Origin of the sequence: Campylobacter concisus (assembly GCF_050447485.1) — a bacterium.
Lineage (GTDB): Bacteria > Campylobacterota > Campylobacteria > Campylobacterales > Campylobacteraceae > Campylobacter_A > Campylobacter_A concisus_BQ.
The window spans coordinates 1,782,510-1,840,180 of sequence record NZ_JALMFY010000001.1; the positions used below are offsets into that span (position 1 = coordinate 1,782,510).

A 57,671-nucleotide genomic window follows, 5' to 3' on the forward strand; every position below is an offset into this window, starting at 1 on the left:
TAAAAAATACGTAAAGGCGATCTTAAGCGACGTAAAGTCCAATGAGCTTAATGCATTTGTTGAAAATTTATCAGAGCTAGCTGCTGCTTTTGCTAGCGATAAATTTAAAAGTATTATAAGTTTGCCAACACTAAAGGCTTCACAAAAGGTTGAGTTTGTACTATCTTTGGTTAAAAATCAAGATGCTAAATTTGCAAATTTTATTAAGCTTCTTGGTGCGAACAAAAGACTAGAGCTTATACCTGCGATACTAGATGAGATAAAGATAGAGCAATCTTTGCTTGAAAATACATATCGCGGCGAAGTTGTTGGAAATTTTGATCTAAGCGCTGAGCAGCTAAAAGCTTTGGAAGAGAATTTCTCTAAGAAATTTAACTCTAAGATCAAGCTTGATGGCTCAAAGAGCGATTACAACGGTATAAAAGTTGAGTTAGACGATTTAGGTGTCGAGGTAAATTTCTCTATCGACAGACTAAAAAGTCAAATGAGTGAATATATATTAAAAGCAATTTAAAAAGGAGTGAAAGCGTGAGTGCAAAAATTAAAGCTGACGAAATTAGCACGATAATCAAAGAGCGTATTGAAAATTTTGATTTAAGTGTTGATGTAGAAGAGACCGGTAAAGTCATCTCAGTCGCTGATGGCGTTGCTAACGTTTATGGTTTGAAAAACGTTATGGCTGGTGAGATGGTTGAGTTTGAAAGCGGCGAAAAGGGTATGGCTCTTAACCTTGAAGAGAGCAGTGTTGGTATAGTTATCCTTGGAAAAACTAGCGGTATCACAGAAGGAAGCTCTGTAAAAAGACTTAAAAAACTTCTACGTGTGCCAGTTGGTGACGCATTGATCGGCCGTGTTGTAAATTCACTCGGTGAGCCAATCGACGCAAAAGGTCCAATCGAAGCTACTGAATCTCGTTTTGTCGAAGAAAAAGCAAAAGGTATCATGGCTAGAAAAAGCGTTCATGAGCCACTTCAAACAGGTATCAAAGCTATCGACGCACTTGTGCCAATCGGTAGAGGCCAAAGAGAGCTAATCATCGGCGACCGCCAAACTGGTAAAACAACAGTTGCTATCGATACTATCATCAACCAAAAAGGTCAAGATGTCATTTGTATCTATGTAGCTATCGGTCAAAAACAATCAACCGTTGCTCAAGTAGTTAAAAAACTTGAAGAATATGGCGCTATGGACTACACGATAGTTGTAAATGCTGGTGCTAGTGACGCAGCTGCGCTTCAATACCTTGCACCATACGCTGGCGTAACAATGGGTGAATACTTTAGAGATAACTCTCGCCACGCACTAATCATCTATGATGACTTGTCAAAACACGCGGTTGCTTACCGTGAGATGTCTTTGATCTTAAGAAGACCACCAGGTCGTGAAGCTTACCCGGGTGACGTTTTCTACCTTCACTCAAGACTTCTAGAAAGAGCAAGTAAGCTAAATGACGCGCTAGGTGCTGGATCTTTAACGGCTCTACCTATTATCGAGACTCAAGCGGGCGACGTTTCAGCTTATATTCCAACAAACGTTATTTCTATTACAGATGGTCAAATTTTCCTTGAAAGTGACCTATTTAACTCAGGTATCCGCCCAGCGATCAACGTTGGTCTTTCTGTTTCTCGTGTCGGTGGTGCAGCTCAGATCAAAGCTATCAAACAAGTATCTGGTACGCTAAGACTAGACCTTGCACAGTACCGCGAACTACAAGCTTTTGCTCAGTTTGCAAGTGACCTTGACGAGAGCTCAAGAAAACAACTAGAGCGTGGTCAAAAGATGGTTGAAGTGCTAAAACAACCTCCATATTCTCCGCTTCCAGTTGAGAATCAAGTAGTTATTATATTTGCTGGTGCAAAGGGCTATTTAGATGATGTTGCAACTGCAAATGTAACAAAATTTGAAGCTGAGTTATATCCATATATCGAGGCAAAATACCCTGAAATTTTTGAGCAGATCAGAACTAAAAAAGTTCTTGATAAAGAAGTAGAAGAAATTTTACATAAAGCGTTGAAAGATTTTAAAGCGACTTTTGCCGCTAACTAGGGCTAAGATATGTCAAATTTAAAAGATATAAAACGAAAGATCAAGAGTGTCCAGAACACTCAAAAGACGACGCGTGCGATGAAGCTTGTCTCTACAGCAAAGCTTCGCAAAGCTGAAGAGGCTGCACGCTACTCTAGAGTTTATGCACTTAAGATCAATGAGGTTTTATCAGAGATAGCTTATAAGATCAATCAATACGCTTCAGTTATGACTGAGAGTAAATTTTTTAACACAACAAAAAGTGTAGAAAAGGTTGATATTATATTTGTGACGGCTGATAAAGGACTTTGCGGTGGCTTTAATGTCCAGACTATAAAGACAGTTAGGCGCATGATCGATGAGCTAAAAGCCAAAAAGATTAAAGTTAGACTAAGAGCTGTTGGTAAAAAAGGTATAGAATTTTTCAATTTCCAAGGCGTTGAACTACTTGAGACTTATGTCGGAGCTAGCTCTTCTCCTACTTATGAAAAAGCTCAAAAGATCATAAAAGATGCCATTGATGACTTTACAAACGGCATAACAGATAAAGTAGTGCTAATACACAATGGCTATAAAAATATGATTTCTCAAGAGATTAGAGTAAATGATATTGTGCCTATTGAGCCGTCTAAGATAGTTGCGGTTGAGACAAATTCTTTGATGGAATTTGAACCAGAAGACAACTATACTAAGATTATGGATGAATTGCTCAATAAATATTTTGAGTATAGTATGTATTATGCTTTGGTTGATTCTTTGGCGGCTGAGCACAGCGCTAGAATGCAAGCTATGGATAATGCAACAAACAATGCTAAAGAGCGTGTAAAACAGTTAAATCTTGCTTACAACAAAGCAAGACAAGAGTCTATTACCACTGAGCTTATCGAGATTATCAGTGGTGTTGAATCAATGAAATAAAAGGAGTATGAATGAAGGGTGTTATTAGTCAAGTTATGGGCCCTGTGGTCGATGTTGACTTTAATGACTACTTGCCGAAGATCAATGAAGCTATCGAAGTTTTCTTTGAGGTTGAGGGCAAGAAACATAAACTAATATTAGAAGTTGCTGCTCACCTAGGTGATAATAGAGTTAGAACGATCGCTATGGATATGAGTGAGGGTCTGACTCGTGGCTTAGAGGCGAAAGCGCTTGGTGCACCTATAAGTGTGCCAGTTGGCGAAAAAGTTTTGGGTAGAATTTTTAACGTAGTTGGCGATTTGATCGACGAGGGCGAGGGTATAAATTTTGATAAGCACTGGTCTATCCACCGCGATCCTCCTCCATTTGAAGAGCAAAGCACAAAGAGTGAAATTTTTGAAACTGGTATCAAGGTAGTTGATCTTCTAGCTCCTTATGCAAAGGGTGGTAAAGTTGGTCTATTTGGTGGTGCTGGTGTTGGTAAAACGGTTATTATTATGGAGCTTATCCACAACGTTGCATTTAAACACAGCGGTTATTCTGTATTTGCAGGCGTTGGTGAGAGAACTCGTGAAGGAAACGACCTTTATCACGAAATGAAAGAAAGTAACGTTTTGGATAAAGTTGCCTTGTGCTACGGCCAAATGAACGAACCACCAGGAGCAAGAAACCGTATCGCACTAACTGGTCTTACAATGGCTGAGTACTTCCGTGATGAGATGGGACTTGACGTTTTGATGTTTATCGATAACATCTTCCGTTTCTCTCAATCAGGTGCAGAGATGTCAGCTCTACTTGGACGTATCCCATCAGCTGTTGGTTATCAGCCAACTCTTGCAAGTGAGATGGGTAAATTCCAAGAGAGGATCACATCAACCAAAAAAGGTTCGATCACATCTGTTCAAGCTGTTTATGTTCCAGCTGACGACCTTACAGACCCAGCTCCTGCGACTGTTTTTGCTCACCTTGATGCTACAACAGTTCTTAACAGATCGATCGCAGAAAAAGGTATATATCCGGCTGTTGATCCACTTGACTCAACATCAAGAATGCTCGATCCTCAAATTTTAGGAGCAGATCACTACAAAGTGGCTCGCGGCGTTCAAGCTGTGCTTCAAAAATATAAAGACCTTCAAGATATCATCGCTATCCTTGGTATGGACGAGCTTAGCGAAGAAGATAAGCTAACAGTTGATAGAGCAAGAAAGATAGAGAGATTTTTATCTCAACCATTCTTCGTTGCTGAAGTATTTACTGGCAGCCCTGGTAAATATGTAAGTCTTGACGAAAATATCGCTGGCTTTAAGGGAATTTTAGAAGGTAAATATGATCATCTACCAGAAGCAGCATTCTATATGGTCGGAAATATAGATGAGGCTTTAGCTAAAGCTGAAAAACTTAAGGCTTAAATTTAAAAAGGAAGCGTAATGGATAAAGTACATTTAGAAATCGTAACTCCTCAGGGTCAGATATTTAATGATGACGTGAGTAGTGTAGTGCTTCCAGGTAGCGAGGGTGAGTTTGGTGTTTTGCCAAACCACGCCTCATTAATATCTCTTTTAAAAGCAGGTATTATAGATATAGAAGATAAGCATAAAAAGCATGATGTAGTTGCTATCAACTGGGGCTACGCAAAGATCGATGAAGGCAAAGTAGTAATACTAGCTGACGGTGCGGTCTATGTCTCTGGCAATAGTGAAAGCGAGCTTGCAAATTCATTAGAAGCTGCTAGAAATTTGATAGAGAGTATGAGTAGTGATACAAATGCTTTTGCAGCAACTATATCAAAAATGGAAAATGTAGTGAGAGCAAGATAAGTGGGCGGAATAGATATATTTTTAAATTACATTCAAAGAAGTAGTTTTATTACAATTATAGTTTTAACTTGGTTGTCAATATATTTTATAGTTAGTTTTACAATTCTCTTTTCAAGAATGGCTGGCATAGGAGCTTGGCAAAAACGCGAGCAAAATGCGCTTGAAGCACTACTTATGGGCGCTAAAAATATACCAAATGACTCATCTTTAAAGAAGTGTGCAAGTGGTAGAATTTCGAAAGAAAAGCTAAATGTTTGCATAAGTATTGCCGAAAAAAATGCTACAAGTGGGCTTACATGGCTTAGCGTAATAGCTTCTACTTCTCCATTTATCGGTCTTTTTGGAACAGTCGTATCTATCTTGGAAACATTTTCGCAGCTAGGAAATGGTGCAGGCTCATCTCTTGGAGTTATAGCCCCAGCTATCTCTGAAGCGCTTGTCGCTACTGGATGCGGAATTTTTGTTGCGATCCCAGCATATACATTTAACTTGCTTATAAAAAGAAAAGCTTACGAACTAATGAGCGTTATCGAGCGTCAAGCTGACGTTATGATAGCACTTAAAAAAGATGACGAGACGTTATAGATGGCTCTTAAATTTGACGACGAAACACCAGAGTTAAACATAACGCCTCTTGTTGATATCATGCTTGTTTTGTTGGCTATTTTAATGGTTACAATGCCAACTATAACATATCAAGAAGATATAACATTGCCAGATGGCTCAAAGGCAAAAACATCTACGTCTAAACAAAAAGATCTTATAGTGTCTATAAATGCACAAGGACAAGTTAGGATAGATCAAAGTACAATGAGCCTTGCAGAACTTCCAGATAACATTGCACTAATGAGTGCAAAATATGACAAAACCTCGCCTATATACATAAAGGCTGATAAAAATTTAAAATACGATGATGTTATGTTTGTATTAAAGACTTTAAAAGGTGCTGGTTTTAATAAAGTAGCTTTAGAGACAAACGGTTAAGATGCCTAATAAAGTTAAATTTCCAACGCTTAGTTCATTTTTTGTAGCGTTTTGCATTTACATTATCATTGTGCTTGCTTTGTTTATAAAGCTTACTTTTTTTAGCGAACCTCCTAAAAAATATACTGATGACAAAGATGCTATTATGGACGTAGTTATGGTTGATAGAGAAGTTGATCAAACCATAAAAGCGCCAAAACAAGCAAAAGAGGTCGTAAAAGAGACAAAACCAGAACCTAAAAAAGAGTCAGAAGAAGACAAACAAGAGACTACAAATAAACCTGTTGTGCCAGATGAGCCATTACCAACCCCAAGCTTGCCAACTCCTCCAAAAGAAGAGCCAAAACCTGAGCCTAAGAAACCAGAACCAAAGTCTGAAATCCCAAAACCTAGTGAAGAGCCTAAAGAGGATGTTAAGCCAGAGCCAAAACCTGAGCCTAAACCTACGCCAAAGCCAGTTGAAAAGCCAAAACCAAAAGAGCCAAATATAAAAGATCTCTTTAGTGATATAGACTCGACTAAGCTTAAAAAAGATGATGGTATAAAAAAGGCTGAGAATAAAGTACAAAGCCGCAAAAAAAGCGAGGCTTCTAGCTCAAAAGCTGCAAAAGAGGCTAGCGACATCATCAAGAGCCTAAAGATAGATCAAAATCCAACAGCTCCAAAGTCACAAATGACAGGCACTTATGATCCGTTGATGGGAGCCATAACAAAGCAAATTCAAAGAAGATGGCAAAGCTATAAAGCTGACTCTGCAAACCTTGCCAAAGTAAAAGTCATGATAGATCAAAGTGGAAATTTTAGCTATGAAATTTTAGAGCTATCATATAATGAAGAGTTTAATGCAAAGGTTAGAGAGTGCCTGGAAAAGCTTACTGCAGAGAAATTTCCATTTAATCCAGACAAAAGTACTACTTTTAATTTAAATTTAGAAGATAAAATAAACTAAAATTTATAAATTTACGGAGTAGAGATGAAGAAAATTCTTCTTTTTTTGTGCGTTGCTCTAGGGCTTTATGCTGCTGATGCGACGATATCTGTTATAAACCAAGGTGTTGCTTTGCCAAAGATAGCTTTGCAAGATGCAACTACAGCTGTTAGTGATGCAGGCTTTAAAGATAAATTCTTTAAGATCATGCTAGGTGACTTGAAAGTTAGCTCAGACTTTGAGGTTATCGAAGATCACGTGCCTTCAACCTACGAGGGAACAGCAGCTACAAATACAATGAGTGACAAAGGTGTTGAGCTTATCTTTAGATATGCTCTTGAAGGCTCTATGGGCTCACCTCTTACTTTAAGAGTAAAACTCATCGACGCAAAGACTGCAACTACAAGGTATGAGAGAGTTTATAACATGCCTGATGGTGCAAAGTATCCGTTTTTGGCACACAAAAGTATAGTTGAGCTAACAAATGAGCTAAATTTACCACCAGTTGGCTGGATGGAGAAATTTATCATCCTAGCAAAATACACTTCGGCTCGCCAAAGCTCTATTATAGTGGCTGATTACACGCTTACATATCAAAAGACAATCGTAAGCGGTGGTCTAAACATCTTCCCTAAATGGGCAGGAGCTGATCAAAGTAAATTTTACTATACATCTTATGTGAATAACAAACCAACTTTGTTTAGATATGACCTAAATTCAGGCACAAAAACGAAGATAATCGACAGCGTTGGTATGCTTATAGCTTCAGACGTTAGCAAAGATGGAAGCAAAATTTTATTAACTATGGCGCCAAAAGATCAGCCAGATATTTTTATCTACAACACAGGTAGTAAGAATTTAACTCAGATAACAAACTATCCAGGCATTGACGTAAATGGAAATTTTGTAGATAATGACAGCAGAATAGTTTTTGTCTCAGATAGACTTGGATATCCAAACATCTTCGCAACACCTGCAACTTCAGGCGGAAGTGTTGAGCAAATGGTATTTCATGGTAAAAACAACAACTCAGTAAGCACTTTTGAAAACTATGTAGTTTATTCAAGTAGAGAGGCTAGTGGTGGTTTTAATATCTATCTGATCTCAACTCAAACAGATTTTATCCGTCAGCTTACAGCAAATGGTAAAAATAACTATCCAAGATTTTCAAGTGATGGTCAAAGTGTCGTATTTATCAAAGAACTTGGCGGTCAAAGCTCGCTTGGCGTTGTTAGATTAAATGAGAACAGAAGTTTCCAATTTCCACTAAAAGTAGGTAAAATTCAATCTATTGATTGGTAATATTCTGATAATATTTAAAAAAAATATGTTATAATTCGACCAAATTTTTCAAAAAGGATAAGGAATGAAAAAAGTAGTTCTAGCAAGTGTTGCAGTTGCAACTTTATTGTTGAGCGGTTGTAGCTCTAAAAACCCTGAAGTTGATATGAATGCAAATTCAAATCAATCTGCAGATAACTCAGGTAGCATGAGTGATGCTGATAGATTAGCAGCTCTTATCGCTAACATCGAGAGCCAAGTTAAAAGTGTATACTTTGACTTTGATAAATTTAATATCAAAGCTGATCAACAAGGTGTTGTTAGCTCAAATGCATCAGTATTCAACCAAGCTGACGCTCAAGCTCTTTCTATAAAAGTAGAAGGTAACTGCGACGAGTGGGGTACAGATGAGTATAACTATGCTCTTGGTCTAAAACGTGCTAAAAGTGCTAAAGACGCTCTTGTAAGAAATGGCGTTAGCGCTGATAGAATCGCTGTAGTAAGCTTTGGCGAAAGCAACCCAGTTTGTACAGACAAAACAAAAGCTTGCGACGCTCAAAACAGACGTGCAGATTTCAAAGTACTTCCTTAATCTGTAAGTAATAATGAATAAAAAAATAATCATTGCGGCTCTTCTTGGAGCCGCTTTCTCTATAGGTTCAGCTCAAGAAGTTTCAGCATTTGACGCAGGTAATATGGATAGCGCAAATCCATACGGACTAACAGATGATGAAAAGGCAACTCTAAGCAACAAAAGAAGCGTTCAAAATATTGAAGAAAACATGGATAATGTTTCAGAACAACTTCAAGGTTTGCAAAGCTTGATCGAGAGCATGAGTGCTAGAATGAACAAGCTTGAGCAAAGAATGAACGATATCGAAACCAAAGTCAATGGCGGTATAAGCGATTCTGGTGTAAGTTTAACATCATTAAAAGCTTATGTTGATGAGACTAGAGATATACAAGATAAAAACTATAAAAATATTACTGCTGCCTTAAATAAATTAGGTGCGATAATGGATAAAAACGCTGCTCAACCAAAGCAAAATGCAAATCCAAAACAACAAAATAAGCCAACTTCAAATTTCAGTGGCAAAAGCGACAAGGACATTTTAGCTGATGGCATTAAGCTTTTAAATTCTGGTAATAGCACAGAAGCAGCTGAATATTTTGAATACTTAAATAAAAAAGGCTATAAAACTGGTGCTTCAAATTATTATCTAGGCGAAGTTGCTTATAGTCAAAAATCATACAGCACAGCCATACAATACTATAAAAAAAGTATACAAAGTGAAGATAAGGCTGACTACACTCCAAAACTTTTGTATCACACAGCTATAAGCTTCGATAAGATCGGTGATACTCAAAGTGCAAATAGATTTTATAAGGCTTTAAAAGTAGGCTATCCAGATAGCAAAGAAGCCAAAGCTGCTCCCAACAGAAACTAAAATTTACTCTTTTTTAGATATAATCTCGCATTAATCAAAACTAAATTCCAAGGAGATTATTGTGAGTAAAGATCAAGTTATAACTATGTTTTATGAGCTAAAAGACGCTAATACTGGCGAAATTTTAGAGTCAAATATGCAAGAAGGTGGTCAAATTTCTTTTATTACAGGACATGGTCACATTATAGAAAAGCTTGAAGAAGAAGTTAGCAAACTAAAATCAGGCGACAAAGCTACTATAAATATCAAAGCAGCTGAGGGTTGTGGCGAATACAATAAAGACGCCATCCAATCACTTCCAAAAGAGCAATTTGCCGGTATAGACCTACATGAAGGCATGGAGCTTTTTGGTCAAAATGAAGATGGCTCAAGTGTTCGTGTTATCGTTAAAGAGATCAAAGATGACGAAGTGACAGTTGATTTTAACCACCCATACGCTGGCAAAGACTTGCTATTTAATGTTGAAATTTTAGAAGTTAGAGACGCGACTGAAGATGAAAAAGCAACTGGCATGGTAGCAGGTGCTCACACTTGCGGTTGTGGCGGACATGATCATGATCACGAGCATGAGTGTTGTGGCGGTCACGGACATGGCGAAGGTGGTTGCGGTTGTGGCGGTCACGGACATCATCACCACTAAGAAGCCAAAATGAAAAAATTTGCTTTTATTTTTGCGGGTCAAGGCTCGCAAAGTGTTGGCATGGGGAAAGATTTTTACGAAAATTACTCTTCGGCAAAACTTCTATTAAATGACGCTTGCAACGACATAGGCATCGATTTTGAAGAGCTTTTATTTACGCAAAATGATAAGCTAGATAAGACCGAATTTACTCAGCCAGCTATCGTTTTAAACTCGCTTATGAGCTACCTGGCATTTTCAAATTTCATAAAAGCCAAGCCAGAATTTAGCTTAGGCCATTCACTCGGAGAATTTACAGCTCTTGCCGTTAGTGGTGCATTTAGCTTTGTTGAAGCGATTAGGCTTGTAAATTTGCGTGGTAAATTTATGCAAGAAGCCTGCGTTGGCAAAGATGCTGGCATGATGGTGGTGCTTGGACTTAGCGATGAAGTCGTTGAGGAGATTTGCAAAAATGCACAGAATGAGGGCTTGCAAATTTACGCTGCAAACTACAACTGCGACGGTCAGATAGTAGTAGCTGGCGTGAGGTCTGACCTTGCAAAATACGAGGCAAAATTTAAAGAAGCAGGCGCAAAAAGAGCGATGCTTTTAAATATGTCAGTAGCTAGCCACTGCCAGATACTAGAGCCAGCTAGTGTTAAACTAGCAAACGAGCTTGAGGGCGTTGTGGCTGCGAATTTTGCCCCAGTCGTTTCAAACGTAAATGCAAAAATTTACACTGATAAAAATGAAGCGTTAGTTCTTTTAAAAGAGCAGCTAACGCATCCAGTTCGCTACAAGCAAAGCATCAAAAACTACGAAAACGAGGTTGATTGCTTTATCGAGCTAGGTGCTGCGACACTAAAAGGCATAAACAAAAAGATCACAGAAAAACCGACATACAGCGTTACTGACATGGCGAGCCTTGAAGAGGTTGTGAAGATTTTGGAGGAGAGATGATAGCGATACTTGGAGCGATGCAAGAGGAGATAACGCCGATCCTTGAGATGGTTGGCGAGTATAAAACTACCGAATATGCAAATAATAAATTTTATGAGGCAAACTACAAAGGCAAAGACCTAGTCATCGCCTACTCGAAGATCGGTAAGGTAAATGCGGCGATCACTGCGACCTTGATGATAGAGAGATTTAAGGCTTCAAAGCTGCTTTTTACAGGAGTTGCTGGCTCGCTTGATGAGAGCTTAAAGATAGGCGATATGCTATATGCCACTAGCCTTGTGCAGCACGATCTTGACATCACGGCGTTTGGTCATCCATACGGCTTTGTGCCGGGGACTAGCATATTTGTAAAAAGCGATGAGGGTCTAAATGAGCTAGCTAAAAATGTCGCTAGCAAAAAGGGCATGAGCCTAAATTCAGGTATCATCGCAACTGGCGATCAGTTCATCTGCGACAACGAGAAAAAAGAGTGGATCAAAAAGATATTTAACGCGAGTGCTACCGAGATGGAGGGTGCGAGCGTTGCGTTAGTTTGCGAGACGCTTGGCGTGCCGTTTTTTATACTTAGAGCCATCAGCGACGGAGCTGGCGAAGAGGCGGAATTTGACTTTGATAAATTCTTGCAAGACTCAGCAAACGTGAGCGCTAAATTTATCCTAGAAATGGTGGAGAGCTTATGATAGAGCTTAGCAAAAGGCTACTAAGGCAGGTTGGTCAGACAAACGCTAGATACAAGATGATAGAGGGTGGAGATAAGATCTTGCTCGGTCTTAGTGGCGGCAAAGATAGCCTCGCGCTCGCTCACGTGCTAAAGCACATCCAAAACGTCACACCTGAGAAATTTGAGTTTAAGGCGGTGACGCTAAGCTACGGCATGGGCGAGGACTACGCATATTTGACCGAGCACTGCAACGAGCATGGCATAGAGCACGAGGTGATAGATAGCTCGATATTTGAGATATCAAAGGAAAAGATCCGCAAAAATTCTAGCTTTTGCAGCTTTTTCTCGCGCATGAGAAGAGGCTATCTCTACACCTATGCGTTGCACCATGGCTTTAACAAGCTTGCGATCGCTCATCACTTGGACGACGCAGCCGAGAGCTTTTTTATGAATTTTACTTATAATGGTGCGCTAAGGACGCTTGCTCCAAAATACAGAGCCAAAAATGGCATCGTCGTGATCAGACCATTTATCTTTGTGCGTGAGAGACAGCTTCGCGAAAATGCGATCAAAAATGAGCTAAGAGTGGTCGGCGATGAGGCGTGTCCTGCGATGAGATTTGACGTGAAGATGCCACATGCGAGATATGAGACCAAGCAGCTTTTGGCAAATTTAGAAAAAGAAAATCCAAAGCTCTTTACTTCGCTTAAAGCAGCATTTGAAAATATCCACACAGATACATTTTTTGGCATCAATGAAGGCAGTGAAGAGTAAATTTAACTCTTCGTTTCTGCCCTTAAAGCTAAATTTACAACCAAATTTATTACAACACATCCAAAAAGTAAAAACTCATTTTGAAGTAGGAACACTCCTTGCTTACTAAATATAAATTTGATAAGCAAGGATCGTAAATGAGCATTTTTAGTGTTAGCACGCAAAAGTATAGCTCAGTAGCAACTGAAGCAAAAGCTAGAAAACTTCAAAAAGAGCAGTCTGAAAATGTCAAATTTCAAAACGCTCTTGCAAATAATGAAAAAACAAAAGACATTGCACAAAATTTACAAAGACTTGAGCTTACAAAAGATACACAACAAAGCATTTATAGCGTGAAATTTAAAGACAAAAACGAGCTTGGCTATCAAAGCGATAAGGCTGGCTTTATGGACGCTAGCTTTAATAAAGCAGCCGGCTTGCCACAGGACTTTAAGCTTCACAAAAGCACTATAAAAGAATTTCTAAACTTCGCAACAAAGCAAAATAATATAAATAGCGTCCTTTATAGCAACGCAAGCGGCAAGCTTTTTGACAATGATGTCTTTGAAAATATCGACATTGCAGACACGATAGGTCAGTATTACGCTATCTTTTCTCAGATAATGGGTAAGAGTTTAAATAAAGATAGTTTTACAAAGAGCGACTTAGCAAATCTGCCAAAAGGCTACATCTCGCAAGGGATGAAAGGTATCGATTTTAACGCAGATTTGAGCGATAGATCAAATATTGATTTTTTAAATAGTCGCAAAAACGAGGTCGTGACAAACATCTTTAGTAGCGAAGATGAAATGAAGCTCGCATCAAATTTAAGCGAAGATCTATCAAAACTAGGCATAAAAACAAACCTTAAAAAGCTAAATTTTGCAAATTTAGAGCAAGAAAACACTGGTGGCTTTAACCCAGACCTCTCTTACTATAAAACGGAGTCTGGTTACAAAAAAGAGGCTTTGTTTATTAGCTTTTTAAAGTCAGAAAACCCTGCGATCCTAGAGGGTGGGGAGACTGCGCTAAAGCCTGAGGTCTTGCTAAATAACGCTTTCATCGCTGCCCAGACCAAAGATCATAGAAGCAAAAGCTTGAGCGATGTGGCTAGCCTTAAAAAGCTAGCAGAAGATAGAGAAAATTTTAAAAATTTAGTGCTTGAGCTACTAAAAAATAGCACCGTAAAGCCAAGCGAGGATAATATAAATTTAGCTTTTAACGAGCTAAATCAAATTTATGCTTTAGGCAGACAAAAGTAGTTTAGGCATCTCTTAAGATCGGCATTTGCTCTAGCTAAAGTAGCTAAATTTACTAGGTAAATCTTTTCATAAAAAAGACGATATCTTTGGTGTGAGTTAAAGCTAAAAGGATCTAATATGATAAACACACTTGGTAGCTACCCCTTGAATTTAGAGCAGAATATAAAGGTATCAACCAAAGTTTCTACCAACCAAACCAGCTCAGAGGTTTTAGGCTACAAGGTAGATAAAGATGGCTACTTTACAGATGAGTTTAACAAGCAAGCTGGCATACCAAGCGGATATAAAATTCACTCAAGCACGCTGGAGTCGTTAGTAAGGATAGAGACGCAGTCTGACTATATGCAAAGGGCTTTTGACAGCATCGATATACTAAAAACCGTAAATAATGCCTACAAAATCCTCTCCCAAGTAGTTGGCGAAGACACACTAAATTCAAAAGATAGCTTTAGCTTAGATGAGATAAGAAATTTCCCTCAAGGCTTTTCTTATAACCGCCAAAGTATGCAAGTAACCAAGATCCATAACTCCATTCATGAATTTGGCTCGGCTGCGGCTGATTTTAACGGCAAAGAGTCAAATAAGCAGATGATAAGCACGCTTTTTTTCAACCCAAGCTTTGATGGTGGAGACGGCAGGCAGCCACTAAAGCCAACAACAGATATCTTTAATAACAACAATGGCGGCAAGGAGAGTGTGGGAAGTGGTGTATTTATGGATCCGCATGGAGAGAAATACACAAATAAAGACGGCTCTATAACCAAAGGCGGACTTATAGCAGCTGTCATAAACAACAACCTTGATGTAAGAGAGGGCGAGACAACCGCAAGAGGCAAGAGAGAAGGCTATGATAAGAGCGTAGATAGCAAGGAATTTAATAGGGCATTTGAGCTGTTTGAACTTATGGGCGAGATGAAATTTGGACCTGGCTTTATAAATGCTACCGATAACGATATAGCAGGTATGCCTAAATATATGCAAGATCACATTAGATCTAAAAGAGACTTTATCTATATCGACTTACAAAGTGGCTTTGTGAGCACTCCTGAAGATAGACGTAGGGGATATGAAGAAGACGAACTCTCATTTAAAAAGATGATGGAGCATAATCTAAAAATGCTAAAGCTACTCTTTGGTGAGATAGACAAAGACGGCAAAAAGAGCAAAGACTTTATGGATAGCTTTTTGAAATTTAGCATGCCACCTTTAAATTTAGTAAAAGAGCTAAATGAAAACCAAGCTGGAAAATACCTAATAGATATGCTTGGTATAAAAAGAGACATTGATATAAAGGCGTAAAGGGGAGTTTAAAATGATAACTAGCATAAACGGACTTAGCAATACACCAATACAAGATAACACTATCCAAAAAGAAAATGCAAAAATGTCAAAGGAGCAAGAAAAGGCTCTAATAGATAAACTAATGCACAAACCACTTGTAGAAGTATTGCCAAAATTTATTGATATAGATGAAAGTAAAGAGGGCTGGATAACGGATGCTATAAACAAGATAGATACTATACTTTCTAAGAAATATGACTTTACTATCGAGCAAAGACGTGCGCTGATAGCAAAATATCCAGAAAACATGGAAGAGCTTGAGATTAGTGTCTTACAAGGACACATGGACTGGTTGCTTTCTAACTCAGTAGATGGCAAGCCAACAATATCTGGGCTAATGGTTGGTATCGGCACAAAAGAAGAAGAGGCTGAGCTAGAAGATTTTATGAACTCGTTTCCTGAAGATACAATGATGAGTAATGATGGTGCTAGATTGTTTGCTAGAGCTGATCTAAGCATAGAAGAGTTTAAGAAGCTTTATAGAGAAGACGTAGAAAAAACTACAAAAGAGCATAAAGAATTTCTAGCTAAACTACACAAAGAAGAACAAGAGTACAATGCAAATTTTGCCAAAGAGCAAAGTGAGAAGAAATTTAAGCCTATGCAGGTTAAGAAGAAGTATGAGACTTATGATATAAATAAGGATCAAAAATTTCTCTATGCAAGAGAGCTTTTAAATTTCAAAGAAAAAAGAGGCATAGACGTCTTAGAGCTTATGCAAAAGATAGACAAGAAGCAAATTTTAAATAAGATGGCTTGATAGGTAAAGCAGAACGAGGATCACCATCTAACTTGTTACAAGATAACATAGCAGTGGCTTGCGCTAGATACTAAAGATAAAGTTAAACCTTTTTATCGACAACCTTTTTACCATTTTCTTCAAGTTTTTGCATGATACGAAGCACGTCTATCCCACGTTCTCTCTCAAGTTTTTGAAGCTTAAGTAAATATGAAAATTTCTCATCCTTAGTAATGTCATAAGTTTCAGTGTTTTTGCTTTCAGCTTGGATAGGAGTAAATTTTTTCTCTTTGGTGTCGTCTTTTTCTTCTTCAACGCTCTCTATATCCTGAAGACCTTTTTCATTTATCTCTTTTAGTATATTGACAGCATTTTTAGCATCTTCGCCAGATAAAGTTATATTAAACCGCTCTTTTAGTGCATATTTAGCCCACTCCTCTTTAAACTCATCAACACTCATATCGCTATCAAGCAGATCAACAGTCCTTGAGTTTTGCATAAATAGCAGTTGGCGATTGCCACGATACTCATTTAAAAATTCATTTACAGTATAGGCGGTATCTCTTAAAATTTTTGGCTTATCATTGTCTGGTTTTGCTTGCTGACCTTGTATGTATTCTACAAATAAACCTTTGCTTTCATTTATGAAATTTTTAAGATCTGATAGCTGCTCGCTTGTAAAATCAGGATCATAGCCTCTAAGCTTTCCTATGATAGTGACTTTTGCTTCATTGCCTTTTGTAAAGCCAGATAGCGGATATATATGTCTATCATAAGCCTCGGCTTGAGCTTTTCTATCTAGCCTTGCATATTTAGGAAAGCTCATACCATATCCCATATTGTTATCAAGGATCTCGTTTATATCGTTAAATTTAAAGCCCATCTCACTAGCTATATGCTCTCTAGACAGATAAGGATATGGTGAGCTAGAAATTTGCATTTTACTATCCTTAGTAAGTTTAAACTACTCAACTATTTTTCAAAATTTGTTTGAGTGAAAATTTCTTAGTTTGTAAATCGACCTTTCAACAATTTAGTTTATATATGACTTCTCTCTACACAAAATGCTCCCCTGTTGATAAAAATTTACGGCACAACTTTTGCTTACTCTTTGAAGCTAAATTCAAGGAGTAAGCTATGAAAGTCTCTTATAACTCCATCTTAACAAAACAGCATTACCAAAAACAGACAAAAAACGAAGGCTTTGCAAATTTCTTGCCTAACACTCCAAATATAAATTCGATCAGCCAAACCACTATTCCTAAAAATGACTTTGTTTCATCTAGCAGTATCGACTCTCTTTATCAGGCTAAATTTACTTCACAAGAGGGTTATGGATATAGTGTAGATGCTAAAGGATTTATGGGGGCTGATTTTAACAAGGCTGCAGGCTTACCACAGGACTTTAAAATCCACAAAAGCACACTTGATGCGATAGTGCTGCACAATCAAAAGCACCCAAACTTTACAAATATTTTAATGGATACAAGAAAGGATAATGCGCTATTTGGAGAGGATAGCTTTGCAAATATCGATCTAGCAGACACTATAAAACAATACTATAAAATTTTTGATCAAATTTCAGCTGGAGTTATTAGTAAGGGTAAAGAATTTTACTCAAATGAAGATCTGGCAAAGATGCCAAAGGGCTACTTTTCAAAAGATAAAAAAATAGAGCATTACGAATACCTAATGGGTAGGATGTCGAGCGATGAGCTAGATGGACTAACCGATAGAAGCAATGAAAAGATAACTCATATCTTTAGAACAACTCAAGACGTAGAAAATGCACGCAAGCTAATAAATGATCTAAGTGATATAAATGTAGAAGTCAATGGAAATTTCCTTGACTTCTCTCCAGAAGTGATGACAACTGAGCATACTATCCCTTATATGTGGGTTAGCAGTGCTGGATATGACTTCAAGCCTGATATGTCCGTATATGATAACGAACAAGGCTATACAAAGGAGCAAATCTTTGTCGCATTTTTAAAAAACGAGCAAGGTCTTGCACTGCAAGGTGGCACAACAAGGATAACTGACGAGGCTCTTAGTGTGTATAAAAGTTCATTAATACTTACAAAACAAGATAGAAGTGAGATAGGCATACCAAAGGCTTATTATGATGAGATACTATCTGGCAAGAAAGATTTAAAAGATATACTAGCTAGGATTTTAAAGCTTAGAAATTTAGAGCTTAAAAAAGATCAAACGCTTGAGGGGCTAGCAAGTAAGATAATGGATGTTTTAAAAGAATTTGATGAGAGGACAAAGGTAAAAGCCTAAAGTCCGTCAAGTAAAATCTTATAAAGGCGGTTTATCTCATCGTCATTTAGCTCGATCGTGCTTTTTGTATCAAACAAATTTTTGATCTTGCTAGCGTCAAATTCGCTCCTATCAAGGCAGTGCCTGTGAGAGGGCAAAAAGCCACGAGTTAAGCAAAGCTCGCTCTCTATCTCCTCGTCGCAGATAAAGCACTCAAGCTCGCTGTGAAGCCTACCTTCAAACTCTAAAATTTTGACGTAGCTTTCGATGATGAGGCGTTTTGGATTTTGCAGCTGCATCTGTTTGGCGCAGCGATCAAGCTCGTTAAAGTAAATTTCATCGAGTTGCTCGACCTCTTTTAGATGATCATAAAGTAGGCGCATGAACTGCTGCCAAATGATGAGCTTGTCGCGCTCTAGCAGCCACTTAAAGCCAAGATGAAGTATGCTTCTAAGCTTTGGTAGAAATTTCGCCTCTTGCTCTAGCTCAAAGTCGATCTTATAGCCAGTCATGATGTTTGAGTGCCGTGCGCCAAAAAATCTATACGACTTTACGAGCAAATTTGGCGTTAGTACAAAGACTAAAAGGTCCTCGTCTCTGACTTTTTGCACGCGCAGAATGTAGCCTTGCATCTAGGCAAAAAACTCCTTTATGCGCTCTCTCATCACGTGAGCATCTTTGATGAAATTTACATCGTTTCTAAAGGTTGTTGCGCTGTCGATACCCTTGCTGTATTGGTGCAGATGCTTTCTAAATATGCAAAGTCCGTGCTCGCCGTAGTGCTCGATCATCGCATCAAAGTGAGCTAGGATGATCTCTTGTTTTAGCGCCTTATCCACGCTAGTTTTGGTCTTTATCTCGTGAAATATCCAAGGGTTGCCGATGCTTGCTCTGCCGATCATTAGGGCGTCACATTTTGTGAGATTTAAAATTTCATCTGCATTTTGCGCGTTTATGTCGCCATTTGCAACGACTGGGATTTTCACGCTCGCCTTTACTCTAGCGATCGCTTCGTAATCAACCTTCGCCGTATATCCACCGGCTCTGGTGCGACCATGCACTGCGATGTAGTCTGCGCCGGCTTCTTCGCAGGCCTTTGCGATTTTCTCTTCATTTTTGTCGTTAAAGCCAAGTCTAAATTTAATGCTTAGGCTCTCTTTGTTTGAGACGCTTTTTATGGCTTCGATTATGCTTTGAAGTTTGTCAAGATCGTTTAACAAAGCCGATCCCGCGCCTTGTCTAACGACCTTTGGTACAGGGCAGCCACAGTTTAGATCGAGCCCATAAATCCCATCAAATTTATTGATTATCAACACGGCTTTTTTTAAATTTTCTATGTCGCTACCAGCTATTTGGACGACGTAGGGCTCTTCGTTTGGGGACTTTTTAAGCATTTCAAGGGTTTTGTCACTGCTCTCATAGACCAGAGCATTTGCGCTGATCATCTCGCTAACAGTGACGTCGCAGCCAAATTTCTTGACGACGCTTCGTAACGGCAGGTCAGAAAAACCAGCAAGTGGCGCTAAGAAAAGTGGCTTTTTACTAAAGTCTATCATTTAAAAAATAGCGAGCTAGGCACCATTTTGCCATTATCTCGCAAAAATAGTAAAACCTTTATCTCTTTAAACTCATCAGGGTCGCTGCCCTCGATAGCTTCTCTTACTTTATCAAGCATCTGAAGCTCAAATAGCGCATATACGTAGGCTTCATCAGCGTCAGCATGGATGCTTTTTAGCTTCTCAAAGATGCCGATAAATGCGTCTGGTTTTAGTTTATTTTTAAGCATTATAGCTGCTTTGTCGTATTGTGCTTTTGTTACTTTTGCATTATTTAGAAGACCAAAAATTTCATCGCTACTTAGGTCGATCTCATCATTTACAAAACGCGTGATAATGGTCATTATATCTTCGCTTGCTAGCTCTGGATCGATTTTTTTGATCTCATTAAATGAAGCTGTTTTTATGAGCTTATCGAAGGCTGCCTTTTTAAGGCTATCGTTTTGCTCTTGATTTTTAAGCACATCAAGATAGTAAGTAGGCATCTGCTCGATCTTGTTTAGCTCGTTTAGGATGTTTAGCTTGCTATCTTTTGCTAGTCTAAATTTCTTTAGATCGACGATCTCTTTGTTTTTTATGCTTTTTATGGTTTGCAAGATGTTGTTTATCTCGCCGTCATCAACGCCAACGTCTTTAAGCTCGCCTACTGGTGAGATAGAGCGAGTGAGCTGTGAGGCGATCTTGTAAGTGTCAGTTTTAAAGTCTTTGTTGCTCTCAAAGCCAAGAAGCGTCTCTTTTGCAAGGTCTTTGTAGAGCTGACTATCTTTTTTTATCCATTTTTTATATCTATAAAAGGCGTATCCGTGATATGCGATGTGAAGTAGGGCAAGGAGCGCCAAAAGAGCTACTGGAAGTGCCACCCAGACAGCTACTGGCAAGGTTATGGCTTGACCTAAGAGCTCAAAGGTGAAGTCTGAACTATTAAGAGAATAGGTAAGTCCTGCAACAACTGCTGTGTAGATGATGCAGTAGACGAGAAATTTTCTGGTTTTCATATTTTCTCCTTAGTTTTTTGCTGTTTTTTCTATTATCTCACGACAAGCTATGCAGTATTTTGCATGCGGTTTTACTTTTAGGCGAGGGATGCCGATCTCCTCTTCGCACATGTCACAAATTCCATAAGTCTTGTTTGCTATCTTTTCAAGCGCCTCGTCGATCTCGTGAAGCTCGGCTCGTTGCTGGGTTGAGATAGACTGCTCTATAAGCTGGTCGGTATTTACTGAAGCGATGTCAAATTCATCGCTTACGCCACTATCTCTTAAACCGCTTACTTCAACTGATGAGTCATAAATATTTTTTTTGATTTGTAATTTTCGCTCTTCAAGTAGCTTTTTGAAAAAATTTAGCTCGTTTTGAGTCATTTTATATTCCTTTATTTGTGATATGGGTGGTTTGCATTTATGCAAAGCCCTCTAAAAATTTGCTCAAAAAGTACGAGCTTGGCGACTTTGTGCGCCATAGTCATCTTGCTTAAGCTTACGACTTTTTGTGCCTTGTTTTTTAAATTTTGGCTAAGCCCATAAGCTCCACCTATGAAAAAATTGATCTGTGAATTTGAGTTTAAAATTTGAGCAAATTCTTGGCTGTCAAGCTGTGAGCCATTTTCATCAAGCATCACACAAAAGCCTTTTAAATTTGGCTCGTAAATTTCATCATAAGCTCTTAGCGCATCGCTTCTGCCACTGCTTTGAGCCTTTGCTATCTTTTCATTAAATATTATTTTGTCGTTTATCTTGGCAAATTTTGCACTCATTTTTATATATTCTTGTATCTCGTTTTCAAAGTTGTCACGCGATGATTTTTGAATGCTAAAAACCGAAATTTCCAAACTTATCCTTTGGTTTTTAGCTTTAGCTCAAAGCCAGCTTCGCTAGGAGTAGTCACTTCGCTTTTAGAGATCATAGCTTTGTTATTTGTAAGAAATTTAACCATATCACTTATATATTTTTTGTGCTCGCTTCTTGGCACGATATCATCTATAAGACCATGTTCAAGCAAAAATTCAGCCCTTTGAAAGCCCTCTGGAAGATCGGCGCCTATGGTTTGTTTGATGACCCTTTGCCCTGCAAAGCCTATTAGCGCGCCAGGTTCAGCGATTATTAGATCTCCAAGCCATGCAAATGATGCACTAACGCCGCCCATCGTAGGATCTGTAAGGATAGAAATATATGGTAATCTTGCTTCATCAAGAAGTTTTAGGGCTGCTGAAGTCTTTGACATCTGCATTAAAGAAAATGTGCTCTCTTGCATTCTAGCGCCACCAGATGCACTTACGATGATCAAGGCTTGGCGTTTTTCGATCGCGCGTTTTATCGCTCTTACGATCTTTTCGCCCTCAACTGAAGCTAGTGAGCCGCCCATAAAGCCAAAGTCAAAAACAACTAGCTGAATTTCTTGTCCTTCGCATTTGCCTTCGCCGCATATCACTGAGCTTGTGTGTCCTGTTTTTTCTTTATTTTCTGTGATTCTTTTTTTGTATGATTTTTTATCGACAAAATTTAAAGGATCAACTGGCTTTAAATTTGCGTCAAATTCTACAAAGCTACCTTCATCGCAGATCAAATTTATGCGATCATCAGCTTTTAATCTCATGTGGTAGCCGCATTTTGGGCATACATTAAAACAAGCTTCAACTTCTTTGTAATACATCAGTGAGTGGCAGTTGTCGCATTTTACCCAGTGTGTAGGTGCTTCTTCTGGACGAGGTTGAGCTTTTCTTATCTTTGAAAAAATGTCTGAGAAATTCATCTTTTTACCCACTTATATTAAAAATTGTGGGATTATATCTAATGTTAGCCTTGCTTTTTCTTATATGACTTAAAGTTTGTTTGTTTGCGGGGGATTTAAGGGGCTAGCTTGCCCCTTAAAAGTATTTTATTAGAAGCGTCTTCCGATAGTAAATTCAAATGTATTTGTATCATCGCCCTCTTTAGGTTTAAGAGCTTTTGCGAAGATTAGTTGAAGTGGTCCGATAGGTGTTATCCACTCGATACCTGTACCAACTGATGATCTTTTTATCTCGTTTAGGCTATTTTCACCGATCATGCCATAGTCATAAAATACAACACCACGCATTTTAACACGCTCTATGATAGGGAAGCTCATCTCAACTGAGTTGTTAAATGATGTTTCGCCGCCGTATTCATAGTAGTCGCCATTATATTTTACTTTTGGAGATACGGTTCTGCTCTCGTAGCCACGCAAGCTTCTTATACCACCAAGGTAAAGTCTTTCGTTGATAGGAGTATAACCTCTTTCCCAAATTTTGCCAAAGCTTGCTTTATATCTTAGGATAAGATCGTAGTCGATGTACTCTCTAAGGCCTAGATAGTAGTTGAAATTTGTGCGGTTTTTAACAAAATCCATATCACCACCAAGTCCTGCTATCTCAAATGACGTACTGGCTATGATACCGCGCCTTGGTAAGTAGTAGTCATCAGTGCTGTTATATGTTAAAGCTGGAGTTATAGCGCTTTTTATAGCCTTGCCTTCTCTATAAATTTCTTTACCTGTGTATCTATTAATATCTCTTAGTTCATCATCTTTTAGAGTAACTTTACTTTGCTCAATATTATAAGTAAGTGATGCACTTAAATTTCTAGTTAATTTTCTACCAAGTGTTGTGCTAAAGCCGTAGCTTCTCTCTTTATATGTTCTCCAGTCATAGTCGTTTGCATAGAGTGTTCCGCCAAGGCTATACTCTGAGTCAAAAATTCTTGGATTTGTAAGACTTATCTGACCAGAAAGCTCTCTATCGCTCTTATCAACGCTTACTTGTCCTTGAAGACCAGAGCCAAAGATATTTGTGTCAGAAAGTGCAGCATTAAGTAGCAAGCCATCGCTACTTCCGTATCCGATACCGCCGCTTATTGAGCCAGTTGATGCCTCTTTTACTTTTACTTTTAGATCGACTGTGTTTTTATCAACTGGATCTTCTTCTATCTCGACATCGTCAAAGTAGCTTGTTCTTTTTAATGCATCTTTTGAGTCTTGAAGGTCGGTTCTACTATATAAATTTCCCTCAGTTAGATATAGCTCACGTCTTACGACACGATCAACTGTTCTGTCGTTTCCTGAAATTTGAACATTTCTTATATATACTTTTTCGCCAGGATCTACTTCGTAGTCGATATCAACTGTTTTATTTTCATCAAATTTATCAGTCTTTGGATAGACTTTGACAAATGCATAGCCCTTGTCAGCGACCATATCGTCAAGCTTTTTCATATCTTGGCGAAGTCTTGCCGAGTTCATCGTATCGCCAGCTTCAAGTCTAAAGTCATCTATGATCTTTTTAGTATCAAGTCCTAGCTCTTCAGGTGCTGTGATGCTTACATTTGAAACCTTATAAGGCTCGCCCTCGTGGATGTAATATGTAAGATCAGCTGTGTAGTTATCAAATGACGCATTTAGGTAAGGTGACGAAACTGTCGCGTCTAGATAACCTTTTTGAAAATATTTATCTTGAATCCTTGCTGGGTCGTTTTCAAGCTCGAAAAGTTTAACTTTACCGTCGTTTCTGCCCCAAAGCCAGCCCATAAATTCTCTACTTTTGTTTGCAACTACTGGCTCGATATCATCATAGTCAAATTCTTTTGCCCCGACTAAATTTACCTTTTTGATTATCATATTTTCGCCGCGGTTGATGTTTAGAGTGATGAAAAGCGAGCTGTCGTTGTCTGCAACTGGCTGTTTTTCTACGTCGACAACTGTGTCAAAGTAGCCCTTTGACTCGTAGTACTGGCGAATTCTCTCTTTTGTTTTTTCGATAGTTAGATCATCATACATATTGCCAGGTTTGATGTTGATTAGCGATTCGATCGCAGTTTTGTCATTTGTCACAACACCCTTTAGATCGACTCTAGCGACACTTGGCTTCTCTTTTACTTTTACTAAAAGGTTGCCACTACCTGTATCTTCTATGTAGATATCATCAAAATAATTTTGCTTGTATAAATTTGTGATGGCCTTATCGCTAAGCTTTGGAGTTAGCTCTTGACCGACTTTTAGCCCCATTATCTGAGTGGCTACATCAGGTGAAAGGTGGATTAGACCTTTGAAATTTATTGACTGAATCGTTTGCGCATTTAGACCGCTTAAGGCTAGTGCTAGTAAAAATAATTTCTTTTTCATTAAATTTAACCTAGAGTTTTAGTATAAGTGCGTATAATATCATATTTTATTTTTAAAAAATTTAAATTTTATAATTTTAAAGGTTTTTTATGAAAATAGGTATCATCGGACTTGGTCTTATGGGTGGCTCGCTTGGTCTTGCACTAAAAGATGAGAAGCTGATCTCTTGTGTCAGCGGATATGACAAAGATGAAAATCACAGCAAAAAAGCACTCGATCTTGGTCTGGTGCATGAAATTTTAAGCATTGATGAGATGAAAAAGAAGTGTGACATCATCTTTTTGGCTGTTCCAGTTGAGGCTATCGTAAGCATCGTGCAAAATTTAACTGACATTAGTGAAGATACGACGATCATCGACTTTGGCTCTACAAAGCAAAAGATAATAGAAGCCGTGCCAGAGAAAATTCGTAAAAATTTCATCCCAGCTCACCCGATGGCAGGTACTGAGTACTCTGGTCCAGAAGCTGCCTTTAAGTCACTTTACACAGGCGCAACTGTCATAGTTTGCGACTTTGCTGAGAGTGCAGAAAAACATGTAAAAAGAAGCGTTGAGCTATTTTCTTGCCTTGGTATGAAGATCATTTTCATGAGTGCAAAAGAGCATGATCATCACGTGGGTCTCATCTCACATTTGCCTCACGCTATTGCATTTTCGCTTGCTAGCGGGATCTTAAAAGAAGAGGATAAAAGGCATATCGTAGCACTTGGTGGACCGACATTTAAGGGTATGATACGTGTTGCAAAGAGTTCGCCATTTATGTGGAGCGATATCTTTAAGCAAAATAAAAACAATGTCATTGCAGCGATAAATATGTTTGAAAAAGAGCTAAATTTATGCAAAGACCTCATAAAAGACGAGCGCTGGGATGAGCTTTTTGACTGGATGAGCGAAGCTAGAGCTGTAAGAGAAATTTTGTAATTAACTAAAAATTTATTGATTTATATGTAGAATTTCGCAAATAAAATTTAAGGTAATAATATATGTATAAACGTGGAATAGACGGTTTTGGCATTGTTGTAGTTTTACTTGTTTTGATATTGGCTGGTGGCTTTGGTTATGCTTTGATGTCGAAAGACTTTGAGCGAAACGAGCCAATCATCGGCGTTGCTGATAAGGTTTATTGGAACCTTCGCTCGCCTATGAATATCAAATTTAAAGATGACAGCGGCATAAAATTTGTGCGCATTAGCATAAATGACGGCAAAAATGACCTAAATTTACTAAATCAAATCATACAAAATCCAAGCACTGAGCTTGATGTAAATTTGACCTTCCCAAAGACTGGATTTTTTGCTCAAAAAGACACTTATGAGATGAGTATAGAAGCGGTCGATACTAGCAAATGGGGCTTTTTTACTGGCAATAAAGCAAGCAAAAAAGTTGAAGTCGTACTTGATACATCAAAGCCTGATCTTTACGTGCTTTCACAGTCTTACTCTATCTCAAAAGGCGGTAGTGCAGTTGTCGTCTTTAGAGCGACTGATAATCAGCTAAAAGAGGTCTATGTCCAGACAAATTTTGGTAAGAAATTTAAGGCCGTGCCATTTTACAAAGAGGGTTTTTATGCAGCACTTGTTGCTTGGCCAGTGCAAGTTGAAAACTTTAGCGCAGAGGTCATCGCAAGAGACTTTGCGGGCAATGAGAGCAAATCTCACGTGAGATATTTTTATGAAAATGTAAAATACAAAACTTCAACCATTGCTTTAAATGATAGATTTTTAGACGGAAAGATCGTTGATCTAACAGATCAATACGCCAAAGATCCAAATGCTCTTTCAAGGCTTGATAAGATGAAATTTGTCAATGAAACACTAAGAAATTCAAACGAAGAGAAGATAACAGCGCTTACTTCAAACGTCGATACTGACATCACAAATGGCTTTAATATCATCCCATTTTACCCGCTTAGAAATGGTAAGAAAGTAGCTGATTTTGCCGACCACCGTTTCTATACATATAATAATGAGCAAGTAAGTGAATCATGGCACATGGGTATAGATTTTGCAAGCGTGGCATCAGCTCCGATAATAGCTAGCAATGCAGGTCGCGTTGTGCTAGCATCTGAGAATGGAATTTATGGTTTAAACATTGTGATCGATCATGGATTTGGACTTTACTCACTTTACGGACACTGCTCAAGTGCGAAGGTAAAAGAGGGCGACATGGTTGCTGCTGGCGATCAAATAGGCACAACTGGAACGAGCGGTCTTGCGCTTGGAGATCACCTTCACTTTGGAATTTTGGTCCAAGGCGAAGAGGTAAGACCTCAACAATGGATGGATAAAAAGTGGATAAAAGACAATGTGACAAGTGTCTTAGATGCCGCAAAGGCGATGATAGATAAGAATTAAATTTGCAAATTTGATTTTTTAGTGCTATCATAAGCGAACAAAAAAATATAAGGAAAATTTTTGAAACAAACTACTATCGCAAGACGCGTTGAGACCGTTGGTATAGGGCTTCATAAGGGTGAGCCGATAAGACTTATACTAGAACCTCTTGATGCAAATTCAGGTATTATTTTGCACCGCGAAGATCTTGGTATTAGTTTTAAAGCTGAGCCTAAAAACGTTATAAATACACAAATGGCAACCGTCGTTGGCAACGAAAAGGGCTTTATCAGCACGATAGAGCACCTAATGGCAGCTGTAAATGGATACGGCATTGATAATATTAGAATTTCAGTTGATGCAAACGAAATTCCTGTCATGGACGGCAGTGCGATAAGCTTTTGTATGTTGCTTGATGAAGCTGGTATAAGACATCTTGACGCTGGTAAAAAAGTCATCCTTGTCCGCCGCGAGGTCGAGGTGGTTGAGGGGTCAAAATTTGTGCGAACTTCGCCTTCAAGAAATCCAAAATTTGACTATACGATCAAATTTGACCACCCAGTTATCGGCGAACAAAGATATGTTTTTGAATTTAGCAAGAGTTCATTTGTAAAAAATATAGCTCGTGCTAGAACTTTTGGCTTTTTAAAAGATTTGCAACGCTTGCAAGCTCAAAATTTAGCCCTTGGTGCGTCACTTGATAACGCTGTGGCTATCGATGATACACATATTTTAAATCCAGAGGGTTTGAGATTTGAAAATGAGTTTGTACGACATAAAATTTTAGATGCAGTTGGCGATTTGAGCTTGCTTGGAGCACCTTTACTTGGGGATTACGCAGCATTTGCTGGCAGCCACGATCTTAATCACAAACTAACGATTGCCTTAATGGCAGATGAGAAAAATTATGAGATCGCAACGCTTAGTGGCGAGCTTTTAAAAGAGTATCAAAAGGTATTTGCATAAAAAATATTGAAATTTTAGTAGTCTCTTTATCGACTCCACTTTTAGTTGGAGTCTATAAAGATGGCGTAAAATTTGATGAGATCGCAACTGACGAGCATGTCAGCAAAGCTCTAATAAAAATCCTAGAAAATTTATCCTCTAAATTTAATATCACAAAGATCATATACGCAAACACGCCAGGCAGCTTCATGGGGCTAAAGGTGGCCTATGTCATCTTGAAAACTTTTTCTTTGGCAAAGGGCTGCGAGTTTTACGCAGTTAGTGGCTTTAGTCTAAATGGCGGCCAAGCGATCAGGGCAAATAAAAATTTAAGTTTTGTTCTAAAAAATGGTGAAATTTCACTTGAAAAAGTTGAGCCTGTGAGATTTGTGTTGCCTTTAAATTTAGATGAATTAAAACTAAATTCAGATACACTTCCAGATTATATCATCCAAGCTGTTTAGGAGAAAATTTGAATATCTTAATCCCTGCTACGAGTGCAAATTTAGGACCTGGTTTTGACGCTTTGGGGCTTAGTTTAAAGTTTTTTAATAGCGTAAAGATCGAACCATCTAAATTTAGCTCGGTCTCGATAAATGGCGAGGGAAGCGATAGTGTAAATTTAAAAAGAAACAACATTTTTCTAAGTATTTTTAATGAAATTTTTTTAGAGCTAACTGGAAAAAATGAAAATTTTAGAGTAGTTTTTGAAAACAATATCCCATTTTCAAGAGGACTTGGCAGTAGCTCTGCAGTGATCGTTGGAGCTATAGCTTCAGCTTACGAGATGGCTGGGTTTAAGGCCAGCAAAAGCGTCGTTTTAAATAAAGCGATCATCTATGAAACCCACCCGGACAATATCTCGCCAGCAGTTCACGGTGGATTTATCAGTGCTATCGTAAAAAATGGCAATGTTTATGCAAATAAAATAAATTTAAGCGATGATATAAAAGCGGTTATTGTTATCCCAAATAAGCCGATGAGTACGGCATCATCAAGACAAATTTTGCCAAAAAACTACACCATGAAAGAGTGCGTAAATAACCTCTCTCACGCTGCATTTTTGACATCTTGTTTTTATGAAAAAAGATATGATCTTTTAAGGGTAGCAAGTGAGGATATGATGCACGAAGAGCGCAGAATGAGCGCTTTAAAAGAGCTTTTTGAGGTGCGAAAGGTAGCTTATGAAAATGGAGCGCTAATGAGCACACTTTCAGGCTCAGGCTCAAGTTTTTTAAACATCGCTTATAAAGACGACGCTAAAAATTTACAAGATGCTTTAAAGAGTAAATTTGGTGATTTTAGAGTGGAAATTTTTTCATTTGATAACGATGGATACGAAATCACGCAAAGCTAGAAACAAGTTTAAAAAGGTATAATGAATAAAAATAATCCAGTAAGGACATGCGTCGCTTGCAAAGTCAAATTTTCTCAAAACTTGCTAAAAAGATACCGCTTGGTAGGCAAGAATTTGGAGTGCGGCAAAGGAAATGGTCGCAGTTTCTATCTGTGTGATGGCTGTTTGCAAAAAGACGACAAAATTTTAAAAAAAATAATTGATAAACAAACTAAAGGTGCCCTCGGACTTGACGCACCGAAGTTAAAGGAGATACTCTTAAATGAGCAATGTTAGGATTTCAGAGATCGCAAATGAGCTTGGCTACCCAAGTAAAGAGATAGTCGAAAAAGCTCAAGAACTAGGCCTAAAGGTCAAAACTCACTCAAATGCTGTGAGCCTTGAAGAGGCTGAAGCAATATATGAATACGTTCAAACTGGCGTAATACCAGATAAATTTAAAAAGAAAAAGAGCGAGCCAAAAGCAAAAAAAGAGCCTAAAAAAGAGGCAGAAAAAGAGCCGGCTAAAAAAGAAGAAAAGCCTAAATCTGAGCCTAAAAAGGCAGCTGCTAAGGCTGAGCCAAAGCCTGAAAAGGCGAAGACTGAGCCTAAAAAAGAGTTGCAAATTTCAGAGGTAAAACCTAAAGCCGAGCCTAAAAAAGAAGAGCCTGTAAAGGTCGAGCAAAAGCCAGCAGAAGCACCAAAACCAAAAGAGAGCTTGGCTGATGTGACCCAAAAAAGACGCGGCCTTGTGATAGTTAAAAAGAAAAAAGATTACGAGGCGCCAGCTCCTGTAAAAGAGGAGAAAAAGGCCGAGGCGGCTGTTACTAACATTAGCGATTTTAAGAGTATGTTCTCTGCTAGCGATGAAAATTTGGCTAGAAAAAAGAAAAAAGAGAAAAAAGTAACGGTTGTAAGCAAAAAGGATAGCGCTGAGAAGATGGACTTGCTTGGTGGAAGCGACTTTGGTGACATCGTGCTTGAAGATGAAGATGTGGTGGTGTTGCCTGATTTTAGCTTCAAAACCCCAGCTCCAGCTCCGATGCAAAGGACAAAACAGCCAAATGCGATGAAAACAACCGTCAATAACACGATAAATTCGTTTGGCGAGGGCGGCATACAAAGAAGAGCTAGAAAAAAACATAAAAAGCCTGAAAATAAACAAAATAGCGAAGTTGTAACTTCGATAAATATCCCAAAAGAAATTCGCGTTTATGAATTTGCTGAGAAGCTAAACAAGCAGCCTAGCGAGGTCATAGGTAAGCTATTTATGCTTGGCATGATGACAACTAAAAACGACTTTTTGGATGAAGATGCGATAGAAATTTTGGCTGATGAGTTTAATGTCGAGGTAAATATCATCGACGATCAAAAAGAATTTGACTACGTAGCAGCCTATGAAGAGGAGATAAAAGACGATGAAAATCTCCAACCAAGAGCGCCAGTTATAACCATCATGGGTCACGTCGACCACGGTAAAACTTCACTACTTGACTACATAAGAAAGTCTCGCGTAGCAGCAGGCGAGGCTGGTGGTATCACGCAGCACGTGGGCGCTTATATGGTAAATAAAAATGGTAGAAACATCACATTTATCGACACTCCAGGTCACGAGGCATTTACAGCTATGCGTGCAAGGGGCGCTGGTGTAACTGATATAGTTATCATCGTTGTTGCAGCAGATGACGGCGTAAAACCACAGACAAAAGAGGCAGTTAGCCACGCAAAAGCTGCAGGCGTGCCAATAATCATCGCAATAAACAAAATGGATAAAGAGTCAGCAAATCCTGATCTAGTAAAAACTGGTCTTGCTGAGCTTGATATCATGCCAACAGAGTGGGGTGGCAAGTATGAATTTGTGCCGATCTCTGCAAAAACAGGCATGGGCATAGATGATCTACTTGAGATCGTGCTTTTACAAGCTGATCTTTTGGAGCTAAAGGCAAATCCAAAGGCAAACGCAAAAGCTACTGTCATCGAGAGCTCACTTCAAAAAGGCCGTGGTCCAGTGGCTACCATCATCGTTGAAAACGGTACGCTTCATGTCGGAGATACAGTCGTAGCCGGCGTTGCATACGGTAAAATAAGAAGCTTGCTTGATGATCAGGGTAGGCCATTAAAAGAGATAAAACCAGGCGAATGTGGCGTGATAGTAGGCCTTAGCGAGATAGCAGAGGCTGGCGAGACACTGATAGGCGTAAAAACTGATAAAGAAGCTCGTGAGTACGCACAGAAAAAGGCTGAATATATCCGCCAAAAAGAGCTTAGCAAGAGCACGAAAGTTAGTATCGATGAGCTTAGTGCTAAGATCGCTGAGGGCGAGCTAAAGACACTCCCAGTCATCATCAAAGCTGACGTTGGCGGCTCACTTGAAGCGTTAAAAGCGAGCCTAGAAAAACTAGCAAATGACGAGATCAGAGTAAATGTGATCCACTCAGGCGTTGGCGGCATCACGCAAAGCGACGTTGCGCTTGCAGGTGCAAGTAACGACTGTATTATCCTTGGCTTTAACATAAGGCCAACTGGCGAGATAAAAGAGAAGGCAAAAGAGAGCGGCGTCGAGATAAAAACTTACAATGTTATTTATAACTTAATAGACGACGTGAAGGCGATTTTGGGCGGACTAATGTCACCTATCATTAGAGAAGAGCAGCTTGGCCAAGCACAGGTTCGTCAAGTGATCCACGTGCCAAAAGTTGGCACTATCGCTGGATGTATCGTCACTGAGGGCACGATAAACAGAGGGGCAAAAATTCGCCTTATTAGAGAAGGTGTGGTCGTTTATGAGGGCTTAGTTAGCTCACTAAAACGCTTCAAAGATGACGTCAAAGAGGTTGCTAAAGGCTACGAGTGTGGCGTTGGTATCGAAAATTTCAACGACATTAGAGAAAATGACTACATCGAAAGTTTCAAAGAAGTCAAGGAGAAAGCTACTCTATGAACGCTAACGAAATAAAGCGTATGAGAACAGAGAGTGTGCTAAAAGAGCTCATACCAGAGGCTCTAGCCACTCTTGAAGATAGCATTTTAAAAGGACTTTGCGTCACTGACGTCGAGTGCAAAAAGGGCAGATACGACGCTTTTGTCTATCTTGACAAGATGATGTTTGATGAGCGCGAGCAAGAGTATATTTTGGGGCATTTAAAGCGCGTTTGTAGGCATTTGCAAAACCACTGCATGGCGGCTGAGGGCTGGTATAGATGTCCAAATTTTCACTTTAAATTTGACGATAGATTAGAGTATCAAAATCATATGGATAAGTTGTTTGATAAAATTTCAAAGGATTTAAACAAAAATGGATAATTTAGACAAACTAGTACGCGAATGCGGCGTAGAGCTTTATGACAGCGAGATCGCAAATGAAAATGGCAGGGCTATTTTTAGAGTCTACATCACAAAAAATGGCGGAGTGAGCCTTGATGACTGCGAAAAAGTGAGCCGTCTGCTCTCACCTATCTTTGACGTGACACCGCCAGTTAGCGGGGATTATAACCTTGAGGTTAGCTCGCCTGGCCTTGAGAGAAAGCTTAGCAAGCCTTCGCATTTTAAAGCGAGCGTTGGTGAGCTAGTTAAAGTTCAAACCGAGGCTGAGAAATTTGCAGGAAGGCTCGTAAAAGCTGACGAAGAGAGCGTTGCAGTAGAAAACGAAGAGGGAATTTTTGAGATCAACATCAGTGAGATAAAAAAAGCAAAAACATATTTGGAGTGGTAAAATGCTAAGCGACATCGAGATAACTCACCAAACGAAGTTAGAACACATCAGTAAAGTTGCCGCAAAACTAGGCTTAAACGAAGACGATCTTGAGCTTTACGGCAAATTTAAGGCTAAAATTTCTCCTAGACTTGAGCCATCAAACTCAAAGCTCATCTTAGTCACCGCGACTAATCCAACCCCATACGGCGAGGGCAAAACGACTATGTCAATAGGTCTTGCTGATGCACTAAATTTACTTAATAAAAAGGTTTGCTTGGCACTTCGCGAACCATCTCTTGGACCAGTTTTTGGCATAAAGGGTGGAGCAGCAGGTGGCGGCTACTCGCAGCTTGCGCCGATGGAGGATCTAAATTTACACTTTACTGGCGATTTTCATGCGATAACATCGGCAAATAACCTAATTTCTGCCATGATAGATAATAGCCTCTATCAAGAAAACCCACTAAAAATAGAGAAAATTTTATGGAAGCGCTGTATGGATATGAACGACCGCGCGCTAAGATTTGTCACCGTTGGTCAGGGCGGCAGGACTGATGGCGTGCCAAGAGAAGATGGCTTTAACATCACCGCTGCAAGCGAGATCATGGCTGTGCTTTGTCTAGCAACAAGCCTTTCTGATCTAAAAGAGCGCGTGGCAAACATCATGGTCGCCTATGATAGCGATAAAAAGCCTATCTACGTGCGTGATCTAGGCTGCGAGGACGCTGTTTGCATACTTTTAAAAGATGCGATCAAGCCAAATTTATTTCAAACACTTGAGCACACACCTACGCTCGTGCATGGTGGCCCATTTGCAAACATCGCACACGGCTGCAACTCCGTCATCGCAACAAAAACAGCTCTAAATTTAGCTGACTACGTCATCACTGAAGCTGGCTTTGGCTCGGAGCTTGGCGCGGAGAAATTTTTAGATATAAAGTGCAGGGTTGCTGAGATCAAACCAAGAGCTGTAGTGCTTGTAAGCACGATCAGATCGATAAAATATAACGGCGAAGCAAATAAAGACGAGATCACAAAACCAGATATGAACGCACTTAAAAAAGGTATCGAAAACCTTGGCGGACACATCGAAAATTTAAAAGTCAAATTTGGTCAAAATGTAGTTGTGGCGCTTAATAAATTTGGCTTTGACACTGATGAAGAGATAAATTTTGTAAAAGAGTACTGCCAAAAGCTTGGCGTAGAAGTGGCAGTTTGCGAGAATTTTGTAAAAGGTGGCAAAGGTGCGCTTGAGTTAGCTGAGCTAGTTTTAAAAGCGTGTGACAAGCCAAGCAAGATAAATTTCACCTACGAGATGAGCGATGATACAAAAACTAAGATAGAAAAGGTCGCTAAGGAAATTTATGGAGCTGGCGAGGTGGTTTTTGAAGAGGCTGCTCTTAAAAAGCTCGAGATGATAAAAGAGCTAAATTTGAGCCATTTGCCAGTTTGTATCGCAAAAACACAGTACTCATTTAGCGACGATGCGAAGCTTTTGGGCAGAGCAAAGGGCTTTACATTTAGTGTAAAAGACCTTGATATCAGAACGGGAGCCGGTTTTATCGTCGCTATTTGCGGCAAGATCATGCTAATGCCTGGACTTCCAAAAGTGCCAGCTGCGGTCAATATGAGGATAGACGCAGACGGCAAAATCGACGGCTTGTCGTAAATTTATGAAAACACACTGGCAAACGCTGGTGTGTTTAAATTTAAAGGGCATGGATGAACGACGAATTTTACATGGGTCTTGCTTTAAGTGAGGCTTGGAAATTTCAGATCCTGACCTATCCAAATCCAGCCGTTGGATGCCTTATCCTTGATGAAAGTGGGCAAATTTTATCTTGCAAGGCTCATGAAAAGGCTGGATATTTACACGCTGAACCGACAGCGATACTCTTTGCGCTTTGCAAAAAAAGTGAAAAATTTAAAGATGATTTTATAAAAGCATATAGTGCTAAATTTAGCTCTAAGATAAAAGATGGCGAATTTGGCCTTTTAGAGCCAAAATTTACCTACGAATTTATACTAAATAACCACTCAAATTTATTAAAAAATGCAAAAGCCTATGTCACCCTTGAGCCTTGCTCACATCACGGTAAAACGCCACCTTGTGCAAATTTGCTAAAAGAGCTTGGCTTTAGCGAGGTCATAATTGGCAGCCGTGATGAAAATAAAATAGCAAGTGGCGGCGGAAATTTACTTCAAAGTGCTGGTATGAGAGTTAAATTTGGTATTTTAAAAGAGCGCTGCGATAAGCTACTTGAGCCATTTTTGGCATATCAAAATGGTGGATTTAGCTTTTTAAAAATCGCCATTAGTAAAAACGGCGTGGCAAGTGGCGGCATCATCACAAATGAGCTTAGCCGCACGCATGTGCATAAACTTAGAAGCGTCATAGATGCATTGGTGATCGGTGGTAACACAGTGCGGACAGACCGACCAAAGCTTGATAGCAGGCTAGTAAGTGGCGGTAAAAATCCAGACATCATAATCTACTCAAGAAGTGATAAATTTGATGAAACAATACCGCTTTTTAGTGTGCCAGATCGCAAGGTGAGCGTACAAAAAGAGCTAAATTTAAAAGGCCTTAGCATGTTTGAAGGAGCTGGTGAGTTTTTAAAGCTCGCAAAAGAGGGCAAGCTAGCAAATGTAAAGTGGCTACTTATCTATCAAAGCTCAAATTTTAAAAATGGTGAAAATTTAAGGCTTGATTTAAATTTAAAACCACTTTTTAGTGGGAATTTTGGAGACGATAGTTACACTTGGTATGAAATTTTGGATTAAATATCTAGTCCAAAATAGTGTTTAACTAAAAAGCCGATGCCAAAAGATATGATCGCAACACCAAAAGTTATCACACACATCTCAATCACTCTTGGTAAAAATTTAAGCTCCTTTGCCACGCTTATGTAAAAGTTGTAAGTGATGATGGCAATTAAAGCAAAGAAAAACATCGACAAAACGGCGTAAAAATCGCTTGTAAAGATGAAAAATGGAAGTATCAAAAACGCTGTTGTTATGATATATGAGCCGCCCGTGTAGAGCGAGTAAGTAAGCGGTTTGATCTCGTCACTTGGATTTTCTTTTGACTCAAGATATGCTGAGCCAGCCATAGAAAGTGCAGCTGCTACTCCCATGATAAGGCCTGTTGCGCCAACTGATTTTGTATTCGAAAATGCAAGCGCGATGCCGCTAAGTGTGCCTGTTAGCTCAACTAAAGCATCATTCATGCCAAGCACGATGCCACCAGCATTTACGAGTTTTGTGTCTTTTAACATGGAGATTAGACTATTTTCATGGTTCATCTCCTCTTCATAAATATCACGAGCTTCAGGATATTCATCTACGATATCAAGATAAAATTTCTCCGCATTTTCTTCGCGTGACTCCATAAATTTTAGGGTAAAAGATGTGCCAAAAATTTTAACAAGTATCGTATAGAAAATGACTTTAAATAAATTTGCACTTCTGCTTTCACCAGTTATCTTTTGGCAAAAAGCATAATGACGTCTCTCTTCGGTGACTAATTTGCGAAGTATTTTTTTATTCTCATCGTCTTTTTCGCTAGCTTCTAGAAGTGAGTATATAGCGGCATCGTCTGCTTCATTTTGTAATTGTTTTAAGGCACGTTTTTTGTCTAACATAAAATTTTCCTTTTTATAGCTTAGAAATTTAAGATTTTGATTTAGAAAGAGAGAAAAATGGTGCGATCAGCGAGACTCGAACTCGCACACCTAGCGGCACTACCCCCTCAAGATAGCGTGTCTACCAATTCCACCATGATCGCAAAAAGAACAAAAGCCCCAAAAAGGGGCTAAATTTAAGCTTTACGCTTAGCCAAGCATTGGGTTTGCGTAAAGAACGATAAGTGTAATAACAAGTGCGTAGATAACTTGTGCTTCGATCATCGCAAGTGCGATAAACATTGTAGTCATAAGTTTGCTACCAACGCCAGGGTTTCTAGCTGTTCCGCTGATAGTTGCAGCAGCTGTGTTACCCATACCAATAGCACCGCCAAGAGCTGCAAGGCCAAGGCCGATACCGCCAGCGATAACTGAATATGATCTGATCATCTCGCCGTCAGCGCCAAATGCGAATGCAGCAAGACCAAGAATTAAAAAGACGATCTTTTTCATCGTTGCTCCTTTAAAATTTTAAAGCTCTTTCGGATCTGTCCCCTACTTAAACTTTATGAGCCGTAATATTACAAAAACAAAACTTTGTTTCAAATAAAAACACTAAAAATTTAAATTGCCTATAAAAAATTCTTGGCTTAGAAAAATGAAAGTTTTTTTATGCTATCTTTGAAAGAATTTAATTTATTCTTAATCTTAGGTTTTCAATGAACGAAAAATTTTCAAAGATAGGCTTTGTTCTTGCGATGGCTGGTTCTGCCGTGGGTCTTGGCAATGCCTGGAAATTTCCTACGATGGTGGGAAATAATGGCGGTTCGGCATTTATAATTTTATACTTGCTTCTTACATTTGCTATCGCATTTGTGGCATTTTTAGCGGAGCTTAGCATTGGCAAACTTGGCGAAAGCGACATCGTAAGCTCTCTTTACAAGCTTGCTCCAAAGCATAAAAAAGCATGGTCGCTCTCTGGCTTTTTCATGATCGGCGCGATCCTCATAGCTTCATTTTATATGGTGGTCATTGGCTGGATATTAAAGTATATCTATCTTAGTTTTTCGCCGCTTTTAGCAGACTCAAAAGCGGCAGGCGAGCAGTTTAACACACTTTTATCAAATGATTTAAGCAGTGCTGTGCTTTGTTTTAGCTTAGTTTTTTTAATGGTATTTTTTGCCGTTTCAAAAGGCGTAAAAAGTGGCATAGAAAAGCTAAATATATGGATGATGCCAAGCCTTTTTGTCTTGCTAGTTTGCATGCTTTTTTACGCACTTAGCATGGGAGATGGTTTTGTTAAGGCGGCTAAATTTTTATTTGTACCAAATTTTAGTGCGATCACGCCAGATGTTATCTTGCAGGCTCTAGGCCTTGCGTTTTTCTCGCTATCTATGGGCGTTGGCGTCATACCAACATACGCTGCAAATTTACCTGAGAAGACAAATTTAATAAAATCAACGCTCTCTATCATCTTTATAAACATCTTAATAGGCATTATGATGGGCCTTGTCGTTTTTACCTTTATATTTGCTTATGGAGCCGATAGCACGGCAAGTGGCCCGGGACTTATTTTTATCTCGCTTGTCACGCTTTTTGCAAAGCTTGGCATCGTTGGCAACGTTATGGCGGTCGCATTTTTCGTATCGCTTTTGTTTGCTGGTATCACGAGCGCGGTTTCGATGATCGAGCCTTTTGCTTATTATTTGGTTAGGAAATTTGAAATTTCAAGAAAGATGGCACTTCTTTACATCGGTGCCTTTGTCTATATCTTGGGCATCTTTTGCATACTTTCATATTATTCAGATACATCAAGTGCTTTTAGCGTTTGTGGCAAGCCATTTTTTGACGCGCTTGACTTCCTAACTTCAAATATCATGATGCCAATAGGCGCTATCGTATTTAGCTTTTTTGTTGGCTATAAGCTTAAAAAAGAGAGTTTGTATCTGCTCTTTGGTGATTTTATGGGAAGAGCATTTTTTGAAATTTGGTACTTTTTCTTAAGATATGTCGTGCCAGTTGCCATTTGTGCGATAATGATCTACCAGATGGCAGGTAAATAATGGCAGAGAGATTTAGTAAAATTGGCTTTATCCTTTCTATAATTGGAGCGGCTATCGGCCTTGGTAACGCATGGAAATTTCCATACATGGTCGGCAGTAACGGCGGTTCGGCATTTATTCTTATATATCTATTTTTTGCCTTTGCTGTTGGTCTTAGCATATTTTTTGCTGAGATGGCGATGGGTAAAATTTCACGCCTTGATACGGTTGGAGCGTTTAAATCTCTAGCTACAAAAGGGGCAAGCTCTTGGAAATTTGCCGGTATTATCATGGTGACTGGGCTATTTATCGCATCTTTTTACACGCTCATCATTGGCTGGGTTTTAAAATACGTCATTTTAAGTCTTAGCGAGCTACCTAAAGATATCGCAAGTTCAGAGACGCTTTTTGTAAATTTCACCTCAAATGGCATAGGTGAGCAAATTTTATACTTTAGTATCGCATTTTTTGCCTACTTTTTCATCCTTACAAAGGGTGTAAAAAGTGGCATAGAGCGCATAAATGTCTATCTCATACCAGCGCTTTTTATATTGCTTTTGCTTATGCTTGGCTACTCTTTTGGCATGGAGGGCTTTGATAAAGCGGCTAAATTTCTACTAGTGCCTGACTTTTCAAAGATAGATCAAGCAGCCGTTTTAAACGCTCTTGGACTTGCTTTTTTTACGATGTGCGTTGGCATTGGCTGCATACTTACTTACTCATCAAGTCTAAGTGATGATACAAATTTATTTACCTCTTCGCTCTACGTCGTCTTTGCAAATATCATAATAAGCGTCATCATCGGCCTTATCGTCTTTACATTTACATTTGAGTTTGGTTCAGAGCCATCAAAAGGCGCAGGGCTTGCTTTCATCTCGCTGCCAACGCTATTTGCTAAGCTTGGCTTGCTTGGAAATTTCTTGGCATTTACATTTTTTATATCACTATTTTTTGCTGGCATCACCTCGGTTATCTCGATGGTTGAACCGTTTATATTTTTCTTAAGCAAAAGCCTAAATTTTAGTAGAAACAAATCGATCCTAATCGTCGCTTGCGTGGTTTATATTTTAGGAATTTTATGCGCATTAAGTGGCACAAGCGAATTTAAAGATGCACTTACATTTTTTGGTAAGAGCTTTTTTGACCTGCTTGATTATCTCAGCTCAAACATCATGCTCCCACTTGGTGGCATCTTGTTTGCTATCTTTGTTGGATACTTTATAAAATTTGAGCTTTTAAAAGAGCTATTTGTGCCTTATATGGGCAAGGTTGTATTTAAAATTTGGTATTTTTTAATTAGATTTGTGGCTCCACTTTTAGTTCTGGTGGTGTTAATAAGGGAGATCTCATAATATGGCAAAAGAACAATTTTCTAAAATAGGCTATGTCTTAGCAGTCGCTGGATCGGCTGTCGGACTTGGCAATGCATGGAAATTTCCATACATGGTCGGTGAAAACGGCGGTTCGGCGTTTATTATCCTATATCTTTTGATAACTTTTCTAGTTGGTGTGCCTATCTTTATGGCAGAGCTTAGTATCGGCAAGCTTAGCGAGAGCGACAGTGTAAATGCTTTTAGAAAGCTAGCAGCTAAAAATAAAAATTTATGGCAACTGGTTGGAATTTTAGCCATGGTGACAGCGGCCATCATCTCATCATACTATATCGTGATCATCGGCTGGGTCTTTAAGTATTTTGTCCTATCTTTTTCTGGCCTCCCAAGCGATATAGATAGCTCAAAGGCGATATTTAACGAGTTACTCACACATGGCCTTGGCGAGCAGACACTTTACTTTGTTATAGCATTTGCAGCTTGCTTTTTCATCCTATCAAAAGGCGTAAAAAGCGGTATAGAGAAGCTAAATGTTTGGATGATGCCAAGCCTATTTATCATGGTTTTGATCATGCTTTTTTACTCTATAACGATGGGCGGCTTTGTAAAATCGGCTGAATTTTTGCTAATCCCTGACTTTAGTAAAATTTCTTTTAACTCACTCTTGCTTGCTCTTGGACTTGCATTTTGGACGCTATCTCTTGGTATGGCAGCGATCATTACTTATTCAGCTAGCCTAAGTGATGATACAAATTTAGCCACTTCAACGCTTAGTATCGTCTTCATAAATATCGCGCTTGCTATTATGATAGGTCTTGTTATTTTTACCTTTATATTTGAATTTGGCGCTACTCCGTCTCAAGGACCAGGTCTTGTCTTTATCTCGCTACCAACGCTATTTGCAAAGCTTGGTGCAATCGGTCAAATTTTGGCTATAGCATTTTTTGCTGCACTTATCTTTGCTGGTATCACCTCAGCCATCTCTATCGTCGAGCCATTTGTCTTTTTCTTGATCAGAGAGTATGGCATGAGCAGAAAAAAAGCGCTTTGCATAGTTTGTGCTGGGATATTTGTATTAGGATTTTTATGTCTTTTATCAAATATAGAAAACGTTGGCGATAAATTTATGATATTTGGTAAAAATTTCTTTGACTTCCTAGACTTTACTGCTTCAAATATCTTGCTACCAATTAGCGGTATCGGCGGAGCGATATTTGTAGGATATTTTATGAAAAAAGATGCTTTATATGTGCTATTTAGCCCATATATGAGTGATTTTGTATTTAATACATGGTATTTTTTACTAAGATATGTAGCACCAGTTTGTGTGCTCATCATCATGATAAATGAACTATTAAAGGTTTTTAATGGATAAGATTGAGAGATTTTTTGACAAAGCTGGTGATATAGTCGGCTATATTTGTATGTTTATTATGGCTTTGATGATAATAGACGTATTTTTTAACGTTGTGGCAAGATACTTTTTCTCTTACGGCAACGTTGCATTTCAGGAGCTTGAGTGGCACTTTTTTGCTGTGATATTTCTACTTGGCATGAGCTATGCTCTAAAAGAGGACGCACACGTTAGAGTTGATATCTTTTATGCTAAATTTTCAGAAAGAAATAAAGCCCTTGTAAATATGCTTGGCACTGTATTTTTTATCATACCATTTGCGCTTTTGGTTTCAAATTTATCATTTGGGTTTGTAGGAGATGCTTACAGCTCGGCAGAGGCCAGCGCAGATCCAGGCGGTCTTACCCATAGATGGATCATAAAAGCAATGATCCCTTTTTCATTTTATGTGCTTGTATTTTTTGCGATCGGCTTTTTTATAAAAAATTTAAATCGCTATAAGAAAGCTAGTAAGGAGAAAATATGGCGGGATTAATAATGTTTATAGCCGCGCTATTGATGCTTGGCATTGGCTTTCCAGTGGCATTTACCTTTGGCGCGGTTGCGATGATATTTGGCATGGTTGGTAGTGTTGTAGAGAGCCTTAGCGATGGCGATGGGCTACTTGGTAGTATAGAAGTGTTTAAAGATATGTTTAACTTCATGCCTTATAGGATTTTCTCTATCATGGAGAGTAGAATTTTCATAGCAGTTCCACTCTTTGTCTTTATGGGTGTCGTGCTTCAAAAGTCAAAGCTAGCCGAGAGACTACTTGAGAGCATGGGTATGCTATTTGGTGAAATTCGTGGCGGTATCGCGATAAGCACTATCTTAGTTGGAGCGCTTTTGGCTGCTTCAACTGGCGTTGTAGGCGCTAGCGTTGTTGCTATGGGCGTTATAAGCTTGCCTGTAATGCTAAAGTATAAATACGACCAATCCCTAGGATGTGGCACGATATGCGCTGCTGGCACACTTGGTCAGATCATCCCACCTTCTATCGTGCTTATCATCTTGGGCGACATCTTCTCAGTGCCAGTTGGCGAGCTTTTTCACCAAGCCATTGTACCAGGATTCACGTTAGTTGGGGTTTATATAGTTTATATTTTGATAGCTGCTTATCTTAAGCCAGAGGTCGCTCCTATCGTAAAAGATGAGAGCGGCGTTAGTAAATTTAAGCAGATCGTTAGAGCGCTAATTGCGATCTTTCCGCCACTTTTGCTAGTTATTTGTGTGCTAGGATCCATTTTTGCAGGTATCGCTACACCGACTGAAAGCTCAGCATTTGGCTGCGTTGGCGCTATCATCTTGGCAATATTTTATAGGACATTTTCATTTTCTATGATGAAAGAGGCCTTGGCTGAGAGCGTAAAAACTACAGCTTTAGTCTTTGCTATACTTGTTGGTGCGACTGCCTTTTCTATGGTCTTTAGCTACACTGGAGGCGATGAGATAGTTGAAAATTTCATGACAAATTTACCAGGCGAGAAGTGGGGCTTTATCATCTTTAGTATGGCTGTTATCTTTGTGCTTGGCTTTTTTATCGATTTTGTTGAAATTTCATATATCGTGCTTCCTATCTTGGTGCCAATCGCCGCAAAACTAGGCATAAACCCAGTCTATCTAGCGATCTTAGTTGCTATGAATTTACAAACTTCATTCTTGACGCCACCATTTGGATTTAGTCTATTTTTCTTAAGATCAGTCGCACCTGCTGAGATAAAAACAGCTGCTATTTATAAAGGCGTGGTGCCTTACATCATCATCCAAGTGGCAGTTTTGGTCTTTTTCTGCGTCTTTTTGATGGAGATAAAGCCGATGCTTGATGCGAGCCACGGCGGATTATTTAACTTCTTGCTCTCACTTTTTAAATGATATAAAAGTTTTTGGTTGTAAAATACCAAAAACAAGTAAAATGGCTAATTTGAGTTTCTATCAAATTTAGCCATTTTTTATGACCGCTTTTTAGTAAATTTATAAATTTAATGAGGTGAAATATGGCAAAGAAATTTATCGATGTTATGGATACGACCTTTAGAGATGGCTTTCAGTCAGTTTATGGCGCTAGAGTGCTTATGAACGACTTTTTGCCCGCGCTTGAAGCAGCCAAAGAGGCTGGCATAGAGCATTTTGAATTTGGCGGCGGAGCGAGATTTCAAAGCCTTTATTTTTATCTAAATGAGGACGCTTTTGCGATGATGGATAAATTTAGAAGCATCGTAGGACCAAAAGCAAACCTTCAAACCCTAAGCAGGGGCGTAAATACCGTCACCCTTGACACTGGTAGCCGCGAGCTTATCGACCTTCACGCAAAACTTTTCAAAAAACACGGAACAACTACTATTAGAAATTTTGACGCATTAAATGATGTTGAAAATTTAAAATACTCAGGCGAAAGGATCGCTCATCACGGCCTAAAACACGAAGTAGTCGTCACTATGATGGACCTGCCAAGTGGCTGTGTGGGAGCTCATGATGTTAAATTTTATGAGAAAATTTTAAGAGAAATTTTAGATGCAAATATCCCTTATCACAGCGTTTGCTTTAAAGACGCAAGTGGCACAAGTAGCCCACAAAAGGTCTATGAGACCATAAAAATGGCTAGAAAACTTCTTCCTGAAAAAACTCATATCAGACTTCACACTCACGAAACTGCAGGCGTAAGCGTGGCTTGCTATCTTGCAGCGCTTGAGGCTGGAGCTGACGGTATAGACCTAGCTGCAAGCCCAGTAAGTGGCGGAACTAGCCAGCCAGATATCTTAACCATGCTGCACGCAGTAAAAGGCAAAAACTACGATCTTGGCGGACTTGACGTGGAGAAAATTTTAAAATATGAAAGCGTTTTGAATGATTGTCTAAAAGAGTATTTCTTACCGCCTGAAGCTGTGCAAGTAAGCCCGCTCATACCATTTTCGCCAATGCCTGGTGGCGCGCTCACCGCAAATACTCAGATGATGAGAGATAACAACATCTTAGATAAATTCCCAGAGGTCATCCTTGCTATGCGCGAAGTGGTGCAAAAGGGCGGATATGGCACTTCAGTGACCCCTGTTAGCCAGTTTTACTTCCAACAAGCCTTTAATAACGTTATGTTTGGCAAGTGGAAAAAGATCGCTGAAGGATACGGTAAAATGGTGCTTGGCTACTTTGGCAAGACCCCAGTTACCCCTGATAAAGAGATCATTAAGCTTGCAAGCGAGCAGCTAGGACTAAAACCAACTACTAAACACGCTGTTGATATAGCTGATAAAGATGAGAGCAAGTCGCTTGCGCACGTGAAAGAAATTTTAAAACAAAATAAGATCAAGGTTACCGAAGAAAACGTCTTTATAGCAGCAGCTTGCAAAGAAAAAGGCATCGCGTTCTTAAAAGGTGAGGCCAAAGTAAATGTAAGAAAAGTTGATCCAAACACTAAGGCAAACGATGGCAGACAAACTCAAAGTGGAAGATATAGCGTCGTGGTAAATGGTAGTCGCTACAACGTTGAAGTAAGCGAAGGTTTTAACGACAGTATCCAAGTAAAATCAATTACTGAAGTTGAAGGCAAGAGCGTAAAAAGCGCCAAAAGTGCAGTAGCAGGCACAACAGAAAATGACATCGTCGCAAGCTTGCCAGGCGCTGTGCATAAAATTTTAGTTAGTGCAGGAGATCATGTCAAAAAAGGTCAGGCCATAGTCGTGCTTGAGGCGATGAAGATGGAGATAGAGGTCAAAGCCCCAAAAGATGGCATCATAGGCTCTATAGAGGTTAGTAAAGGTCAAAGCGTTGCGAACAATCAAGTGGTGGCTAGATTTAAATAAATTTGCCACTTTTAAAAAGATAGTGTTAAGCGAAATTTGATTAACATTTTGATGACTTTTAGGTCAAATTTATAAAGAAACGAAATTTAAAGGAAACAACATGATAAATAAGCTAGACGAGCTAGGTCTAAAAGAGATCAAAAAGATAAATCACAATCTAAGCTACGACGAGCTTTTTGAGCTTGAAAAGGCAAATAACGAGGGCAGAGTCTCAAGTAACGGCACATTTATGGTCGATACTGGAATTTTTACAGGCAGAAGCCCAAAAGACAAGTACTTTGTCAAGCAAGATCCAAGCCAAAAATATATTGCTTGGGGTAAGATAAATCAGCCTATCACAAAGGAGCTATTTGATAAGCTTCTTAAAAAAGCAAAAGATCAGCTAAGTGGTAAAGAAATTTTTATCCAGGATGCATTTTGTGGAGCTAGCAAAAAGAGCCAAAAATCAGTCCGCTTCGTCACTGAAGTAGCGTGGCAAGCACACTTTGTAAAAAATATGTTCATCCGCCCAAGTGAATCGGAGCTGGCTAAATTTGAGCCTGATTTTGTAGTATATAACGCTTGCAAGACAAAAAATGAGGATTACAAGGCTGACGGATTACACTCAGAAGTCTTTGTTATCTTTAATGTCGAAGAAAATGTCGCGGTGATCGGTGGCACATGGTATGGCGGCGAGATGAAAAAGGGCATTTTTTCTATGATGAACTACTGGTTGCCACTTGAGGGCAAGCTAAGCATGCACTGCTCTGCAAACGTAGGCGAAAAGGGCGATACGGCGCTATTTTTTGGTCTATCTGGCACTGGCAAAACGACACTTTCAACCGATCCAAAACGCAAACTAATAGGCGATGACGAGCACGGCTGGGACGATGATGGCGTGTTTAACTTTGAGGGCGGCTGCTACGCAAAATGTATCAACCTTGACCCAAGCAGCGAGCCAGAAATTTACGCAGCGATCAGGCGTGATGCGCTACTTGAAAACGTAGTGGCTGACGAAAACGGCGTGGTTGATTATAAAGATGGCTCAAAGACTGAAAACACACGCGTGAGCTATCCGATCTATCACATCGACAACTACGAGCCAAGCTCAAGCGCAGGACATCCAAAAAACATCATCTTTTTAAGTGCTGACGCTTTTGGCGTGCTTCCTCCAGTTGCGAAGCTGACAAAAGAGCAGGCGATGTATTATTTCTTAAGTGGTTACACAGCAAAAGTTGCTGGCACAGAGCGCGGTATAACTGAGCCTGTAGCTACTTTTAGCGCTTGCTTTGGCGAGCCATTTATGCCACTTCACCCAACCGTCTATGCAAAACTGCTTGGCGAGAAGATCGATAAGCACGGTGTTAATGTCTATCTTGTAAATACAGGCTGGAGCGGCGGTGCTTACGGCGTTGGCAAGCGTATGAGCATAAAAGCAACTCGTGCTTGCATAAATGCGATCCTTGATGGTAGCATCACAAAATGCGAATTTGAAAATTTTGATAAATTTAACTTCGCTATCCCAAAAGAGCTTGATGGTGTAGAGACAAAACTGCTAAATCCTATAAATACATGGACACACCCAGCTGAGTACAATATTTCACGCGACAAGCTTGCTAAAATGTTTGTTGAAAATTTCAAACGCTATGAAGATGTAAAAGAGGGCGTTGAGTACGCCAAAGCTGGCCCAAAAGCTTAAATTTATAGCCTTGTGGGTAAATCCCTGCAAGGCTTTTTAAATTTAAATTATCAAATAGCAAAAATTTTAGAGCTGTGAAATATGGCTCTTTTTTAAATTTCTAATATAAAATTTAAAACATTTTGTGAAATAGCTCGGTCAAATTTAACGAGACTTTCTAAAACTTTTTCATCAAAAAAATTACTCTTTATAAGCCTGAAAAATTTAATCGTCTGACATCAGAAATTTTAATACAAGTGGTCCTTTGTAGCTAGAGCTAAAATTTAGCCAAAATGCACCAGTTAAATTTAATGCAAAATAATCTATTTCACTAGACTTTCTAAAGCTTCTCGCTATAAAACCACACTTATTAAGCTCTAAAAATCACCCATCAGATATCAAAAAATTTAATACAAACGATCTTTGTAGTTAGAGCTAAAATTTAGCCAGAACACTCCAGCTAAATTTGATATCAAATTTCTACTATAAAAGTCGCTGTTGTATTTAGTATAAGTTGTAGGATTTTTGTAGTTAAAATGTAAATTTAGCCAGGTATCTGGCTAAATTTAATCAAAATACTCTCTTTTCTAGTCCAAATTCTACGCCAGCTTTTGCTAGCTCAAATGTCGCATCTATAAATTTATACTCGCTACTGATAAATGGCAAAAACATCGGTATCTCGGTGCAGCCTGCGATATAAACGTCAGCTTCAATGTTTGAAAGCACTTCATAAAATACCGGCACATACTCTTCTAGCTTACCAGCTTTGACACCTTTGTAGATGCACTCCATGATGACATCTTGCGTCTCTTTGCTAAAATCCACGCTTTTTAGCCCGCGCTCTTTTAAAATTTGATCATAAACGCCAGCCTTTTTTGTGCCACTTGTTGCGATGACAGCGATATTTTTAGCGTGCGGATATTTTTTTTGCAAGGCATCTACTGTAACTTTTGCAATGTGCAAAATTTTCACTCCAGCCTCTTTTTCGATGCTTGGGGCAAAGTAGTGAGCTGTATTACAAGCCATTAGCATCGCCTCGCATCCTGCATTTTTTAAAAGTTTAGCACTTTGAATTAGCTTTGGAAGCGGGCTTTCTCCCTCACCCATGATAAATTTTGTCCTATCTTCTATCTGAGCGTATGAGTCGATAACGATGTGTAGGTGCTCTTGATCGCAAGTTGCTGGGGTTATATCGATGATCTTCTTGTATAAATCAGCCGTGGCAAGTGGTCCCATGCCGCCTATGATGCCTAATGTCTTCATAACTCCTCCAAATTAAAATTTTCAATAATTATAATATTAGTTTCTATATTTAAAAATAAAATTTCTAAATTTTCATTTGGTATTGTAAAAATAGGGGATAAGCACTTTAAGTTTTGAAGTAAATTTTAAGATAAAAAGGGGCGATTTGCCCCTTAAAAAATTCTATTATGAGTGGAAGTGAAATTCGTCCGGATGATCTAGCGCGTATCTAAATTTCTCCATATCGACCTTTTTGTCCCAGATAGATACGATCATGCAGCCAACGGCATTACCGCAAAGGTTACCAACAGCACGCATCTCTGACATAAATTTATCAACGCCAAGTAGCACAGCTACGGTGACGACTGGTATGCCAGTGCTTGGAAGTGCGCTTAGTGTGCCAGCAAGGACGACAAAGCCAGATCCTGTAACGCCAACCGCGCCTTTACTTGTGATCATTAGCACGATTAAAATGCTTATTAGATGCTCAAAGCTTAGCGGGATATTAAATGCTTGAGCTAAGAAGATAACGCTTAAGCTTAGATAGATGTTGGTGCAGTCAAGGTTAAATGAGTAGCCAGTCGGGATGATAAGGCCAACTGCGCCTCTATTTATACCAGCTGCTTCTAGCTTTTGCATAAGTGGTGCAAGAGCTGTCTCGCTCGAGCTTGTCGCAAAAACGACCAAGACCTCTTTTGAGATAAAGCGCATAAATTTAAAGACATTGACTTTGGCAAAGTAGCAAATGACGCCAAGCACGACAAAGATGAAAAAGCAGCTTGCAAGTGCCATAACAACAAGAAGCTCCATCATACCAAGAAGCGTTCCGATGCCAAATTTACCGATCAAATAAGCCATCGCCGAAAAGGCAGCCACTGGGCTAAATAGCATAAGCCAAGTAAGTAATTTTAAGACGTAGTGCTGGATAAATTCAAGCGGTTTTAGACAAGCTTGCTTTTTATCATGAGCAAGTAGTGAAAGTACGATGGCAACGACTATCGCCATGAAAAGCACTTGAAGTGTGTTTGACTTTATAAATGGATCAAGTATATGCACGTAAGGGAAGATGTCATCTACTGGCACAGCGCCTCTTAAAAGATGAAGCGTGTGTGCTAAAAAGCCGCTATTTGCGTCCATATTTCCAGCTTGAGATGTAAATTTAGCCACGCTTGAGGCGTCAAGCTGAGTGTAGTCAAGGTTCATGCCATGTCCTGGACGAAGCGTCTCGCCAAAGATGATACCAACAGCAAGAGCAAGCGTGCTAACTATCTCAAAGTAGATAAACGCCTTAAGTCCGATGGTGCCAAGATCTTTTAAGCTCTCAAGTCCGACGATACCTGAGACGATTGTTAAAAAGATGATAGGGCCGATTAAAATTTTAAGGGCTTTTATAAAATAATCAATGCCTGGCTTACTCGCTATGCCAAGCTCAGGTGCGACCATACCAACGATAACACCGCCAACTATACCTATCACAACCCAAATGGCGAGATTGGTAAATAGCCTCACAAAGAGACTTTTTTGCGTTTTTGCACTCTCCATAAATTCCCCTTTTATAGGCTCTCTTTGATCTCTGCTGAGAGGATCTTGTCGCCTTGTCTGATAGCATCAAGCACCTTTAAGCTCTCGTCATCAACGCACTTACCAAAGACTGTATGCACGCCGTCAAGATGAGGTTGCTTGCTGTGGCAGATGAAAAACTGCGATCCGCCAGTATCACGACCTGCATGAGCCATGCTAAGGCTGCCACGCTCGTGTTTTACCTTTTGGTTGTCGCATTCGCATTTTATCCTCCAGCCAGGACCACCTGTGCCTGTGCCATTTGGGCAGCCACCTTGGATGACGAAATTTGGTATAACTCTGTGAAAATTTAGGCCATTATAAAAGCCTGTTTTTATCAAATGGACAAAATTTGCAACAGCTTGCGGTGCATCCTCGGCAAAAAGCTCAAGTTTGATATCGCCTTTTTCTGTCTTTAAAACTGCAAATTTATCTTTTTTTATCTCGTCTAAATTTATATCATAAACTTTTAACTCATCAAAACGCATGTTGCTCCTTTTTACTCGATATTTGTATAAACTGCTTGGACGTCATCATCGTCTTCTAGCTTGTCAAGAAGCCTTTCAACCTCAAGCATTTGCTCTTCATCTAGGCTCACAGTTTGATTTGGCAAATACTGAAGTGAAGCTTTTTTAACTACTAAATTTAACTTCTCTATGCCTTCATGCAATGTGCCAAAATTTGCGTAATCACCATAAACAAATAGTGCGTTTTCATCTTCTTCAATATCACTTAGTCCATAATCAATCAGCTCAAGCTCGATCTCTTCTATATCTGCGCTTGGTTTTTCAAGCTCAAAAACGCTCTTTCTTGTAAACATAAAGCTAAGGCTGCCACTTGGCAAAATTTCTCCGCCATTTTTGCTAAATATCGCTTTTACATTTGCAACTGTCCTTGTTGGGTTGTCAGTAGCGCACTCGACGATGATTTGCACGCCGTGAGCTGCTTTGCCGTCATAAAAGATAGTCTTAATATCTGCGCTATCTTTGCCATTTGCTCTTTTTATAGCCGCATCAATGTTATCTTTTGGCATATTTTCAGCTTTTGCTGCTGCGATGGCTGCACGAAGTTTTGGGTTCATATCTGGATCACATCCGCCATCTTTTGCCGCTACTGTTATAGCCTTTGCAAGTTTTGGAAATACCTTGCTCATCTTATCCCATCTAGCTTCTTTTGCCGCTCTTCGGTACTCAAATGCTCGTCCCATAAATATCCTTAAATAAATTTTTTACGGATTATAACTAAAAAAATTTTATACTTTTTTAAAACATTTTTAGTTTGCTTGCTAAAGCGCCTAATTTGTAAATTTGAAAATAATATTTGGTAAAAATTTAAGCTAAAGGCATATAATCATGCCATGATAAAAAATGCTCAAAAACAAGATGCAAAAATCTGCATAAAACTACTAAATTTAGCGATGGAGGATATCGCCTACAAGCTAAGTGGCTACGACGATCCTGCAAGAAGCGACGAAATTTTAGAGAAATTTTTTAAAAGCGAGACAAACAGACTTAGCTATAAAAATGTCTATGTCTATAAACGTGATGAGCAGATCATCGCTGCGATGTGTGCTTACTTTGGTGGCGACGTAGCTCAGCTTGATAGTGAAATTTCACAGCATCTAAAGGCTCTTGGCAAAGATGCCCAGATAGAAAAAGAGTGCTTTGATGATGAGTTTTATATAGATAGCATCGCTGTAGATGAGAAATTTAGGGGTCAAGGGCTAGCAAAAGAGCTTATCTTGCACTCATTTGCCAAAGCAAAAGAGCTAGGACATAAAAAGGTCTCGCTGATAGTTGATGTAAATAAGCCAAAAGTTCGTAAATTTTACGAGAGCCTTGGCTTTAAATTTAACACCAAAAAGATCATAAATTTACACGAATACGACCACATGATAAAGGAGATAATATGAAAACATTTGAGGTAAATAATGTGCATTGCCAAAACTGCGCAAACACTATAAAAAACGCACTTGAGGATGACTTTGGCGAGATAAAAGTCGATCTTAGCAAAGAGCCAAGGCAAGTAAGCGTCGATATAAAAGATGGCGATGTAGAGAAATTTAAATCAGAAATGGCTGATCTGGGATTTGACGTTATAAAGGAGCTTTGATATGCCTTTAAAAGTCAAGCTAAATATAGCGGGAATGAGCTGTGTAAATTGCTCAAACGCTATCGAAAAGGTTTCTAAAAAGATAGATGGGGTGCTTGAAGCAAATGTAAATTTTGCAAACGCAAGCGGTGAGTTTGTCCTAAAAGACGCCAGCGTGCGTGAAGCTTTAGAGCAAAAGATAAAGAAGCTTGGCTACTTCGTGGCAGCCGACATCGATGAGTATGAGGCCAAAAGAGACGAGCACATAACTGCGATCAGAAATAAATTTATATTTGCATTTATAGCAAGCATCGTGATAATGGTGCTTGAGATGTTCGCACCTCAGAGCTTGCTAGTAAATTTACTCATGCTAGTTTTAGCATTTTTGGTGCTAGCTTTTAGTGGCAAAGACTTCTTTGCTCACGCCATAGAGGCTGTTAAAAACAAAAACTACGATATGAACGTGCTTGTAGCTCTTGGAAGTGGCAGTGCGTTTTTATACTCGCTTTTTGTTGTGATCTTTTCAAATTTCATCCCAGATGATCTAAAAAACGTCTATGTCTCGGGCGCAGCGATGATCATAGCCTTTGTTTTGCTTGGCAAGTACCTTGAAGAGCGCTCAAAGGCAAAGGCAGGCGACTACCTAAAGACGCTACTTAAAATTTCACCAAAGACCGCCTTTTTGGTCATGCCAGATGGACAGAGCAAAGAGGTAAATGTAAATGAGCTAAAAGTAGGCGACATCGTCATCGTAAAAAATGGCTACAACATCCCAAGTGATGGCGTGATAGTTCAAGGTGGCGCTGAGATAGATGCTTCTATGCTTACAGGAGAGAGCTTGCCAGTTTATAAAGAGGTGGGAGATAGCGTATTTGCCGGCACTTTAAACACAAATGGCTATATAAGCGTCAAGGTGACAAAGAGTTCTTTTGAGAGCTTGCTATCTCAAATTTTAAACCTACTAAGCGACGCTAGCTCCAAAAAGATGCCTATCGGACGGCTGGCTGACAAGATAGCAAACATCTTTGTACCAAGTGTGGTGGCGATCTCAGTTCTTACATTTTTAATATGGATAATTTTTAGTGGAAATTTCGCCTATGCGATCTCTAGCGCGATCTGCGTGCTTATCATCTCATGCCCATGCGCACTAGGACTTGCCACGCCAATAGCAATCGTAAGCTCTCTTGCTCGCGGCGCAAAAGCTGGGATTTTGGTGAAAAATCCAGAGGTTTTGGAGCTTATAAAAGATGCTAAATTTGTAGCATTTGACAAAACTGGCACGCTAAGTAAGGGGCTAATTAGCGTCAAAAGTTCAAATTTGAGTGAAAAAGAGCTAGAGCTAGTGGCATCTGCTGAAAATTTAAGCGAGCATCCGATCTCAAAAGCGATCGTAAGATACGCAAAACAAAATTACATAAATTTACAAAAGCTAAATGGCAAATTCCAAAACGTAGTTGGTCAAGGCATCGTCTATGAAGATGAGAGCAACAAGATAATAATAGGTAACGAAAAGCTGCTCGCAGCAAACGATATCTTGCTAAATGAAGCTGATAGTGAAGCGATAAAAGAGGCTACAAATGATGGCAGTGGCGTCATACTTTGTGCGCTAAATCAAAAATTTAGTGGCTTTTTAACGCTAAGTGATGAGCTAAAAAATGAAGCAAATGACGTTATAAACGAGCTTTCAAGGCTAAATTTACAAAGCGTGATCCTCTCAGGTGATGATAAAAAAGTAGTGGCAAATATCGCTAGCAAGCTAAATGTGAGCGAATATTATGCAAATATGCTGCCTGAGGATAAATTTAACAAGGTAAAAGAGCTCATGAGCCGAGGTGGCGTGATCTTTGTAGGGGACGGCATAAACGACTCGCCATCGCTTAAAGAAGCAAGCGTTGGCATCGCTATGAACTCAGGCTCAGACATCGCTAAAGGCGCTGGCGATATCGTGCTTGTAAAAAACGATCTGCGTGGCGTAAGTGGGCTTGTAAAGCTTGCAAATGCGACTATTGCTAACATAAAAGAGAATTTGTTTTGGGCATTTATGTATAACGCCATTTGCATACCAGTGGCTGCTGGCGTGCTCTATCCAGTATTTGGACTACTTCTAAGCCCAGTTTATGGCTCTATGGCGATGTGCTTAAGCTCGGTCACTGTCGTGCTAAATGCGCTTAGACTTAGATATTTGAAGCTTAAGGATTAAATTTGAGACTTGGAGAGCTTTATAGCGTCGTAGCGGCTGCACTTGCTACAAATTTTAATGGCATCTTGGGCGTCTCATCTTTTATGAGTATCAAAAAGACAAGTGCGTGGATAACGCAGACAAAGAGTGATGCGAACGTAAAAGGAAATGAGCTTTACGCTAAATTTATCAAAGATGAGAGTAGTGCGGCTCTGTGTGATGATTTTGTCATTTTAAAGGCAAAATTTGAAGCAAGCTACTATTTTTCAAGTGCAAAAGATGATTTGGCGCAATTTTATAAAGCTATAAATTTTGAGCCAAAAATGGGCGAGGTTGATAGCATCTCAAATCAGCTCATTTTGATAGCAAATATCTTAAAAAAAGAGGCGACTAAAGAGTCTATGCAGCTTCTTGCTGCTTTTAGCCTCTCTTTTTTCTTGCCATATGCCGAGCAACTTGCAAAAGAGCTTGAACAAAATGCTAACAGTAACTTCTATAAGTCAATGGGATACTTTTTAGAGGATTTTTGTTTGGTTTTAAAAACTATTATCGGTAAGGCTTAGTCTTAAGCCTGTACCATTTCTGTCATTTGAGTTTTAATACTTAAAATGTTATTTTGAATGCTTGATTGTTCTAAATTTAGATGATGAAGCATCTGCATAGAATCACGATCTTTCAGGTGCTGGATGCTTGAAATTTGATCAGCTATATCGCTTCTTTGATCTTGTAATTTTTCTAAATTTTTTTGTAACTCTGTGACATCTTCTTTTCTAATAATTGTAGGTTTTTGTCTAACTTCTTCTCTTTGTTCGACATGCACATCATTACTTCTAACGATATCTTTTGTACCATAGCCAGAAGATACTAATATGCTGGTTTTAGCGCTACTTGATGATATAGATGTGTAGCCATTATGATAGAAAACATTTGAGTTCATATTTGCATCTATTTGCATATCGTCCTTCCTTTTTAGTTTATTTCTTCATTTATAACTATATCGGCAATAAATCAAAAAACTTGAAATAGTTTTTAAAAAGTTGCTGGGCGAATTATATTTTAATAACCTTAAATGTAAATTATATATATAACTTTTTTACTACTCTAGCATAATTTTTATATTACATTTCACTTTTTTGAACAAAAAATTTATTTTTTAAAATGCTCGTAAAAGCCTAGTTAAGCACCATTTTGTTAAAATCACGCGAAACTAATCAAAGGCAAAGCTATGAAAAAAGATGAAAACGCACATAAAAAGATGTGGGAGGGTAGATTTAGCGAGGCTAGCTCAAAGTTGCTCGAGGAATTTAACGCTTCTATAAATTTTGATAAAAATCTTTTTGAAGAGGACATCGCTGGCAGTAAAGCGCATGCAAAGATGCTTGGCATTTGCGGAATTTTAAAAAAAGATGAGTCAGAGGCGATCATAAAGGGGCTTGATGAGGTTTTGACTGAGATAAGAGCTAGTAAATTTGCTTTTAAGATAGAGGATGAGGATATCCATATGGCAGTTGAAAAGCGCCTCAGCGAGATCATCGGAGCTGAGCTTGGCGGCAGACTACACACAGCTAGAAGCAGAAACGATCAGGTCGCGCTTGATTTTAAATTTTACGTTTTGAAGAAAAATTTAGAAATTTCATCTCTTATCAAAGAGCTCATCGCCACGCTTACAAATTTAGCCAAAAACCACAAAGATACGCTAATGCCAGGCTACACGCACCTTCAGCATGCCCAGCCTATAAGCCTTAGCTACCATTTGCTAGCCTACGCTTTTATGTTTAAGAGGGATCTCGAGCGATTTGTTAGCTCGTATGAGCGAAACAACCTAAGTCCGCTTGGCTCAGCAGCCCTTGCAGGCACGCCACATAAGATAGATAGGAGTATCGTTGCAAGCGAGCTTGGCTTTGCAGGTTGCACGCAAAATGCGATGGATAGCGTGAGCGACCGTGACTTTGCGCTTGAGATTTTATTTAACATTAGTGTTTTTATGACGCACGCTTCTAGGCTTTGCGAGGAGCTCATACTCTGGAGCTCGCAAGAATTTGGCTTTGTAAGCATTAGTGATGCTTATAGCACTGGTAGCTCCATCATGCCTCAAAAGAAAAATCCAGACGTCGCTGAACTCATACGCGGTAAAACTGGGCGTGTAAATGGAAATTTAGTAGCGCTGCTAACTACGATGAAGGGCTTGCCACTTGCTTATAATAAAGATATGCAAGAAGATAAAGAGGGTGTTTTTGATAGCGTTGCGACCATTTTAAGCTCGGCTACTATCCTAAATGAGATGATAAAAACGGCTAAATTTAATGAAAAAAATATGCTAAAAGCGACAAAAACCGGGCATCTAAGTGCCACTGATCTAGCGGACTATCTAGTGCGTGAGAAAAATATCCCATTTAGAACGGCGCACTTTATCACTGGAAAAGCTGTCGCAAAGGCTGAGAGCTTGGGACTTGATCTAAGTGAGCTAAACAAAGAGCAGCTAAAAAGCGTAGATGAAAAATTAGATGAAAATGCCATTAAATTTCTAGACCTGCATGCTTCAAAAGAGGCCCGCACTTCAAAAGGCGGCACGGCAAACAAAAGCGTTGAAGAGCAAATTAAAATTTTAGACGACTGGCTTAAGTAAAAAGAGTTATAATTACGCGTAATTTACAAATTTTAAAGGATGAAAAATGTTTTTTGACAGCAAAAGTAAAGAGCTTGGTAGTAAAAATGAAGCTTTAGAAAGAGAAAATGAAGCTTTAAAGGCTGAAATTTTTGCACTTAAAAATGAGCTAAAAAATGCCAAAACTTGCGAGCCAAAAGAGCAAGCTAAGGATAAGCAAGAGGCTGTAAATTTGCTGCTTACTAGCTATCAAGATGGTATGAATTTCTTGCAATCAACCATCGAAGAAAATTTAAAAATGCTTGAAAATATAAACTATTTAAATGAAAAAACCTTCAAAGAAACAGGCGAGCTTAAGTCTCAAACGGCTGAAATTTTAAGCTCGATCGAGCAAGTGAGCCAGATGAGCGGCGATCTCTCAAACGACGCCTCTTCGCTTGATGGAAGCGTAAATTCTATCGTTGAGATCATAAATCTCATAAAAGACATCTCAGATCAGACAAATTTGCTAGCACTAAATGCTGCTATCGAGGCGGCTCGTGCGGGCGAGCATGGACGAGGCTTTGCAGTCGTTGCAGATGAGGTTAGAAAGCTTGCAGAGCGCACGCAAAAGGCGACACTTGAGGTTGAAGTAAATATAAATGGTCTTAAACAAAGTGCGAACACAATGATCGAAATGAGCGAAAATTTCTCTAAAATTTCAGCAAATGCGATGCAAATTTTAGGCGGTTTTGAGGGCAACATCTCAAGCGTAAATGCCAACACGCAAAACATCCTAAATCAAGCCCTAAACGTAACAAATGAGGTCAATGTCAGTAACGGCAAGATAGATCATATCAACATGAAGCTAAATGGCTACCGAGGCGTCTTGCTTGGCGAGATAAATAAAATTCAAGACGTGCATGAGTGTAGATTTGGTAAGTGGTATGAAAAAGATGTGAAAAATACCATCATAAAAGATCCAAGAACCCTCTCAAGCATAGCTGCGCACCACGAAAATGTCCATCATGGACTAGACAAGGCTATGGCGATTTTTGCTGATAAAGATAAGGGACATTTGGCAGGCGTCGAGATACTAAAAGATGTTGAGCACTCAAGTAAAGCTGGCTTTGAAGAGCTACTTGAAGCAGTAAAAGCAGCTAGGAAATGAGCAA

General features: G+C 39.2%; 57 protein-coding genes, 1 tRNA gene and 1 pseudogene (1 of these 59 only partly in view). 43 read left to right on the forward strand and 16 right to left on the reverse strand.

The window, feature by feature from the left end; genetic code table 11:
- The 18 genes from MTT29_RS09020 to MTT29_RS09105 form a co-directional block, all read left to right on the forward strand.
- Nucleotides 1-514, forward strand: partial view of a F0F1 ATP synthase subunit delta gene (locus MTT29_RS09020; RefSeq protein WP_429800396.1) — the 3' portion only. The gene continues 17 nt to the left of window position 1, outside the view; the window shows 514 of its 531 coding nt (coding positions 18-531); its start codon lies off the left edge, out of view; the stop codon is at nt 512-514.
- A gap of 14 nt (nt 515-528) precedes the next feature.
- Nucleotides 529-2,046: a F0F1 ATP synthase subunit alpha gene (gene atpA / locus MTT29_RS09025; RefSeq protein WP_009294343.1), complete on the forward strand. Its 1,518-nt coding sequence runs from the start codon at nt 529-531 to the stop codon at nt 2,044-2,046.
- A 9-nt stretch (nt 2,047-2,055) separates the two neighbouring features.
- Nucleotides 2,056-2,943 carry an ATP synthase F1 subunit gamma gene (gene atpG, locus MTT29_RS09030; protein WP_103567600.1) on the forward strand — a complete coding sequence of 296 codons (888 nt, stop codon included), beginning with the start codon at nt 2,056-2,058 and terminating at the stop codon, nt 2,941-2,943.
- Nucleotides 2,944-2,954: 11 nt separating this feature from the next.
- A complete protein-coding gene (atpD, locus tag MTT29_RS09035) occupies nt 2,955-4,352 on the forward strand; it encodes a F0F1 ATP synthase subunit beta (RefSeq protein WP_002939420.1) in 1,398 nt (465 codons plus the stop codon).
- Nucleotides 4,353-4,370: 18 nt separating this feature from the next.
- Nucleotides 4,371-4,760, forward strand: a complete 390-nt coding sequence (gene atpC, locus MTT29_RS09040) for an ATP synthase F1 subunit epsilon (RefSeq protein ID WP_429800397.1) — start codon at nt 4,371-4,373, stop codon at nt 4,758-4,760.
- On the forward strand, nt 4,761-5,345 hold the full coding sequence (locus tag MTT29_RS09045; RefSeq protein WP_009294341.1) for a MotA/TolQ/ExbB proton channel family protein: 585 nt from the start codon (nt 4,761-4,763) through the stop codon (nt 5,343-5,345). It begins immediately after the preceding gene.
- Entirely contained in the window at nt 5,346-5,744 is a 399-nt protein-coding gene (locus MTT29_RS09050) for a biopolymer transporter ExbD (RefSeq protein WP_002939405.1), read from the forward strand. It abuts the gene before it with no gap.
- A gap of 1 nt (nt 5,745) precedes the next feature.
- A complete protein-coding gene (locus MTT29_RS09055) occupies nt 5,746-6,693 on the forward strand; it encodes a TonB C-terminal domain-containing protein (RefSeq protein WP_429800398.1) in 948 nt (315 codons plus the stop codon).
- A gap of 24 nt (nt 6,694-6,717) precedes the next feature.
- On the forward strand, nt 6,718-7,974 hold the full coding sequence (gene tolB / locus MTT29_RS09060; RefSeq protein WP_429800399.1) for a Tol-Pal system protein TolB: 1,257 nt from the start codon (nt 6,718-6,720) through the stop codon (nt 7,972-7,974).
- Between the two features lie 64 nt (nt 7,975-8,038).
- Nucleotides 8,039-8,545, forward strand: a complete 507-nt coding sequence (locus tag MTT29_RS09065; protein ID WP_002939415.1) for an OmpA family protein — start codon at nt 8,039-8,041, stop codon at nt 8,543-8,545.
- A gap of 13 nt (nt 8,546-8,558) precedes the next feature.
- On the forward strand, nt 8,559-9,401 hold the full coding sequence (locus MTT29_RS09070; protein WP_002939416.1) for a tetratricopeptide repeat protein: 843 nt from the start codon (nt 8,559-8,561) through the stop codon (nt 9,399-9,401).
- 55 nt (nt 9,402-9,456) lie between these two features.
- Nucleotides 9,457-10,041, forward strand: a complete 585-nt coding sequence (locus tag MTT29_RS09075) for an FKBP-type peptidyl-prolyl cis-trans isomerase (protein ID WP_223154902.1) — start codon at nt 9,457-9,459, stop codon at nt 10,039-10,041.
- 9 nt (nt 10,042-10,050) lie between these two features.
- A complete protein-coding gene (gene fabD, locus MTT29_RS09080; RefSeq protein ID WP_429800400.1) occupies nt 10,051-10,980 on the forward strand; it encodes an ACP S-malonyltransferase in 930 nt (309 codons plus the stop codon).
- Nucleotides 10,977-11,660: a 5'-methylthioadenosine/adenosylhomocysteine nucleosidase gene (locus MTT29_RS09085; RefSeq protein ID WP_429800401.1), complete on the forward strand. Its 684-nt coding sequence runs from the start codon at nt 10,977-10,979 to the stop codon at nt 11,658-11,660. The genes fabD and MTT29_RS09085 overlap by 4 nt, the downstream gene beginning before the upstream one ends.
- A complete protein-coding gene (locus MTT29_RS09090; protein WP_429800402.1) occupies nt 11,657-12,415 on the forward strand; it encodes a tRNA 2-thiocytidine biosynthesis TtcA family protein in 759 nt (252 codons plus the stop codon). Before MTT29_RS09085 ends, MTT29_RS09090 begins: the two co-directional genes overlap by 4 nt.
- Nucleotides 12,416-12,552: 137 nt before the next feature.
- A complete protein-coding gene (locus tag MTT29_RS09095) occupies nt 12,553-13,656 on the forward strand; it encodes a Cj0814 family flagellar-dependent secreted protein (protein WP_429800403.1) in 1,104 nt (367 codons plus the stop codon).
- Between the two features lie 117 nt (nt 13,657-13,773).
- Nucleotides 13,774-14,955, forward strand: a complete 1,182-nt coding sequence (locus MTT29_RS09100) for a Cj0814 family flagellar-dependent secreted protein (RefSeq protein ID WP_429800404.1) — start codon at nt 13,774-13,776, stop codon at nt 14,953-14,955.
- A 13-nt stretch (nt 14,956-14,968) separates the two neighbouring features.
- Complete coding sequence (locus tag MTT29_RS09105) at nt 14,969-15,757, forward strand: cell surface protein (RefSeq protein WP_429800405.1); 789 nt, start codon at nt 14,969-14,971, stop codon at nt 15,755-15,757.
- Nucleotides 15,758-15,839: 82 nt separating this feature from the next.
- Here the strand turns inward: MTT29_RS09105 and MTT29_RS09110 are convergent, their stop codons facing one another.
- Nucleotides 15,840-16,676 (reverse strand): hypothetical protein, encoded by an 837-nt coding sequence (locus MTT29_RS09110; protein WP_429800406.1) that lies wholly within the window; start codon nt 16,674-16,676, stop codon nt 15,840-15,842.
- A 197-nt stretch (nt 16,677-16,873) separates the two neighbouring features.
- Between MTT29_RS09110 and MTT29_RS09115 the strand changes: the two genes are divergently transcribed.
- Complete coding sequence (locus MTT29_RS09115) at nt 16,874-18,022, forward strand: Cj0814 family flagellar-dependent secreted protein (protein WP_429800407.1); 1,149 nt, start codon at nt 16,874-16,876, stop codon at nt 18,020-18,022.
- Here MTT29_RS09115 and recO read toward each other — a convergent pair.
- The 7 genes from recO to bamA all read right to left on the reverse strand — a co-directional run bounded on the left by recO (nt 18,019) and on the right by bamA (nt 24,690).
- Complete coding sequence (recO, locus tag MTT29_RS09120; protein WP_107929658.1) at nt 18,019-18,633, reverse strand: recombination protein RecO; 615 nt, start codon at nt 18,631-18,633, stop codon at nt 18,019-18,021. The two genes, MTT29_RS09115 and recO, sit on opposite strands and share 4 nt — an antisense overlap.
- Nucleotides 18,634-19,557 carry a tRNA dihydrouridine synthase gene (locus MTT29_RS09125; RefSeq protein WP_429800408.1) on the reverse strand — a complete coding sequence of 308 codons (924 nt, stop codon included), beginning with the start codon at nt 19,555-19,557 and terminating at the stop codon, nt 18,634-18,636.
- Nucleotides 19,554-20,552: a LapA family protein gene (locus MTT29_RS09130; protein ID WP_429800409.1), complete on the reverse strand. Its 999-nt coding sequence runs from the start codon at nt 20,550-20,552 to the stop codon at nt 19,554-19,556. The genes MTT29_RS09125 and MTT29_RS09130 overlap by 4 nt, the downstream gene beginning before the upstream one ends.
- A 9-nt stretch (nt 20,553-20,561) precedes the next feature.
- A complete protein-coding gene (dksA, locus tag MTT29_RS09135; protein WP_009294329.1) occupies nt 20,562-20,918 on the reverse strand; it encodes an RNA polymerase-binding protein DksA in 357 nt (118 codons plus the stop codon).
- A gap of 11 nt (nt 20,919-20,929) precedes the next feature.
- Nucleotides 20,930-21,385: a 23S rRNA (pseudouridine(1915)-N(3))-methyltransferase RlmH gene (locus tag MTT29_RS09140; RefSeq protein ID WP_009294328.1), complete on the reverse strand. Its 456-nt coding sequence runs from the start codon at nt 21,383-21,385 to the stop codon at nt 20,930-20,932.
- Nucleotides 21,386-21,387: 2 nt separating this feature from the next.
- Complete coding sequence (accD, locus tag MTT29_RS09145; RefSeq protein ID WP_429800410.1) at nt 21,388-22,305, reverse strand: acetyl-CoA carboxylase, carboxyltransferase subunit beta; 918 nt, start codon at nt 22,303-22,305, stop codon at nt 21,388-21,390.
- A 129-nt stretch (nt 22,306-22,434) separates the two neighbouring features.
- A complete protein-coding gene (bamA, locus tag MTT29_RS09150) occupies nt 22,435-24,690 on the reverse strand; it encodes an outer membrane protein assembly factor BamA (RefSeq protein WP_149715671.1) in 2,256 nt (751 codons plus the stop codon).
- An 89-nt stretch (nt 24,691-24,779) separates the two neighbouring features.
- On the opposite strand from bamA, the gene MTT29_RS09155 reads away from it, so the two are divergent.
- The 10 genes from MTT29_RS09155 (at nt 24,780) to ribD (ending at nt 35,781) form a co-directional block, all read left to right on the forward strand.
- Nucleotides 24,780-25,610 carry a prephenate dehydrogenase gene (locus MTT29_RS09155; protein ID WP_429800411.1) on the forward strand — a complete coding sequence of 277 codons (831 nt, stop codon included), beginning with the start codon at nt 24,780-24,782 and terminating at the stop codon, nt 25,608-25,610.
- A 62-nt stretch (nt 25,611-25,672) separates the two neighbouring features.
- Nucleotides 25,673-27,043, forward strand: coding sequence for a M23 family metallopeptidase (locus MTT29_RS09160; protein WP_148787212.1), 1,371 nt, complete (start codon nt 25,673-25,675; stop codon nt 27,041-27,043).
- Between the two features lie 60 nt (nt 27,044-27,103).
- Nucleotides 27,104-27,988: a UDP-3-O-acyl-N-acetylglucosamine deacetylase gene (lpxC, locus tag MTT29_RS09165; protein WP_429800412.1), complete on the forward strand. Its 885-nt coding sequence runs from the start codon at nt 27,104-27,106 to the stop codon at nt 27,986-27,988.
- Nucleotides 27,989-28,068: 80 nt separating this feature from the next.
- Nucleotides 28,069-28,431 carry a glycoprotease gene (locus tag MTT29_RS09170; protein ID WP_429800472.1) on the forward strand — a complete coding sequence of 121 codons (363 nt, stop codon included), beginning with the start codon at nt 28,069-28,071 and terminating at the stop codon, nt 28,429-28,431.
- Between the two features lie 8 nt (nt 28,432-28,439).
- A complete protein-coding gene (gene thrB, locus MTT29_RS09175; protein WP_429800413.1) occupies nt 28,440-29,324 on the forward strand; it encodes a homoserine kinase in 885 nt (294 codons plus the stop codon).
- 262 nt (nt 29,325-29,586) lie between these two features.
- Entirely contained in the window at nt 29,587-32,244 is a 2,658-nt protein-coding gene (gene infB, locus MTT29_RS09180; protein ID WP_429800414.1) for a translation initiation factor IF-2, read from the forward strand.
- Nucleotides 32,241-32,606, forward strand: coding sequence for a 30S ribosome-binding factor RbfA (rbfA, locus tag MTT29_RS09185; RefSeq protein ID WP_004317240.1), 366 nt, complete (start codon nt 32,241-32,243; stop codon nt 32,604-32,606). Before infB ends, rbfA begins: the two co-directional genes overlap by 4 nt.
- A complete protein-coding gene (gene rimP / locus MTT29_RS09190) occupies nt 32,599-33,015 on the forward strand; it encodes a ribosome maturation factor RimP (protein ID WP_103636474.1) in 417 nt (138 codons plus the stop codon). Before rbfA ends, rimP begins: the two co-directional genes overlap by 8 nt.
- A 1-nt stretch (nt 33,016) precedes the next feature.
- Nucleotides 33,017-34,666 (forward strand): formate--tetrahydrofolate ligase, encoded by a 1,650-nt coding sequence (locus MTT29_RS09195; protein WP_429800415.1) that lies wholly within the window; start codon nt 33,017-33,019, stop codon nt 34,664-34,666.
- Nucleotides 34,667-34,719: 53 nt separating this feature from the next.
- Nucleotides 34,720-35,781, forward strand: a complete 1,062-nt coding sequence (gene ribD, locus MTT29_RS09200; RefSeq protein ID WP_429800416.1) for a bifunctional diaminohydroxyphosphoribosylaminopyrimidine deaminase/5-amino-6-(5-phosphoribosylamino)uracil reductase RibD — start codon at nt 34,720-34,722, stop codon at nt 35,779-35,781.
- Here the strand turns inward: ribD and MTT29_RS09205 are convergent.
- The 3 genes from MTT29_RS09205 to MTT29_RS09215 form a co-directional block, all read right to left on the reverse strand.
- Nucleotides 35,778-36,641, reverse strand: a complete 864-nt coding sequence (locus MTT29_RS09205; protein ID WP_429800417.1) for a VIT1/CCC1 transporter family protein — start codon at nt 36,639-36,641, stop codon at nt 35,778-35,780. The two genes, ribD and MTT29_RS09205, sit on opposite strands and share 4 nt — an antisense overlap.
- 58 nt (nt 36,642-36,699) lie before the next feature.
- Nucleotides 36,700-36,784 (reverse strand) — tRNA-Leu (locus MTT29_RS09210).
- Nucleotides 36,785-36,830: 46 nt separating this feature from the next.
- Nucleotides 36,831-37,133, reverse strand: a complete 303-nt coding sequence (locus MTT29_RS09215) for a F0F1 ATP synthase subunit C (RefSeq protein ID WP_004317263.1) — start codon at nt 37,131-37,133, stop codon at nt 36,831-36,833.
- A 206-nt stretch (nt 37,134-37,339) separates the two neighbouring features.
- Here MTT29_RS09215 and MTT29_RS09220 point away from each other — a divergent pair, with 206 nt between their 5' ends.
- The 7 genes from MTT29_RS09220 to pckA all read left to right on the forward strand — a co-directional run bounded on the left by MTT29_RS09220 (nt 37,340) and on the right by pckA (nt 46,861).
- Nucleotides 37,340-38,683, forward strand: a complete 1,344-nt coding sequence (locus MTT29_RS09220) for a sodium-dependent transporter (RefSeq protein WP_429800418.1) — start codon at nt 37,340-37,342, stop codon at nt 38,681-38,683.
- Nucleotides 38,683-40,014, forward strand: coding sequence for a sodium-dependent transporter (locus MTT29_RS09225; protein ID WP_429800419.1), 1,332 nt, complete (start codon nt 38,683-38,685; stop codon nt 40,012-40,014). Before MTT29_RS09220 ends, MTT29_RS09225 begins: the two co-directional genes overlap by 1 nt.
- 1 nt (nt 40,015) lies before the next feature.
- Nucleotides 40,016-41,368, forward strand: coding sequence for a sodium-dependent transporter (locus MTT29_RS09230; RefSeq protein ID WP_429800420.1), 1,353 nt, complete (start codon nt 40,016-40,018; stop codon nt 41,366-41,368).
- Nucleotides 41,361-41,882 (forward strand): TRAP transporter small permease subunit, encoded by a 522-nt coding sequence (locus MTT29_RS09235; RefSeq protein WP_021085810.1) that lies wholly within the window; start codon nt 41,361-41,363, stop codon nt 41,880-41,882. Before MTT29_RS09230 ends, MTT29_RS09235 begins: the two co-directional genes overlap by 8 nt.
- Entirely contained in the window at nt 41,870-43,258 is a 1,389-nt protein-coding gene (locus MTT29_RS09240) for a TRAP transporter large permease (protein WP_103598946.1), read from the forward strand. Before MTT29_RS09235 ends, MTT29_RS09240 begins: the two co-directional genes overlap by 13 nt.
- A 122-nt stretch (nt 43,259-43,380) precedes the next feature.
- The gene (locus MTT29_RS09245) at nt 43,381-45,183 is read left to right on the forward strand and encodes a biotin/lipoyl-containing protein (protein ID WP_429800421.1); all 1,803 of its coding nucleotides are present in this window, start codon (nt 43,381-43,383) and stop codon (nt 45,181-45,183) included.
- 103 nt (nt 45,184-45,286) lie between these two features.
- The gene (gene pckA / locus MTT29_RS09250; RefSeq protein WP_429800473.1) at nt 45,287-46,861 is read left to right on the forward strand and encodes a phosphoenolpyruvate carboxykinase (ATP); all 1,575 of its coding nucleotides are present in this window, start codon (nt 45,287-45,289) and stop codon (nt 46,859-46,861) included.
- Between the two features lie 549 nt (nt 46,862-47,410).
- Here the strand turns inward: pckA and MTT29_RS09255 are convergent.
- The 4 genes from MTT29_RS09255 to MTT29_RS09270 form a co-directional block, all read right to left on the reverse strand.
- On the reverse strand, nt 47,411-48,103 hold the full coding sequence (locus tag MTT29_RS09255; RefSeq protein ID WP_009294309.1) for an aspartate/glutamate racemase family protein: 693 nt from the start codon (nt 48,101-48,103) through the stop codon (nt 47,411-47,413).
- 165 nt (nt 48,104-48,268) lie between these two features.
- A complete protein-coding gene (locus MTT29_RS09260; protein WP_021084182.1) occupies nt 48,269-49,624 on the reverse strand; it encodes a cation:dicarboxylate symporter family transporter in 1,356 nt (451 codons plus the stop codon).
- A gap of 11 nt (nt 49,625-49,635) precedes the next feature.
- A complete protein-coding gene (locus MTT29_RS09265) occupies nt 49,636-50,130 on the reverse strand; it encodes a peptidylprolyl isomerase (RefSeq protein WP_429800422.1) in 495 nt (164 codons plus the stop codon).
- 11 nt (nt 50,131-50,141) lie between these two features.
- Entirely contained in the window at nt 50,142-50,849 is a 708-nt protein-coding gene (locus tag MTT29_RS09270) for a YebC/PmpR family DNA-binding transcriptional regulator (protein WP_021093135.1), read from the reverse strand.
- 150 nt (nt 50,850-50,999) lie between these two features.
- Between MTT29_RS09270 and MTT29_RS09275 the strand changes: the two genes are divergently transcribed.
- The 4 genes from MTT29_RS09275 to MTT29_RS09290 are packed head-to-tail and all read left to right on the forward strand — an operon-like array spanning nt 51,000 to nt 54,475.
- Nucleotides 51,000-51,554 carry a GNAT family N-acetyltransferase gene (locus MTT29_RS09275; RefSeq protein WP_429800423.1) on the forward strand — a complete coding sequence of 185 codons (555 nt, stop codon included), beginning with the start codon at nt 51,000-51,002 and terminating at the stop codon, nt 51,552-51,554.
- Nucleotides 51,551-51,754, forward strand: a complete 204-nt coding sequence (locus tag MTT29_RS09280; protein ID WP_009294304.1) for a heavy-metal-associated domain-containing protein — start codon at nt 51,551-51,553, stop codon at nt 51,752-51,754. Before MTT29_RS09275 ends, MTT29_RS09280 begins: the two co-directional genes overlap by 4 nt.
- A gap of 1 nt (nt 51,755) precedes the next feature.
- Nucleotides 51,756-53,933 carry a heavy metal translocating P-type ATPase gene (locus MTT29_RS09285; RefSeq protein WP_429800424.1) on the forward strand — a complete coding sequence of 726 codons (2,178 nt, stop codon included), beginning with the start codon at nt 51,756-51,758 and terminating at the stop codon, nt 53,931-53,933.
- A 2-nt stretch (nt 53,934-53,935) separates the two neighbouring features.
- On the forward strand, nt 53,936-54,475 hold the full coding sequence (locus MTT29_RS09290; protein WP_429800425.1) for a hypothetical protein: 540 nt from the start codon (nt 53,936-53,938) through the stop codon (nt 54,473-54,475).
- Nucleotides 54,476-54,477: 2 nt separating this feature from the next.
- On the opposite strand, the gene MTT29_RS09295 is transcribed toward MTT29_RS09290, so the two are convergent.
- Nucleotides 54,478-54,867 carry a hypothetical protein gene (locus MTT29_RS09295; protein ID WP_012001374.1) on the reverse strand — a complete coding sequence of 130 codons (390 nt, stop codon included), beginning with the start codon at nt 54,865-54,867 and terminating at the stop codon, nt 54,478-54,480.
- 270 nt (nt 54,868-55,137) lie between these two features.
- On the opposite strand from MTT29_RS09295, the gene argH reads away from it, so the two are divergent.
- The 3 genes and pseudogenes from argH (at nt 55,138) to MTT29_RS09310 (ending at nt 57,667) form a co-directional block, all read left to right on the forward strand.
- A complete protein-coding gene (argH, locus tag MTT29_RS09300) occupies nt 55,138-56,538 on the forward strand; it encodes an argininosuccinate lyase (protein WP_429800426.1) in 1,401 nt (466 codons plus the stop codon).
- A 457-nt stretch (nt 56,539-56,995) separates the two neighbouring features.
- A pseudogene (locus MTT29_RS09305) lies at nt 56,996-57,304 on the forward strand (methyl-accepting chemotaxis protein); the annotation flags it as partial.
- Between the two features lie 54 nt (nt 57,305-57,358).
- Nucleotides 57,359-57,667 carry a CZB domain-containing protein gene (locus MTT29_RS09310; protein ID WP_375338548.1) on the forward strand — a complete coding sequence of 103 codons (309 nt, stop codon included), beginning with the start codon at nt 57,359-57,361 and terminating at the stop codon, nt 57,665-57,667.
- The last annotated feature ends 4 nt before the right edge of the window (nt 57,668-57,671 follow it).

Bases quoted from the DNA above. Each gene is read 5' to 3' on its own strand.
- MTT29_RS09295 (WP_012001374.1), bottom strand. From the start codon at position 54,867: ATGCAAATAGATGCAAATATGAACTCAAATGTTTTCTATCATAATGGC.
- tolB (WP_429800399.1), top strand. From the start codon at position 6,718: ATGAAGAAAATTCTTCTTTTTTTGTGCGTTGCTCTAGGGCTTTATGCT.
- MTT29_RS09235 (WP_021085810.1), top strand. From the start codon at position 41,361: ATGGATAAGATTGAGAGATTTTTTGACAAAGCTGGTGATATAGTCGGC.
- recO (WP_107929658.1), bottom strand. From the start codon at position 18,633: ATGCAAGGCTACATTCTGCGCGTGCAAAAAGTCAGAGACGAGGACCTT.
- MTT29_RS09215 (WP_004317263.1), bottom strand. From the start codon at position 37,133: ATGAAAAAGATCGTCTTTTTAATTCTTGGTCTTGCTGCATTCGCATTT.
- MTT29_RS09105 (WP_429800405.1), top strand. From the start codon at position 14,969: ATGATAACTAGCATAAACGGACTTAGCAATACACCAATACAAGATAAC.
- MTT29_RS09195 (WP_429800415.1), top strand. From the start codon at position 33,017: ATGCTAAGCGACATCGAGATAACTCACCAAACGAAGTTAGAACACATC.
- MTT29_RS09110 (WP_429800406.1), bottom strand. From the start codon at position 16,676: ATGCAAATTTCTAGCTCACCATATCCTTATCTGTCTAGAGAGCATATA.
- ribD (WP_429800416.1), top strand. From the start codon at position 34,720: ATGAACGACGAATTTTACATGGGTCTTGCTTTAAGTGAGGCTTGGAAA.
- MTT29_RS09230 (WP_429800420.1), top strand. From the start codon at position 40,016: ATGGCAAAAGAACAATTTTCTAAAATAGGCTATGTCTTAGCAGTCGCT.
- rimP (WP_103636474.1), top strand. From the start codon at position 32,599: ATGGATAATTTAGACAAACTAGTACGCGAATGCGGCGTAGAGCTTTAT.
- MTT29_RS09125 (WP_429800408.1), bottom strand. From the start codon at position 19,557: ATGATAGACTTTAGTAAAAAGCCACTTTTCTTAGCGCCACTTGCTGGT.
- MTT29_RS09050 (WP_002939405.1), top strand. From the start codon at position 5,346: ATGGCTCTTAAATTTGACGACGAAACACCAGAGTTAAACATAACGCCT.
- MTT29_RS09155 (WP_429800411.1), top strand. From the start codon at position 24,780: ATGAAAATAGGTATCATCGGACTTGGTCTTATGGGTGGCTCGCTTGGT.
- MTT29_RS09070 (WP_002939416.1), top strand. From the start codon at position 8,559: ATGAATAAAAAAATAATCATTGCGGCTCTTCTTGGAGCCGCTTTCTCT.
- bamA (WP_149715671.1), bottom strand. From the start codon at position 24,690: ATGAAAAAGAAATTATTTTTACTAGCACTAGCCTTAAGCGGTCTAAAT.
- MTT29_RS09225 (WP_429800419.1), top strand. From the start codon at position 38,683: ATGGCAGAGAGATTTAGTAAAATTGGCTTTATCCTTTCTATAATTGGA.
- MTT29_RS09115 (WP_429800407.1), top strand. From the start codon at position 16,874: ATGAAAGTCTCTTATAACTCCATCTTAACAAAACAGCATTACCAAAAA.
- MTT29_RS09310 (WP_375338548.1), top strand. From the start codon at position 57,359: ATGAAGCTAAATGGCTACCGAGGCGTCTTGCTTGGCGAGATAAATAAA.
- rbfA (WP_004317240.1), top strand. From the start codon at position 32,241: ATGAACGCTAACGAAATAAAGCGTATGAGAACAGAGAGTGTGCTAAAA.
- MTT29_RS09160 (WP_148787212.1), top strand. From the start codon at position 25,673: ATGTATAAACGTGGAATAGACGGTTTTGGCATTGTTGTAGTTTTACTT.
- MTT29_RS09240 (WP_103598946.1), top strand. From the start codon at position 41,870: ATGGCGGGATTAATAATGTTTATAGCCGCGCTATTGATGCTTGGCATT.
- MTT29_RS09205 (WP_429800417.1), bottom strand. From the start codon at position 36,641: ATGTTAGACAAAAAACGTGCCTTAAAACAATTACAAAATGAAGCAGAC.
- infB (WP_429800414.1), top strand. From the start codon at position 29,587: ATGAGCAATGTTAGGATTTCAGAGATCGCAAATGAGCTTGGCTACCCA.
- MTT29_RS09260 (WP_021084182.1), bottom strand. From the start codon at position 49,624: ATGGAGAGTGCAAAAACGCAAAAAAGTCTCTTTGTGAGGCTATTTACC.
- MTT29_RS09100 (WP_429800404.1), top strand. From the start codon at position 13,774: ATGATAAACACACTTGGTAGCTACCCCTTGAATTTAGAGCAGAATATA.
- fabD (WP_429800400.1), top strand. From the start codon at position 10,051: ATGAAAAAATTTGCTTTTATTTTTGCGGGTCAAGGCTCGCAAAGTGTT.
- MTT29_RS09285 (WP_429800424.1), top strand. From the start codon at position 51,756: ATGCCTTTAAAAGTCAAGCTAAATATAGCGGGAATGAGCTGTGTAAAT.
- MTT29_RS09275 (WP_429800423.1), top strand. From the start codon at position 51,000: ATGATAAAAAATGCTCAAAAACAAGATGCAAAAATCTGCATAAAACTA.
- MTT29_RS09265 (WP_429800422.1), bottom strand. From the start codon at position 50,130: ATGCGTTTTGATGAGTTAAAAGTTTATGATATAAATTTAGACGAGATA.
- MTT29_RS09065 (WP_002939415.1), top strand. From the start codon at position 8,039: ATGAAAAAAGTAGTTCTAGCAAGTGTTGCAGTTGCAACTTTATTGTTG.
- atpC (WP_429800397.1), top strand. From the start codon at position 4,371: ATGGATAAAGTACATTTAGAAATCGTAACTCCTCAGGGTCAGATATTT.
- MTT29_RS09130 (WP_429800409.1), bottom strand. From the start codon at position 20,552: ATGAAAACCAGAAAATTTCTCGTCTACTGCATCATCTACACAGCAGTT.
- accD (WP_429800410.1), bottom strand. From the start codon at position 22,305: ATGAATTTCTCAGACATTTTTTCAAAGATAAGAAAAGCTCAACCTCGT.
- MTT29_RS09055 (WP_429800398.1), top strand. From the start codon at position 5,746: ATGCCTAATAAAGTTAAATTTCCAACGCTTAGTTCATTTTTTGTAGCG.
- MTT29_RS09220 (WP_429800418.1), top strand. From the start codon at position 37,340: ATGAACGAAAAATTTTCAAAGATAGGCTTTGTTCTTGCGATGGCTGGT.
- MTT29_RS09095 (WP_429800403.1), top strand. From the start codon at position 12,553: ATGAGCATTTTTAGTGTTAGCACGCAAAAGTATAGCTCAGTAGCAACT.
- MTT29_RS09270 (WP_021093135.1), bottom strand. From the start codon at position 50,849: ATGGGACGAGCATTTGAGTACCGAAGAGCGGCAAAAGAAGCTAGATGG.
- MTT29_RS09245 (WP_429800421.1), top strand. From the start codon at position 43,381: ATGGCAAAGAAATTTATCGATGTTATGGATACGACCTTTAGAGATGGC.
- argH (WP_429800426.1), top strand. From the start codon at position 55,138: ATGAAAAAAGATGAAAACGCACATAAAAAGATGTGGGAGGGTAGATTT.
- MTT29_RS09090 (WP_429800402.1), top strand. From the start codon at position 11,657: ATGATAGAGCTTAGCAAAAGGCTACTAAGGCAGGTTGGTCAGACAAAC.
- MTT29_RS09255 (WP_009294309.1), bottom strand. From the start codon at position 48,103: ATGAAGACATTAGGCATCATAGGCGGCATGGGACCACTTGCCACGGCT.
- MTT29_RS09085 (WP_429800401.1), top strand. From the start codon at position 10,977: ATGATAGCGATACTTGGAGCGATGCAAGAGGAGATAACGCCGATCCTT.
- atpG (WP_103567600.1), top strand. From the start codon at position 2,056: ATGTCAAATTTAAAAGATATAAAACGAAAGATCAAGAGTGTCCAGAAC.
- dksA (WP_009294329.1), bottom strand. From the start codon at position 20,918: ATGACTCAAAACGAGCTAAATTTTTTCAAAAAGCTACTTGAAGAGCGA.
- MTT29_RS09280 (WP_009294304.1), top strand. From the start codon at position 51,551: ATGAAAACATTTGAGGTAAATAATGTGCATTGCCAAAACTGCGCAAAC.
- atpD (WP_002939420.1), top strand. From the start codon at position 2,955: ATGAAGGGTGTTATTAGTCAAGTTATGGGCCCTGTGGTCGATGTTGAC.